Raw genomic sequence first — 54,683 nt, 5'->3', positions numbered from 1 at the left:
GCGGATTCGCCCAGCCCTGCGTCGAGATGCGGTTGGCCACCTCGATCTGCTGCGCGGGCGTGGCTTCCGCCGGCGTCGGGGCGAATCCCGCGCCGCCCCAGGCTTTCCAGTCGTCCACCGCGATGTCGAGGCCGCCCGAGCTATGGTCTTTGTTGCGCCAGTTGGCGCCGGTTTCGCACAGCGCCATCTTGCGCCAGTAGCGGTCGCTGGCGGCGGGTTGCGGGGCGAGCACCAGGGTGGGCGAGAGATCGCCCGCGATGCCGGCCTGCGCATCGGAGGCGTCGGCTGAATCCGCGTCGGCGGCCGTCGCCTCGTCGCGGGCCAGGTGGCCGGTGCGCATGATCTCCGTGATGAAGGCGCGCTGTCCGATGCCGGTCAGGTGCACGCCGTCGGAGACGAAGTAGTCGGGCTGGTTTTCCGAGGCGTCGTTCCAGCGAACCACCACCACGTTGGGAAACCCCGGCGCGACGCGGTCGATGAGCGTGTTGTTCGCCTCCATCCAGCGGCGCGGCACGTGCGTGTTGACCAGTACCACGCGCTTGCAATCCGCCAGCATGGCGAGGATCTGCCGCAGTTGCCCCTCGGTGACGTACCCGTTCGTGCCGAGATGCACCAGTGCGACGGCGCGCAGCGAGCCGGATTGCTTGAGCGCTTTGAGCTGGCGGATGACGTCGGCGGCCTGCCAGCCCATCGTGGCATGCACGTCCACGCCCGGCAGGATGGCTTTCAGTAGCCGGCTGGAGCCCAGCAGCACCGAATCGCCGATGGCGGTGAGTTCGGCGCCGGTGTACGTCGCCACGGCGGGTTCGTCCGGCAGTGCCGGGACGGCTGGCAGGACGACCGGTTCGACGGGGATCTCCACCGATGCGGCCGGGATGGAGGAAAGCGTGTCCCGCAGCAAAACGGGAGGCATCGTCGCACCCAGCGACAGCGCTGCGCGCACGTCCTGCGCGGGCCTGGCCTCGGCGGGGGCGTGTCGCAGGGTTGCGCCCACGGAGCCGAAGGCGAGCGACAGCGTCAGCGCAACGGCCAGCCGCGCCGGCCAGGCGTGGCGGCGCTTGCGGGCAAAGATGCGTTCGAGCGCACCGCGTCGCACCGGCATCTCCAGCCAGCGGTACGACAGCCCGGCCGCGGCGAGCGTGAGCGCGATGCGCAGGGCGAGCGCCTGGCCGTCGCCCAGCGTGCGCAGGTCGATGCCCGGCCGCGTCAGCATGAAGATCGGCCAGTGCCACAGGTAGATGCCGTAGGAGCGCTCGCCGATCCAGCGCATCACCGGGTTGTCCAGGCAGCGGCCGAAGGCCATGCCGGGATGCGTGGCCGCGGCGATCAGGACGATGGCCGCGGCTGTGGCGCCAAGGAAACCCCACGGGTAAAGCGTGGGCGTGTTTTCGCCCATCGTCGCGAACAGCCTGACCATCAGGGCGAGCGTGCAGAGGCCGAGCAGCCAGCCGAGGATGCGCGCCGCGAGGCGCGGGCGTCCGTCCGGCGCCGGACGCCAGAGCAGGCCGAACGCCGAGCCAAGCAGCAGGGCGAAGCCGTGGGTGTCGGTGCCGAAATACAGGCGCGAAGGGTCGCCCTGCCCGGGGTAGCCCATCCGCTGCGCCAGCACTGCCATCCAGGCGGCCGAGGCCACGGCAAGCAGGAGGGCGATGCCTGCCAGCGCGCGCCGGCCGATGCGCGGCAACACGACGAAAGCCAGCGGCGCCCAGGCGATGTAGAACTGCTCCTCGATGGCCAGCGACCACAGATGCTGCAGCAGCGGCGGCCGGCCGATGGCCTCGAAGTACGATGTCTGGCTGCGCAGCAGTCCCCAGTTGGTGGCGTAGAAGAACGAGGCGACGGCATCGCTGCGCAGGTGGGGCAGCGCGTCGCGCGCGACCCGTGCCGCGACGGCCACGACCACGGCCATCATCAGCCATGCGGCCGGGAGCAGGCGCTTGGCGCGGCGCCAATAGAAATCGCCCAGACTTGATCGCCCCGTGGCTTCCACCTCGCGCGCGATCAGGCCCGTGATCAGGAAGCCGGAGATGACGAAGAACAGGTCGACCCCGAGGTAGCCGCCGCGGGCCCAGTAGAAGTCGGCATGGAAAAGCACGACGGCCGTGACCGCGATGGCCCGGAGGCCATCGAGTCCGGACAGGCGTGCGGCGGAAACCGGAACAGCTGGAGTGGCGACAGTAGCCACGTCGATGTGGCCTTCCACTTCCTGTGGGTACTCGGCGACTAGCATGGAGCTGTTCTTGAGGTTGGAGGATGGTGCGAAAAGAATGGACGCCCATTGTGCTCGGGCGGCGACGAAAACGGGCAAATCCGGGGCGGCCTGCGGCGCCCGCCCTGTCAGACCTCGAGCGTGGCGAGGTCGCCCTTTTCCTCCAGCCATGCCTTGCGATCGCTGGCGCGCTTCTTGGCCAGCAGCAAGTCCATCAGCTTGGCGGTGCCGTCGTCGCCGTCCACGGTGAGCTGCACCAGGCGTCGGGTATCGGGATGGATGGTGGACTCGCGCAGCTGCGGCGGGTTCATCTCGCCCAGGCCCTTGAAGCGGGTGACGGCGACCGCGCCCTTCATCTTCTCGCGCTCGATCTTCTGCAGCATCGCCTGCTTCTCGGCCTCGTCGAGGCAGTAGAACACCTGCTTGCCCACGTCCACGCGGAACAGCGGCGGCATCGCCACGAACACGTGGCCCTCGCTGACCAGGTGCGGGAAGTGCTTGAGGAACAGCGCGGAGAGCAGGGTGGCGATGTGCAGGCCGTCGGAATCGGCGTCGGCGAGGATGATCACCTTGCCGTAGCGCAGGCCGCTGAGGTCGTCCTTGCCGGGGTCGCAGCCGATCGCCACGGCCAGGTTGTGCACTTCCTCGGAGGCCAGCACCGAGGTGGACTCCACCTCCCAGGTGTTGAGGATCTTGCCGCGCAGCGGCAGGATCGCCTGGAACTCCTTGTCACGCGCCTGCTTGGCGCTGCCGCCGGCGGAGTCGCCCTCCACCAGAAAGAGTTCCGTGCGCGAGAGGTCGGTGGAAGTGCAGTCGGCCAGCTTGCCGGGCAGGGCGGGGCCCTGGGTGATCTTCTTGCGCACCACCTGCTTGGCGGCCTTGAGCCGCGCGCTGGCGCGCTCGATCGCGAGCTGGGCGATGCGCTCGCCGGTGTCCACGTTCTGGTTCAGCCACAGGCTGAAGGCATCGTGGATCACGTTCTCCACCATGCCGGCAGCCTGGCGCGAGGAGAGGCGCTCCTTGGTCTGGCCGGCGAACTGCGGGTCGAGCAGCTTGGCGCTGAGCACGAAGGCCAGCCGCTCCCACACGTCCTCGGGCGCCAGCTTCACGCCGCGCGGCAGCAGGTTGCGGATGTCGCAGAACTCGCGGATGGCGTTGGTGAGGCCGGAGCGCAGCCCGTTGACGTGGGTGCCGCCCTGCGCGGTGGGGATCAGGTTGACGTAGCTCTCCTGCACCAGCTCGCCTTCCGGCAGCCAGGCCAGCGCCACGTCCATGCCCTCGGTGTCGCGCGCCACGTGGTGCACGAAGAGTTCCGCCGGCAGCGCCTCGCCGCCGTCCAGTTCGCCGCGCAGGTAGTCGCGCAGGCCGTCCTCGTAGAACCATTCGCTGGTTTCGCCGCTGGCTTCGTCGGTGAGTTTCACCGAGAGGCCGGCGCACAGCACGGCCTTGGCGCGCAGCAGGTGCTTGAGCCTGGGCAGCGAGATCTTCGGAGAGTCGAAGTATTTCGGATCGGGCCAGAAGTGCACGGTGGTGCCGGTCTTCTTCTTCGGCACGGTGCCGATGATTTCCAGCGCGCTCACGCGGTCGCCGTGCTCGAACGCCATGCGGTATTCGTTGCCGTCGCGGCGGATCGTCACTTCCACGCGCTGCGACAGCGCGTTGACCACCGACACGCCCACGCCGTGCAGGCCGCCGGAGAAGTTGTAGTTCTTGCCACTGAACTTGCCGCCCGCATGCAGGCGAGTGAGGATCAGCTCGACGCCGGGGATGCCTTCCTCCGGATGGATGTCCACCGGCATGCCGCGGCCGTCGTCGCTGACCTCCACCGAGCCGTCCGCGTGCAGCACCACCTCGATGGCTTTCGCATGGCCGGCCAGCGCCTCGTCCACCGAGTTGTCGATCACCTCCTGCGCCATGTGGTTGGGGCGGGTGGTGTCGGTGTACATGCCGGGGCGGCGCTTGACCGGATCCAGGCCGGAGAGGACTTCGATGTCGGCGGCGTTGTAGCGACTGCTCATGCGTGGTCGTCGGGCAGATGAAAGCGTCGCAGCATGGCGGCGCGCTGGTGGAGGGTCAAGCGAGTCAGAGCGGCGCGCAGTGGCGTTCCAGCCACGCGAGGTCGGCGCCTTCCAGCAGCGGCGCCAGCGCGGCGCGCACGGTGGCGTGGTAGTCGTCCAGCCACGCGCGTTCCTCGGGGCCGAGCAGGCTGGGCTCCAGCGCGCGGCGGTCGAACGGGCACAGCGTGAGCGTCTCGAAGGCGTAGTACTCGCCGAACTCGGTGCGCTCGGCCTCGGTCACCACCGCGAGGTTCTCGTGGCGGATGCCGTGGCGGCCGGGCTTGTACAGGCCCGGCTCGATGGATGAGATCATGCCCGGCTCCAGCGCCACCAGCGCGCCGCCCGACACCGGCGGGCGGATCGACTGCGGGCCTTCGTGCACGTTGAGGAAGTGGCCCACGCCGTGGCCGGTGCCGTGGCCGTAGTCGCAGCCGGCTGCCCACAGCGGCGCGCGCGCCAGCGCGTCGAGCTGCGGGCCGCTGGCGCCCTTGGGGAAGCGCGCGCGGGAGAGCGCGATCATGCCCTTCAGCACCAGGGTTGCGTCGCGGCGCTGTTCGGCGGTGGTTTCGCCCAGCGCCAGCACGCGGGTGATGTCGGTAGTGCCGCCGAGGTACTGGCCGCCCGAGTCGATCAGCAGCAGGCCCTTCGCCTGCAAGGCGCGGTGCGACTCCTGCGTGGCGCGGTAATGCGGCAGCGCGCCGTTGGCCTGGTAGCCGGCGATGGTGGCGAAGCTTTCGCCCATGAATTCCGGCTGCGCGGCGCGCGCGGCGTGCACCAGGCGGTGCACGTCCAGCTCGGTGAGCGGCTTGCCTTGCGCGAGCTGGTGCTCGATCTCGCGGAACGCGCCGGCCAGCGCCGCGCCGTCGCGGCGCATCACCTCGCGCACGTGATCCAGCTCGGCCGGCGTCTTCACCGCCTTGAACGCGGTGCTGGGGTTGGCGGCCTCGATGCGCCGCGCGGCGGCGGGGATCGCATTGCTGACCGCGCAGACCACGCGGCCCGCGTCGAACAGCAGCGCGTCGGCCTGGTCCAGCTCGGCCAGCGCGCCCGTGACGCCGTCGTAGGCCGCGATGGCGATGCCGTCGGCGGCGAGCTTGGCCACCAGCGCGTCGTCGAACTTGCCGCGCTCGGCGAACAGCGTGGCCTTGCCCTCGGCCGCCACCAGCAGGTGGGCGAGGAACACCGGGTTGCACTCCACGTCGCTGCCGCGCAGGTTGGTGAGCCAGGCGATGTCGTCGAGGCTGGAAACGAGATGGTGCGTGGCGCCGTGCTTGCGCATGGCGCTGCGCAGGCGCGCGAGCTTGTCCGCGCGCGTGGTGCAGGCCCAGGCGATGGGATGCTCGACGATGCGCGCATGGGGCAGGGCGGGGCGGTCGTGCCAGATCGCGCCGGGCAGGTCAAGGTCGGTGCGCACGCGCACGCCGTGTTCGGCCAGCTTGCCTTCCATCGCGCGCAGGCCGGCCACCGAGACGCTGTCGCCGGCTACGGCCAGCACGTCGCCGTGCTCCAGTTGCGCGGCCAGCCATTCGAGGTGCTCGGGCGTGTGCGGCACGCGCAGTTTCATCAGCGCGACGCCGCTGCCGGCGAGCTGCTGCTCGGCCTGCGAGAAGTAGCGCGAGTCGGTCCACAGGCCCGCGTGTTCGCGCGTGACGATCAGCGTGCCCGCCGAGCCGTCGAAGCCGGACAGCCACGCCCGCGCCTGCCAGCGCCCAGGCAGGTATTCGGACAGATGCGGGTCGGCCGTGGGGACGATCACGGCGGCGACGCCGTGCTGTTGCATGGCCGCGCGCAGCGCGGCGATCCGGGCGGGGATGGGCGTGTTCATGCGCCGGATTTTAGCAGGCGCGTGGACGAAACCCGCGGGTGAGCTAGCGCCCCAGTCCGGATTTGACCGTTCGCGTTGAGCGTAGCTCGCGTCAGCGAGCGCAGTCGAAACGTCATGCAACCCTCGACTCCGGCCCTGACGGCCTACGCTCGGTTTGAACGGTCTCGCCTGCTGCGGATTTGTGTGGCTGGGGTGGCGGAAGCCGTATGTGTAGACTCCATGGCCGAGTCCCTCCTTCCGCCCCGGCAGCGCAGCGCATGACTTCCGTTCCGCCCTTCATCGTCGCCATTCCCGCCCGCTACGGTTCCACCCGCCTGCCGGCCAAGCCGCTGCGCGGGATCGCCGGCGTGCCGATGGTGGTGCGCGTGGCGCAGCGGGCCTTGCAGGCGGGCGCGGCGGACGTGGTGGTGGCGACGGACGACGCGCGCATCGCCGACGCGCTGGCCGGACAGGGCGTGAAGGTATGCATGACCCGTTCCGACCACGCCTCCGGCAGCGACCGCCTCGCCGAGTGCGCCGCGCTGTGCGGCTGGAGCGACGACGCCATCGTGGTGAACCTGCAGGGCGACGAACCGTTCGCGCCCGCCGCCGGCATCCGCGAAGTGGCGCGCGCGCTGGCCGAGGACGATGCGCCGATGGCCACGCTGGCGACGCCCATCGCCGATGCACACGAATTGTTCGACCCCAACGCGGTGAAGCTGGTGCGCGGCGCGAACGGCCGCGCGCTGTATTTCAGCCGTGCGCCACTGCCGTGGGCGCGCGACGCCTTCGCCGCGGATCGCGAAGTTTTGCCGCCGGGCGTGCCGTTCCTGCGCCACATCGGCATCTATGCCTATCGCGCGGGTTTCCTCGCGCAGTACGCGCGGCTGCCGCGCACGCCGCTGGAGCAGACCGAGTCGCTGGAGCAGTTGCGCGTGCTGGAACACGGCCACGCCATTGCGGTGCGGCTCACGCCCGAGCCGTTCCCGCCGGGCATCGACACCGAGGCCGACCTCGCGCGTGCCGAGCAATGGTTGCGGACACAGGAATGAGCGTGCGGCGCGTGCTGTTCGTCTGCCTCGGCAACATCTGCCGTTCGCCGCTGGCGGAAGCCGTGGCGCGCAAGCGCCTGGCCGAAGCGGGACTGGACGTGGCCGTGGCCTCCTGCGGCACCGGCGGCTGGCACGCGGGCGAGGGCGCCGATCCGCGCATGGTCAAGGCGGCGCGCGCCGCGGGCCACGACCTGTCGAAACATCGCGCGCGCCAATTGCGCGAACGCGATTTCGCGGACTACGACCTGCTGCTGGCGATGGATCGCGACAACCTGCGCGAGTTGCGCAAGCTGGCCGCCACGCCCGGACAGGCGGAGCAGGCCGCGTTGTTCCTCGAATGGACGGGCGCGGCGCCGCCGCTGGAATTTCCCGACCCGTGGTATGGCGATGCGGCCGGTTTCGCCGCGTCGGTGGCATTGGCCGAGCGCGGCGTTGCCGGTTTGATCGCGCGCCTGCGCGGCGCCAACGGCTGAAGTCTCAGGAATCGTCCGGCTCCTGACCGTCATCCCGGCGAAGGCCGGGATCCAGTGACTTCGTGCAGGATGGGAATCGGCAGACAACCCGCGGGCGTCTCCGTCAGGCAAGCGGCAGGAGCGCCCGTGATACCGGCCAAGGCAAGGCCGACCGGCTAGAATCCGCGCATGCAGCCCACACCGCCGCTTGCCTTCGACGGCAAGGCCTTCGTCCGCACCCTTACCACCTCGCCCGGCGTCTACCGCTATTTCGACGCGGACGGCGAGCTGCTCTACGTGGGCAAGGCAGGCAACCTGAAGAAGCGTGTGGGCAGCTATTTCCTGAAGCCTGCCCTGCAACCGCGCATCGCCGCGATGGTGGCGCAGATCGCGCGCGCCGAGATCACCGTGACGCGCACCGAGGGCGAGGCGCTGCTGCTGGAATCGCAGCTGATCAAGTCGCTCAAGCCGCGCTACAACATCCTGCTGCGCGACGACAAGAGCTACCCGTACATCTACCTGTCCGGCGGCGAGGACTACCCGCGGCTGGCCTTCCATCGGGGCGCGAAGAACCTGCCGGGGCGCTATTTCGGGCCGTATCCCAGCACCTTCGCGGTGCGCGAGAGCCTGGGCCTGATGCAGAAGCTGTTCAAGGTGCGCCAGTGCGAGGACAGTTATTTCCGCAACCGCTCGCGGCCCTGCCTGCAACACCAGATCGGCCGCTGCACCGCGCCCTGCGTGGGGCTGATCTCCAGGGAAGACTACGCCCGCGACGTGCGTCACGCCGAGATGTTCCTGGAAGGCCGCAGCAGCGCGGTGATCGACGAGCTGGCCGCCGCGATGGAGCAGGCCAGCGCGCAGCTCGATTTCGAGCGCGCCGCCGTGCTGCGCGACCAGGTGGCCGCTTTGCGCCAGTTGCAGGCCCAGCACCACGTGCAGGGCGCCAGCGCCGACATGGACGTGATCGCCTGCCGCATCGAGGCTGGCCTCGCTTGCGTCAGCGTGCTGTTCTTCCGTGACGGCATCAGCCTGGGCACGCGCGATTTCTTCCCGCGCCTGCCGCTGGACGCCGAGCCGGCCGATCTGCTCGCGCAGTTCGTGGCGCAGTACTACCTCGACCGCCCGGTGCCGCGCGAGCTGATCCTCGGCGACGAACTGCCGGAGCAGGAGATGCTGGCGCAGATGCTCGCCGAACAGAGCGGCCACGCGGTGGAACTCAAGAGCCGCGTGCGCGGCGAACGCGCGCGCTTCCTGCAGATGGCCGAGCGCAACGCGCAGGCCTCGCTCACCCAGCGTCTCGCCAGCCGGCAGACCCTGGGCACGCGCTTCGAGGATCTGCGGACGCTGCTGGAACTGCCCGAGCCGCCGCGGCGCATCGAGTGCTTCGACATCAGCCATACCCGCGGCGAACTCACCGTGGCCTCCTGCGTGGTGTTCGGGCCGGAAGGGCCGGAGAAGTCGCACTACCGCCGCTTCAACATCGCCGGCATCACGCCCGGCGACGACTATGCCGCCATGCACCAGGCGCTGACCCGGCGCTTCCGCAAGGTGGCCGAAGGCGAGGGCGCGAAGCCCGACGTGCTGCTGATCGACGGCGGCGGCGGCCAGGTGGCGCAGGCGCTGGAGGTGCTGAACGAGCTTGGCGTCGCCGGCATCCACGTGGTCGGCGTGGCCAAGGGGCCGGCGCGGCGCGCGGGCGAGGAAACCCTGATCCTGGTCGACCAGGGTCGCGAGATCCATCCCGGCCCGACTTCGCCGGCGTTGCACCTTGTAGCGGCGGTGCGCGACGAGTCGCACCGCTTCGCGATCAGCGGCCACCGCAAGCGCCGCGAGAAGGCGCGCGAGCGCAGCGTGCTGGAAGACGTGCCCGGCGTGGGCGCGCGCCGGCGCAGCGCGCTGCTGAAAACCTTCGGCGGCCTGGCCGGGGTGGAGGCCGCCGGCGTGGAGGAGCTGATGCGCGTGAAGGGCATCGACCGGGGCCTGGCCGAACGCATCTACGACGCGCTGCACGGCTGAACGCTGCGCAGGGCCGCACTGCGCGCGGGCGCGGCGGCATGCGACACTGTGGCAAATCCGCAGGCGCCCCCATGCACATCAACCTTCCCACCTGGCTGACCCTGTTCCGCGTGCTGCTGCTGCCGGTGATGGTGGTGGTGTTCTACCTGCCGTTCCATGGCCACAACATCACCGCCGCCGTGGTGTTCGTGCTTGCCGCCGTCACCGACTGGCTGGACGGCTTCCTCGCGCGGCGCATGAACCTCACCTCGGCGTTCGGCGCCTTCCTCGATCCGGTGGCCGACAAGCTGATGGTGGCGGTGACGCTGTTCCTGCTGGTGGAGTCGCACCCGGAGGGCTGGTCCAGCATCGTGATGGCGGTGACCGCGGCGGTGATCGTGGGGCGCGAGATCAGCATCTCCGCGCTGCGCGAATGGATGGCCGAAGTCGGCATGCGTGCCACGGTGAAAGTGGCCTTCGTCGGCAAGCTGAAGACGGTGATGCAGATCGTGGCGCTGGTGGTGCTGATCGTGCAGCACGAGAAGGAGGCCACCGCACTGCGCCTGTACCACATCGGCGAGGCGCTGCTGGTGCTGGCCGGCGTGCTCACCATCTGGTCGGGCCTGTACTACCTGCGCGCGGCCTGGCCCAGCCTGCGCGACGATGCGCTGTCGTCGCAGCAGGGTGCGCGCAACGACGATTGAAGGCTTGACGCCGCGCGTTCGCGTATTAGAATGCGCGCTCCCAAGCGGGAATAGCTCAGTTGGTAGAGCACGACCTTGCCAAGGTCGGGGTCGCGAGTTCGAGTCTCGTTTCCCGCTCCAGGTTCAAGCACGAAGCCCCGGTTCGCCGGGGCTTCGTCGTTTCGGGATCGGCCGTGAGGTGGGCGGCAGATACGGAACCGGGGCTTCCCATCCGGCGTTCTTCTGCTATCATTCGCGGCTCACCAAGCGGGAATAGCTCAGTTGGTAGAGCACGACCTTGCCAAGGTCGGGGTCGCGAGTTCGAGTCTCGTTTCCCGCTCCAGTTTCACGCAGTTTGGCCTGGTGGCAGAGTGGTCATGCAGCGGACTGCAAATCCGCGTACGCCGGTTCGATTCCGACCTAGGCCTCCAAACCAGCGTATCGAAGCCCGCCATCCGGCGGGTTTTTCGTTTCTGCGGAACGCGGAACGCGTGCCAGTCGCGCCGCGGGCGCATGTTACGATCCGCACTGCCTGCAAGAAGGCATCCCACGCCGCCCGGATGGCGAAACTGGTAGACGCAAGGGACTTAAAATCTGTTTTGTCAAGTCCTTCCTGCTAGAACTGCCGAGCCAGAAGGTCAATAGTGACAACGGTTTGCGGGCATCCGAGCTGTAGCTTTGCAGCTAGGCTTGACGGCCAGGGGCCAGCTAGGCGCCAGTAGATGGAGGTAGGTGTTTTCAGTGTGTTGAGCACTACGCCCGAGTGGTGAAATCGGTAGACACAAGGGACTTGAACAATTTGAGCCTTCGGGGGGAAACGCCCGAAGTGAAGCCCGTCAAAGTCGGCGAACGCCCTGGATGCTTTTGCATCCGAGCCAACGCCGAGCCAAGCCCAAGCTACAGCTTGGGAAGGTGTAGAGAGCAGACGGCGGGCACCTACGGCCGCAAGGCTATGGTGAAGGCGTGCTCCAGACCACGAACGCCCTGCGTTGAGCAGGGCGGCGGCGAAAGTCGAAGTGGTAAGAAAATCCCTCGCCGAAAGGCGTGCCGGTTCGATTCCGGCCTCGGGCACCAATCCAAAGCCGCCCCTGTTCACGCAGGGGCGGCTTTTCCGTTCTTGGGCTGTGTGCGCTTGAATCCCCGATCCCCCACCATGAACGCCTCCAGCATGTGCGGGATCAGCGTCACGGCATCGACCGCCTCGCCATACGCCTGCGCGTGCAGCGCGGCGTAGCGGTCGAGGTCGGCTTTCAAGCTGGCCGGGCAGGCAAAGGTCAGTTTGACGCTTTCGGTCTTGGGCAGCGGCCCGAGCCGCAGCTTCTTGGTAGTGCTCATTGCGAAGCTCCCCGATTGAAGAACAGCGGCTGGTACGGCCGCAGCACCAGATCCCGGTTGACGATGATTCGCACGGGCAGGCCAGGCCGCTCGGTCAGCGTCGGCTGGATGTTCATGTTGCGTCGGGTGATCTCCTGGCCGACCTGATTGATGCTGTCCTGGGCGCTGTCACGCCCGGCAATGACGATGCGGTTGCCGTCCTGGCGGTTCTCTGGCGCGGCCAGCTCTGCGCCGACGCCCAGCAGCGTCGTCAGCACCGCACCGGCAAAGATGCGGTTCCAGTGCCAGTCCACGTCATCCTCCAAGCCCGCGTAGCCGGCCGGGTCGGTGCCGACAAGGTTGTCGAGCGTCAGCGAGGACGTGTCGGGCAGGATGATCCGGTTCCACACCACCTGCACGCGGCTCTGTCCGTAGCTGACCTGGCTGTTGTAGCGCCCGAGGATGCGCGACCCCTGCGGAATCAGCAGGAACTTGCCGGTGGCTGTGTCATAGACCGGCTCCGTCACAGTGCCGATCACGTCGCCCGGCAAGTCCGACTTGATGCCTGTCACCAGCGCACCGGCGATCACCGTTCCGGCCATCACCTGATACGGCGACGCGGGCAGCGCCAGATTGCCGGAATTGCGGGTTTCCGTAGAACCGGCTTTCAGGAACGACTCTTTCTGGTCTTGCCGGTTCTGCACGGCGGTCGGGTCGGCGGGCTGGGCCGCCGTCGAGGCAGGCCCAGCAGCGAGCGGATCGAAGGCCGCAAGCGTACTTGCAGCCCCCGGCGCTGCCTGCGCGACCGTGGCGGCGGTCTGCCCTTGGCCGCCCGAGCGGAAGAACACCGACGAGGCCGCCGCCGCGTCCGCCTCCTTGCGCAAGGCATCTTCGGGATCATGGCCTGGCGGCGAATAGCCCGGCGTCACCGGCTGCTGCGAAGCGACGATGGCCGGGCCAAGGTCGCCGGGCAACGGCGGCCCCAGCTCGGGCACATCGGGCGGTAAGGCTGGTGGCAGCTTCGAGTAGTCCGTCGGCAGCGCATCCAGCCCTTCGGACTTCGAGACGCGATCGACGTTGTAAAGCTCGGTTTGCTCGCCCGTACCGCGCCGCTGCGGTTGCAGCGACCAGATCGTGGCCCCAAGGACGGCGACCGACAGGCCGCCGACGAGGATGGCAAGCGTGCGCCGGTTCAGGCGAGTGACCGGACGCGGCTGGGCGCGCAGCGCCACCGCTTCCGGCGCGACCTTGCCTGCCTGCGGCGTGGCGAGGTCGGGGGTGTCGTCCTGGCTCATGGTCAGTTCCTCCGCGCAACGCCGTCCGTGCGCTCAATTCGCACCACGTCGCCCTTGTCCCCGCCCAGGCGCAGTTCGGCGGCACCGAACAGCCGATCCACGATGTAGTACGGCGAGCGGAAGCGGTAGTTGACCAGTTGCCCGTCGCCTTCCAGCCCGATCACGAACAGCGGCGGCAGCTCGCCTTGCGCGATGCCGGCGGGGAACTGGATATAGACCTTCTGCCCGTCGTCGAAGGCGCGCAGCGGCTTCCACGGCGGGTTGCTACCGCTGACCGCGTAGCGGAAGCGCAGGTTTTCCAGCGACAAGCCGGAGTCCACCGGCGCGGCGGCGCTGGCCGCCTGCGCCTGGCGCTGTAAGGCCAGCATCCGGTCACGCGGATACTCCCAAGAAGCCGACGCCATCCACGTCTTTTCCGTCGAAGCCAACTCCAGCAGGTACGTCCTGCGGTTGGTGGTGATGACGAGATTGGTCTTGAGGCCCGAGCGGATCGGCTTGACCAGCACATTGACGCGCAGATCAGCACCGCTGCCGCTCGACGTATCGCCCACGATCCAGCGCACGGTATCACCAGCGGCCACCGTCACCAGCTCCTCGCCCGGCTGGAGCGAAATCACGGTCACGCGGCCCACGGCCGCATAGACCTGATAGAGCGCGCCATCGGTGAATGGCCACACCTGAATCGCGTTGACGTAGCCCTCGCGCGTGGGCGCGACGCGGGCCTCTGCATTGGCGCGCGAGACGCGCACCTTCTCGTCGGCTGGCTCCGGCGTGGGCTTGGCGTCCTCGGCTTCGGGCAATGGCTTCAACTGCGCCGGCATCGGCAGCACCTCGGGCACCGCCACCACCTCCACCGGCGCGGGTGGCTCGGGTAGCGGCTGGGCCTGCACCGGCTCATCGAGCGAGATGGTCGGCGGTGGCTTGCCCTGCGTGGCGCAGCCCGCCAGGGCAAGCAAGATCACCGGCAAGGCGGATTTACGGAAAAGATCATTCATGGCTTGGCTCCTTCGGAAGAATCCAGTTCGCGGCTCCACGACAGGCCGTTGACGTAGATGCCCAGGGGGTTCTTGCGCAGGCGTTCTTCGGTGCGCGGCGGCTGGAGCACGATGGACACCACGGCCGTCCACCTCTCCAGGCCCGCCGCGGCGCCGTTGACGTAGCGGCGCTCCGTCCAGCGCACGTTGAAAGACGTGTCGCTGGCGCGCACGACGCTGGTGATCTGCACCGTCACCGACTCCTTGCCGATGCGCGCGAACGGGTCGTTGACCCGTGCATAGTCGTTGAGCACGGCCGCGCCCTTGTCGGTCGTGTAGTCGTAGGCGTCGAGCCAGTTCTGGCGGACGACGATGGGGTCGATGGACAGCGAGCGCACCAGCGTCACGAAGCGCGCGATGTGGTGCGCGGTCTGCGCATCGTTGGGCCGATACGGCGTGGCGGCTTCGCCCACGGCGCGCACCTGGCCCGCGTTGTCCACCTCCACGACGTAGGGCGTCACGAAGGACTGCGCCGAGCGCCACACCAGGCCGCCGGCCATCAGCAGCGCGAGCGTCAGGCAGCCGAACGCCATCAAGCGCCAGTTCTTCGCCTGCACGCGCGGCGAACCGATACGGTCGTCCCACACCTGGCCGGCAGCTTGGTACGGCGTGGCAGGCTGCGGCGTGTCGGCGTAGCGCACCTGCGGTTTCTTGAATCGCATGGTCAGTTCTCCTTATGAATCGGAATCGCGCAGGCTCGGCCCCTGGCCGGAGCCGCCGCCATCGCCACCGCGCAGTGCGTGGGCGGTGGTGGTCGCGGCGTGGGTGAGTTGCTGGCGGCGATGCAGGCGCTTGGCCCAAGCGGGCTGTTCCTGTGTCTGCGCCGTAGCGGCGCCGGATGCGGCCTCGCCTGCGGCACCCTGACCGGATGCCGCACCCGCGCCGCCATCGGCAGCAGCGCCATTCCAGCCAGCGCGGAAGGGAGCGGCCATGCGTTGCCCGGCAGCGGAAGCGCGGGATGCAGCGCCTCGCCCGGCTGCCTGCGCGCCGGTCTTGGCGACGTTGCCCAAACCCGCCATCGCGCCCTTTGCGCCGCCGCCAGCGGCGGCGGAACCGGCCTGGAACGCTGACTTCGCACTGCTGGCCGCCGACGTGGCGGCGCGCGCGCCGCTACCGGCCAGCTTTGCGGCAGCCGGGGCCATGCGCGCGCCAGCCGCCACGGCGCCACCCACGCCCGTCGCGGCGGCGCCGATGGCGACGGCCGTGCCGGCAGCGCCGACAGCAGCACCGGCCATTGCGCCCGCGCCGAGCTGCGGCGCACCGGACACCAGGCCCGTGGCGATGCCGGGGCCGAAGATCCCGAGCGCCAGCAAGGTGAGCGAGGCCAGCATGATGACCAGCGCGTGGTCGATAGACGGCTCGGCGGGATGGACTTGGAACTGAGCGAACAAGCCCGAGCCGATACCGACGATCACGGCCAGCACCAGAACCTTGACGCCGGAGGCCACCACGTTGCCCAAGACCTTTTCGGCGAGGAACGCGGTCTTGTTCCAGAGCGCGAATGGCACCAGCACGAATCCGGCGAGCGTGGTCAGCTTGAACTCGATCAGCGTGATGAACAGTTGGATCGCCAGCACGAAGAAGCACAAGACCACGACCAGCCACGCGAGGAACATCACCACGATGGGGTCGAGGTTCACGAACACTTCGGGAAAGCCCGCCATCTCGCCGATCTGCTCCAGAATCGGCGCCCCGGCGTCGATGCCGGTTTTCGCCAGCCGGCCCGGCTGCAAGAAGTTCTCCATCGTGATGGCCGAGCCGGTTGCGGTGATGCCCAATCCCGCAAACGAGCGGAACACGATGCTGGCCAGCCAGTTGAAGTTATTGATGATGTAGGCGAAGGCACCGACGTAGAGCACCTTGCGCAGCAGCTTGGCGATCACGTCCTCGCCCTGGCCGGTGGCATGGCTCATGGCCCAATACAGGCCGGCGATCGTCATGTCGATGACGATCAGCGTGGCCGTGAGGAACGCCACTTCGCCCCGCAGCAGCCCGAAACCCGAGTCGATATAAGCGGCAAAGGTGTTGAGGAATTGGTCGATGATGGTCACGTCATTCATGGCGTGTCCTCCGGTTCGGCGGGAACGGCCGGCGCGATGCCATCGGCCGGTTCCTCGAAGCTCGGCGGGATCGGCGGCAGGTCGGCCAGCGTCTGGTATTCATCCGGCCCGGCCTGGCCGGAGAAGAAGCGCCGCCGGAAGGCTTCGGCGGCGGCACGGCAAGCGTCCTCGCCCGTGGCCTGCCGGTCGGCCGCGCATTGCGCGCGCAATGCCTTCAGCCGCACGGGATCGGCGGCCAGGGCATCGGCAAGGTGGTCGGCCGGCTGCTCGCCGCAAGCGGCCAGCAGCGCGACACACAGGACGAGGACGCATCGCATGGCGGCCTCCCGTCAGTTGCCGTAGAAGTTCACGGACTGCGGCGTGTACGGCGTGCCGTCGCCGAGGAAGCGCCGCCGCACCTCGCGGGCGCGCTCCGTGGCTGCCGCCTGCCGCGCCAGCTCCAGCGACGCCGCCCGGTCTTGCGTGATCTGGAGCCGCTGCGACTGGATCGACTGCTTGGCCTGCAAGGCCAGCAATTGATTCATGGCCTGCATCGCCTGCAACGCACCTTCGGCCGACTGGCTCTTGCCCACAAGATCGGCCAGCACGCTTTCGTCTTCGCCCAGGTTCTGCGACACCTGCGCCTGCATCTGCATGGTGGTCTGCAAGCCGTTGAGCGTGTTCCGCCAACGCTCCTGCGCGTCGCGGTACATCTGGTCGCCGCTGACGGTGGCGGCGTACTGCTCGGGATACAGGCGCGCGAACTCCCGATCCAGATTCGTCACGTCGTAGGCCAAGCCCCTGGCCTGGGCGATCAGCCGCTCGGTCGTTGCCAGATTGGCGCGCAACTGGTTCACCACGCTGGACGGCAGGCTGGCGAGGTTGCGCGCCTGGTTCATCAGCATCTGCGCTTCGTTCTGAAGCTGCTGGATCTGGTTGTTGATCTGCTCCAGCGTGCGGATCGCGGTTAGCGTGTTCTGCACGAGGTTCGTCGGATCGACCACGACCCATTGCGCATGAGCGGTGGCGGTGCAAAGCATGGCCGCGATGGCGGCGGCGATAAGGCGCTTTTTCATGACAGGTTCTCCAGGGGTTGGTCAGCGAGGGAGCCCGGCGCGAGGCCGGGGAACGAGGGCAGCAGGTCGGCCGCCCAATCGAGGCCGCGATGGCGCAGCCAGGCGCCCGCGAAGCCGGGCACGCCGGCGTCCAGCAGCACGCGATCCATGTCGCGCTGGTCTTGCGGCGTGGAAGCGCCCGCAAACGCCAGAGCCGCCGGCCCCAGGTCGAGGTCGAACAGGCGGTTGCCGAGGCGGGATTGGTAGTAGTAGTCGCGCTTGGGCTGCGCGGTGGCGACGATTTCGATCTGCCGCCTGTTGAGGCCGAAGCCCTCGTAGATCGTGCGAATCTGCGGCTCGGTCGCCTGCGGGTTGGGCAAGAAAATCCGACTCGCGCAGCTCTCGATGATCGCGGGCGCGATGCTCGAATCCTTGATGTCGGCAAGGCTCTGCGTGGCGAAGATGACGCTGACGTTCTTCTTGCGCAGTGTCTTGAGCCACTGGCGGATACGCGCAGCAAACACCGGGTCATCGAGGAACAACCACGCTTCATCGAGGATCAGCAGCGTGGGCGCACCGTCGAAGCGTTCATCGAAGCGCGCAAAGAGGTAATGCAGCACGGCCATGACGGCGGCCTTGCTGTGCATCAGCTCCTCCATCTCGAAGCACTGCACGTCGGCCATGCCGAGGCGGTCATGGTCGGCGTCCAGCAGCTTGCCGTGCGCGCCACCGAGCACATAGGGCGACAGCGCCTGCCGCAGCGTGTTTGATTGCAGCAGCACGGAAAGTCCCGTCATCGTGCGCTGCTCCACCGGCGCACCGGCGAGACTTCCCAGCGCCGACCAGATAGCCGCCTTCTCGTCGGGGCCGACCGCCACGCCTTCGTGCAGCAAGCGGCCTTCGATCCATTCGGCGGCCCACGTGCGGTAGCCCTCACGGTCGATGCGCGCGAGTGGCTGGAAGGCGATTTCGCCATCCGTGCTCAGGTCGTAGTGTTCGCCGCCCAGGCCGAGGATCGCGGCCCGCATGGAGCGGCCCATGTCGAAGGCGAAGATGCGTGAACCGCGATAGCGGCGGAACTGCATCGCCAGCGTGGCGAGCAAGACCGACTTGCCCATGCCAGTCGGCCCCGCGACCAGCGTGTGGCCCACGTCGCCGATGTGCGTCACCAGCCGGAACGGCGTCGCGCCATCGGTGCGTGTGACGATCAGCGGCGGGCCGTCGAGGTGGTCGTTCTTCTCCGGCCCAGCCCATACCGCCGACACCGGCATCATGTGCGCCAAGTTCAGCGTCGAGACGATGGGCTGGCGCACGTTGGCGTAGGCGTTGCCGGGGAGCGAGGACAGCCAGGCATCCACGGCATTGAGCGTTTCAGGGATGGTGACGAAGCCCCGACCCTGGATGACGCGCTCCACCATGCGCAGCTTCTCGTCTGCGACGGCAGCGTCCTCGTCCATGACGGTGACGGTCGCCGTCAGATAGCCGAAGGCGACTTGATCGCCGCCCAGCTCCTGCAAGGCAGCGTCGGCATCGGCGGCCTTGTTGCTGGCGTCGGTATCGACCAGCGGGCTTTCCTGCTGGAAGATCGTTTCGCGCAGCAGCGCGATGACGTTCTTGCGCTTGGCGAACCACTGGCGGCGCAGGCGTCCCAACTCCCGTTCCGCCTCGGCTTTGTCGAGGCACAGGAAGCGCGTGCTCCAGCGGTAGGCAAAGCCGAGGCGATTGAGGTCGTCCAGAATCCCCGGCCAGGTCGAGGTCGGGAAACCCCGCACCGACACCACGCGCAGGTGCTGGTCGCCCAGCATGGGCGCCAGGCCACCGACCAGCGGCGAGTCTGTCAGCAGCGCGTCGATGTGGAACGGCACTTCGGGCACGCCCACGCGATAGCGCCGCGTCGAGATGGTCGCGTGCAGGTAGGTCAGCGTCTGCGCGTCATCGAGCCAGTCAATTTCCGGCATCACGCCGTCGAGCAGGTCAAAGACGCGATCCGTCTCCGCGACGAAGGCTTGCAGCCGCTCGCGCCAGCCCACGCCATTCGTCGGCGTGTTCTCGTAGAGCATCTTGGCTGCACGGGCGCGGGATTCTTCCGGCGGCAGGTAAAGCAGCGTCAGGTGATAGCCGCTCTCGAAGTGATTGCCCGATTCCTCGAAGGCGGCCCGGCGTTCTTCCTCCACCACCCACGAAAGCGGCTCGGGAAACTCCGAGTGCGGATAATCGGCCGCAGGCCGGCGCTCGGCTTCGATGAATAGCGCCCAGCCCGATCCCATGCGGCGCAGCGCGTTGTTCAACCGCGCCGACGTGGCGATCAGCTCGCCTTGCGTCGCGCTGTCGAGGTCAGGCCCGCGAAACCGGGCCGTGCGCTGGAAACTGCCGTCCTTGTTCAAGACGACGCCCGGCGCGACCAGCCCGGCCCAGGGCAGCCAGTCGGCAAGCAAGGCCGGGCGCTGGCGGTATTCGGCGAGGTTCAGCATCGCGGCGTCCTCCCCTCACACGTCCAGCAGCGGGCGGTGCTTGATGTGCCGGGCGAAGACCTGCATGAACTGCGGATCGACGCGCGCACCCCACACCGCCAGCGAATGGCCGACGATCCAGAGCACCACGCCGGGAATCCACAGTTGCAGGCCCAGCCCGACGGCGGCGGCCAGCGTGCCGTTGGCGATCGCCACAGTGCGCGGCGCACCGCCCAGCAGAATCGGCTCGGTCAGCGAGCGATGCAGCGGCACCTCGAAGCCGTCCGCGAAGGTGTCCGGGGCACTCATACGACGGCCCCGCCGGAGAAGCTGAAGAACGACAGAAAGAAGCTCGACGCCGCGAAGGCGATGGACAGGCCGAAGACGATCTGGATCAGCTTGCGGAATCCGCCGGACGTGTCGCCGAACGCGAGCGCGAGGCCCGTGGCGATGATGATGATGACCGCGACGATGCGCGCCACCGGCCCCTGGATGGATTCGAGGATGGATTGCAGCGGGCCTTCCCACGGCATCGAGGAACCGGCGGCCTGCGCGGTTCCGGCCAGGAACAACAGCAGCGCGGCCAGCAGCAGCCCTTGCCCCGCAGGGCGGGCCAGGCAGCGCAGCCGCGCAAGACGCAAAGCCGGATTTGCAGAAAAACGGAAAGCAGGAATGGTCATCTGCGTCATGGCAGTTCTCCAAGTGAGTGAGGGGATGGGGAAGTCGCCGCAGCGGGGGCGGCATCGGGACGTGGCGGCAGCTCGGGAAACGGCGTTTCCAGCGCGTCCGCCAATTGGTAGCCCACGCCGTCGAAGCCGACGACGCGGGCGATGCTCTCGATGCGGCGCTTGCGCCCGCGCCCGGCGATGTGGATCACCACGTTGACCGCCTCTGCGATCAGCGCACGCGGCGGGTTCACCGCCACTTCGAGAATCAGTTGCTCCAGGCGCAGCAGCGCGCCCAATGCGGAGCCGGCATGGATCGTGGCGATGCCGCCCGGATGGCCCGTGCCCCACACCTTGATGAGATCCAGCGCCTCGGCGCCGCGCACCTCGCCGACGACGACGCGATCCGGCCGCAGACGCATGGACGAGCGCACCAGTTCGGTCATCGACACCACGCCTGCGCGGGTGCGCAGGGGAACGTGGTCGCGGGCCGCGCATTGCAGTTCCACCGTGTCTTCGAGCACCAGCACGCGGTCGCCGGTGGCGGCGATTTCGGCCAGCAACGCATTGGCAAGCGTGGTCTTGCCACTGCTGGTGGCGCCGGCGATCAAGACGTTCTGCCGCTCGCGGACGGCGCGAACGAGAAAGCCCGCCTGCGCGCTGGTCATCATCCCGTCGATGACGTACCGCTCCAGCGGAATCACGCCGATGGCGCGCTTGCGCAGCGCGAAGGCCGGTCCCGGCGCGGCCGGCGGCAAGATGCCCTCGAAGCGTTCGCCCGTTTCGGGCAACTCGGCGGACAGCAGCGGCTGGCCGCGATGGACTTCCGCGCCGACGTGGGCGGCGACAAGGCGGATGATTCGCTCGCCGTCCGCCTCGGGCAGTTCCACGCCCATCGGCGCGCGTCCACTGGAAAGCCGATCCACCCAAAGGGTGCGATCAGGATTCAGCATCACCTCCACCACGTCCGGGTCTTCGAGCGCGGCGGCGATCAGCGGCCCCATCGCCGTGCGCAGCATCTGGATGCGGCGGTCGAGCGACGTGGCACTCATGGACTGCGGAACGGCGCTCATGACACACGCTCCTGCGCTTGCGCGGCTGCCGCCGCGTCCTCCATCCGCATCGGGTCGGGATGCAGCTCCTCCACCACGTCGCGCACCAGGCTTCGCCCGCGCAGCAGGTGGCGACCCAACTGTTCAACGAACTGCTCGAAGCGCGCTTTGCCCTGTGCGCGAGCGGCCTCTTGGTGCGCTTCGGGGACTGGCGTGCTGACCGTGAGGTAGTAGCGAATGAACAGCGCCAGCGTCTCGATCTGGATGTTCTGGTCGCGCTCCATGCGCTCGGCCTGGCGCGAGAGGCGATCCAGCCGCTTGGCGATGGCTGCCTCGCGCTGGTCGGCGGCATCGGGCGACAGCCACGATGCAAGCGCCGCCGCGACGATGGATGACTTGGACACGCCTTTCTTGGCGGCCAGCTCATCGAGCCGCTTGGCGTGCTCCGGCTGGATGAACAGGTTGAGGCGGTAGTGGCTCATAGCTCGATTCCGTCGTTGGGGTCGAGGGAAGCCAGCCGGGCCGTGCGCTGCATGGCTGGATCAAGCTGGCGCGGGAGGGGAAGCGGCAAATCGTCGTCGTCATCGAGCAGCCCGAGGTCGGCCGCGGGCGCAGCCAATTCGGGGTCGTAGGCGACGGTTTCGGATAGCTCGGGCTGGCGGCGCGGGCCGCCGTCGTCGGCCGTACCCAAGTTCTCCAGGCCATCGGCGGATGCCGTGGCTGGTGCGGCAGGCACGGCAGGAATCGCCAGCCCGCTCCAGGCGTCGGCGCGTGCCGGCGGCGCGTCGGCATACTGCCCGTCCGCCAGCGTGGGCGGCGGCAGCACGCGGCGCTTGAAATTGGCGTCCGCGTAGTAGCGCAGCTTCTTGGCCTTGATCGGTGCCACGCTGGACACCATCACCACGGCCTCGTCGGGTGGAAGCTGCATGACTTCGCCCGGCGTCAGCAGCGGGCGCGCGGTTTCCTGGCGCGACACCATCAGGTGGCCCAGCCACGGTGCGAGCCGGTGGCCCGCGTAGTTGCGCTGGGCGCGCAGCTCGGTGGCCGTGCCCAGCGTCTCGGAGATCCGTTTGGCGGTGCGCTCGTCGTTCGTGGCGAACGTCACGCGCACATGGCAGTTGTCGAGGATGGAGTGGTTTTGCCCATACGCCTTGTCGATCTGGTTGAGCGACTGCGCGATGAGAAAGCTGCGGATGCCGTAGCCCGCCATGAAGGCCAGCGCCGTCTCGAAGAAGTCCAGGCGCCCCAGCGCCGGGAACTCGTCAAGCATCAACAGCAGCTTGTGGCGGCGCTCGATGCCATCGGAGCCGTCGAGCGATTCGGTGAGGCGCCGCCCGATCTGGTTGAGGATCAAGCGAATGAGCGGCTTCGTCCGCGAAATGTCCGAAGGCGGCACCACAAGGTACAGCGACACCGGATGCTCGGCCGCGATCAGGTCGGCGATGCGCCAATCGCAGCGCGAGGTGACTTCGGCCACGGTCGGGTCGCGGTACAGGCCGAGGAACGACATGGCGGTGCTTAACACGCCCGAGCGTTCGTTGTCGCTCTTGTTGAGGACTTCACGCGCTGCCGATGCGACGACCGGATGCGGCCCATCGCCGAGGTGCGGCGTGGTCATCATCCGGTGCAAGGTCAGCTCGAACGGGCTGGCCGGGTCGGACAGGAAGTTGGCGACGCCGCGCAGCGTCTTGTCTTCGCCCGCGTAGAGCACATGCAGGATGGCCCCGACCAGCAGCGCGTGCGAGGTCTTTTCCCAATGGTTGCGCCGCTCCAGCGCGCCTTCGGGATCGACCAGAATGTCCGCGATGTTCTGCACGTCGCGCACTTCATGCGCGCCGCGCCGCACCTCCAGCAGAGGGTTGTAGGCCGCCGACTTCGCATCGGTCGGGTTGAACAGCAGGCAATGCGAAAAACGCGAACGCCAGCCTGCGGTGATCTGCCAGTTCTCGCCCTTGATGTCGTGGATGACGGCCGAAGCCGACCAGGACAACAGCGTCGGTACCACCAGGCCGACACCTTTGCCGCTGCGCGTGGGCGCAAAGGTCAGGACGTGTTCAGGCCCTTCATGGCGCAGGTACTGGCGATCGTGTTGGCCGAGGAAAACGCCGGCAGGCTGTGTGAGGCCAGCTTTGCGAATGTCGTCTGCATTCGCCCAGCGGGCCGAGCCGTAGGTCGTGACCAGGCGCGATTGCCGCGAGCGCCAGATCGACATACTGATGGCCACCAGCACGGCCACCAGGCCACTGCCGCCCGCGATGGCGCCGCCGATGTCAAAGACGCGCGGCGCGTAGGCATCGAAGAAGAACCACCACTCGAACAGCCGCCATGGGTGGTAGATCGGCGTGCCCCAAAAGTCGAACCAGGGCGAGCCAAGGCGTAGCTGATAGCCCAAGGCGGCGGCTGTCCATTGTGTGGCTGCCCACACGCCGGCGATCACGATGCCGAACACCACGGCGATCTGACCGAACAGCACGTTCGTCCCTTGCATGACCCTGCCTCCAGTCACGGCACATGGAGGTGCCGCAGCACTGAGAATCAAGGCGTGCGTGCAGGCCGGTCAAAGGCCGTTATGGCGGTGATTCAGGCCGAAAAGGTCAGATTTCTTGCAGGGGAGAAAGCAATACAAACGCCGCGGACACGAGCGCATTGCGGCGTGATGAGGTAACAGGGAGAACTTTGTCGCTGCGAAGCGTATGCAACGAGGCTACTTGGATTTCTGCTCCGGCCGATCACCGAAGAAGCGCCGTTTGGCGGCTTCGGCGGCGCGCACGCAGAGTTCGTCGCCGACCTTCGCGCGATCCTCTTTGCATTGGCGCTGGATCTCCTTGATGCGGTCGGGATGAGCCACTAGGAAATCCACGGTTTCCGAAGGTTGAGAGGGGCCGCATGCGCTCAGCGTAGCGGCCAGCATCAGCAGCACTACCTTGTTCATGGTTCCAGTCCTTTCATCGGATGGGTCAAGAATCATCGGCGGCCCCAAGATCATCTGCCGAATCAATGAAGGCCACTCGTTCAATAAACCGGGCCAGCATCTCGGATGGCTCCGCATCGCGGCGCAGCAGATAGGTCGTGAGCATTGGCGGTTTGCCCGCCAAGCGCCGGGCCACGACGCCTGGCTCGCGGCAGGAAGCTATGTGCGCCTCGCCCGCCAGACCCAAGGCCAGGCCGGCGGAAACCAGGGTCATCATTACGTCGAAGGTCGCCACGCGCTGCGCGATCAGTGGCTCCTGTTCGAGCTTACGTAGAAACCGATCGACCTGGCGCGCATGGCCCTCGCAGATAGCCGGATCGCCGAGCGCCAGCGGGTAGCGCAGCACTTCCTTCAGTGGAACCTGCTTGAAGGCGAGCACGGGATGGCGGGCAGGCACAGCCACCATCAATTCGTCTTCCCACGCGAGAGTAACCACAATGCCATCGCCCGCGTCTTCGGCCATTGAAAAACCCGCGTCGTACAGGTCATCGTGCAAGCCCTTGATCTGCTGGGCCAGCGGTACCTCGAACAGGCGAATCTCAACCTCGGGGTCTTCCTCGCGGCATTGCGCCAACAGCGCCGGCAGGCGCGACGGCGTGATGCCATCGGACAAGGCGATGCGCAATTGACCGTGAAAACCGTTGGTGACGGACTTGACGCTATCGCGGGCCTGTTCCAGTGCGGTAAAGACACGCGGAACGTGCTCCAGGAACAACCGTCCCGCGCGGGTCAATTGCGTGCGGCGAGTAGTGCGAACGAAAAGGTGTGCGCCAAGCTCTTCCTCCAGTTCTTTGATGGTGCGGGACAACGGTGACTGGTCAATGTGCAACCGCTCGGCCGCACGGGCGAAGTGGAGTTCTTCGGCCACGGCCAAGAAGCAGCGGAGATGACGCAGTTCCATGAGTCAACGCCGCTCCTGTGAAAACCAATTTTGCGAATTGATCACACTAAAATCCTCATTGGTATCCGGGGTCCTGTGGAGCAGGCTTGCCTTGGTGCGCGGCGGCTGCAAGCAAGCAGACCGCTCCGAGGGAGATTGCGACGTCAGCCAAATTGAAAGCTGGCCAATGTGCTCCCTGCCAATGGAAATCGAGGAAATCGACTACAGCCCCTCGCAACAGGCGGTCAACCGCGTTACCCAGCGCGCCCCCCAAGATCAGGCAATAACCAACGCCTTCCCATTTCGAGACTCCTTGACGCAACAGGCGGATCAGCCAGAGCGAGACTCCCAGCGCAAGCGCGGCAAAACCGAAGCGCGCCCAGCTACCAGCACCAGCCAGCAGGCTGAAAGCGGCACCGTTGTTCTTCAAATGGACGAGATTGAAGAAGGGGGTTACGGCAACTTGATCGCCATAACCGAAAAGGAGCAAGACGACAGCCTTTGCGACTTGATCGCCAAGTAGAACCGCAGCAGCCAAGCCGTACCAGATGCCGGCTGCTCGCAGACCCACCAACCTACCTGCGCCCAGCCGCATCGTCAGCAGCGAGCCGGCAAGCGCCAAGCTGCCGGAGGCGATGCCCCAGCCGGCCAGAACGTCGGCGGGAAAGTGCATGCCCGCAGCAATGCGCGACCAGCCGACCAGAACGACATAAGCAGCTAACGCCAATCGGTGGCGTATACCTGTCAGCGGCCACAACGCCCCGGCAACAAGTGCGGCGTAAGTGGAATGACCGCTCGGCAGGCTATAGTGCTCTTCCACTGTGCCAAGCACATGATCCATTTGGCCAAATACCGCTGCCGGCCGCGGAAAATCGAGCCAGAGTTTCAAGAGGGAGGCTATTGCAAACGCGATGCCGAAGCCGACCACGAATTGAAGAAGCTGCCGCCGAATCGCCAAGGCGCGTTCGGCTTCGGCCGTTGATCTTGACCATGCCCACAGTCCGAGCATCACCAGGGGCGCAGTCCAGTAGTTGCCTAGGAAGTTGCTGAAGATCCAGGCCAGCGGCATCAAAATCGGCGGCGTGGCCTCGTTGACGAGCTGAAACAGCGCGCTATTCAAGCCACCCCAATCGTAAAGAATGGCTTTCCAGTTCATCGGCGCAACAGCCTCAACCCGTTGCCGACCACCAGCAGGCTGGCCCCCATGTCGGCAAACACCGCCATCCACATCGTGGCTTGCCCGGTGAAAGTCAGGATCAGGAACACCGCCTTGATGCCCAGCGCGAGGGCGATGTTCTGCTTCAAAACGCTAGCTGTTGCACGGGACAGTCGCACGAACGTCGGCAGCTTGCGCAGGTCGTCATCCATCAACGCAACGTCGGCGGTTTCGATGGCCGTATCGGTTCCTGCCGCCCCCATTGCAAAGCCGATATCCGCACGCGCGAGCGCCGGCGCATCGTTGATGCCATCGCCCACCATGCCGGTTTTCCCGTCGGCCGACAGTTGCTCCACTTCGTGCAACTTGTCTTCGGGCAGCAGATTGCCCCGACTGCGGTCAATGCCGACCTGACTGGCAATGGCGGTGGCAGTGTGCGGGTTGTCACCGGTCAGCATGATGGCTTTGACGCCCAGGCGGTGCAGCTCGGCAATGGCCTGGCGGCTGCTGTCCTTCACGGTGTCAGCCACTGCGAACAGAGCCCGCACTCCGTCCTGACCGATCAGCATCACCACGGTCTTGCCTTCGGCTTCAAGCGCAGACACCCGGGATTCCAGATCTGGCGAACACATGCCCAGTTCCTCGACCAGGCGGTGGTTGCCCAGGTGATAGATCTGCCCGTTGATGTCGCCACGAACCCCGCGCCCCGGCAGCGCTGCGAAATCGGCTACATCACGCGGTGTCAACCCATCGTTGACTGCGGCACGGGCCACTGCCAAGGACACAGGGTGGTCCGAACGGGCGGCGAGGCTGGCGGCCAGCAATCTGGACGCATCAGGATCGGCGTTGCCCCAGGCTGCGAAATCAGTCTGCGCTGGCTTGCCATGCGTGATCGTGCCCGTTTTGTCCAGAGCCAGCCATTTGAGCTTGTGCCCCTCTTCTAGATAGACGCCACCCTTGATCAGGATGCCGTGCCGTGCGGCAGCAGCCAGACCGCTGACAATGCTCACCGGCGTGGAGATCACCAGAGCACAAGGACAAGCGATGACCAACAGAACCAGCGCCTTGTAGATCCCGTCCAGCCACGGCACGCCGAACACCAGCGGAGGCACAAGTGCCACGGCGAGGGCTATCGCGAATACGATAGGTGTGTACAGCCGCGCAAACTGATCGACGAAACGCTGCGTCGGCGCGCGGCTTCCCTGGGCCGCTTCAACAGCATGGATGATGCGGGCCAATGTCGATGCGCTGGCGGCAGCGGTGACACGGAATTCGAACGAACCCTCCCCATTGATCGTGCCTGCGAACACGGAATCGCCTTCAGCCTTGTCAACCGGAAGGCTCTCGCCAGTGATCGGGGCCTGGTTGATGGATGAGCGGCCTTCGACGATCAGGCCATCGAGGGCAATGCGCTCACCAGGTTTGACGCGAACACGGCTGCCCACGGGCACGGCGTTGGCGTCCACCGTAGCCCAACTGCCGTTCGCTTGTTGAACCAATGCGGTATCCGGCGCGAGGTCCATCAAGCCACGGATGGCATTGCGAGCCCGATCCAGGGACTTGGCCTCGATCACCTCGGCCAGTGCGAACAGCACCATCACCATAGCCGCCTCGGGCCAATGGCCTATGAGCATGGCGCCGGTGACCGCAATGGACATCAACGCATTCATGTTCAGGTTGCGGTTCCTGAGCGCAATCCAGCCCTTCTTGTAAGTCGTGAGGCCGCCAGTGAGGATGGCCACCAAGGCCAGCGCGACCACGACCCAGTGGTTGCCGCCGTTGAGCCAGTACACAACCTCGGCCAGCGTCGCGGTGACGCCTGACACTGCCAGCGGCCACCAGTTTGTGCGTGCAGGCGCTTGTGCCTCGGCTGCCGAAGGGGTTGAAGCCGTGCGCACCTCGGCGTCGAAGCCGAGCGATTTCAGGGCCGCAAGCACATTGGGAAGTGCGTCGGGTGTGTGCCCGACGTGCAGGCTGCGCTGGACGAGGTTGAACTCAAGATTCGCAACGCCCGGCACGCCGGCAAGCTTGCCGCGGATCAATGCCTCCTCGGTGGGGCAGTCCATCTGCTGGATGGACAACCAGGTACTTTGCTGAGCCGCCTTCTCATCCATCCGAACCGCTCGCATCCCGATAGCCGATAACGCGTCTTCGATAGGGCGCAGCGAGGCAAGCTGATGGCTGATTCCTAGTGTTCTCTGCACCAGATTGAATTCAAGGCTACTCACGCCCTGCACCTTCCCGAGTTTGTCGCGAATCAACGCTTCCTCGGTCGGGCAATCCATGTTCTCGATGCGGTAGCGCACCTGTGGCAACGCTGCTTCGACCGTGTCCGGTTTCGGGCTGGGCATCGCAACGGTGGAGCAGCCACATCCCTTGGAGCCACATTCACTCATGGCAACTCCTCTTGTGTAGATATGAGGTTGATGATTTAACACTCTATAGTTACTATAGAGTCAAGTCCTTTATCCCCAATCCGCACATGAACCTTCAGATCGGAGAACTTGCCAAGCGCACCGCCTGTCCGGTGGTGACGATCCGCTACTACGAGCGAGAGGGGCTGCTGCCGCAGGCTCGCCGCAGCCAAGGGAACTTCCGCTTGTATGGAGAGGCGCATGTGGAACGCTTGCAATTCATACTTCGCTGCCGCTCGCTGGACATGCCATTGAACGACGTGCGAGCTTTGCTGAGCTACCGGGATCGACCTGCGCAGGATTGCGGCGAAGTCAACCTGCTTTTGGATGAGCGCATCCGGGAGGTGAAATCACGGATTGATGCGCTGCGCGAACTGGAACACCAACTGGCCGACTTGCGCGATGCGTGCTCCGGCGCCAGACCTGCCGAGTCGTGCGGAATTCTGCAAGGGCTGTCGGGATGCGCGTGTGATGCGCAGGAAGCGACCGCTCCCGTCGAGTGACCAGTGGACCGGGCCGATAACGCCATAACAACAGGCCCCTACAGCTCCCTGATGATCTTCCGGGTGTGGCGGCACGCAAGAACAATGAATTATAATCATTCGCATTTGTGATGCGAACTTTCTGCCGGTAAGGCCCCCATGCAAGCCCTGCGCATACTCTCAGTCGTTCTGTTCTCTTGGTTCATGGCCGTCTCTGTCGCGCATGCCGATCCTCTGGCTACGCAAGACAAGGCCAAGCAAACCTGGCAATTGCTGGACTACCTGGCGGTCGATTACGGCGGCGCTGTGCGGGATGGCAAGGTTCAAAGTGCAAGCGAATACGAAGAAATGAAGGAGTTCGCCGCGACAGCGGGGCAGCAGATCGCCGCACTGCCGAGCACGCCGGCACTCCCCGAACTGAAGCGCCAGGCCACGGCACTGAGCGAACTCATCGCGGCCAAGGCCGACGCGAAGACAGTGGCCGACAGCGCCCATTCACTGGCGGCGGCACTGGTCAAGGCGTACCCGTTCCCGCTTTCCCCCTCCACGCCGCCGGATCTCGCACGCGCCAAGGTGCTGTTTGAAGCCAACTGCGCGGCATGCCACGGGGCGACTGGTCGGGGCGATGGCCCGCTCGGCGCAAAGCTGACCCCGCCGCCGATCGCGTTCACCGATCGCGACCGGGCACGCTCGCGCAGCGTGCTCGCGCTCTATCAAGTCATCTCTCAAGGCGTCGCTGGCACGTCGATGCCCAGTTTCGCCACGCTCTCGGACGAGGATCGGTGGGCATTGGCATTTTTCGCCGGAACGCTGTCGCACGACGACGCCATGCGCGCGCGCGGTGAACAATCCTGGGGCCGAGACGCCACCGCCAAAGCCGTCTTTCCCGACTTGGCAGCCGCTGCCACATTGACCGAGGCCACCTTGTCCGAACGGATGCCGCAAGACACGGCACGCGACCTGACCGCCTACGTCCGCAGCCATCCAGAAGTGACCGTCACCGCCAACGGCACGGGCGGGCTGGGCTTGGCTCGTGCACGGCTTCAGGAGAGCCTTGCTGCAGCGCGCGCAGGGGACCAGGCCAACGCGACGCGCTTGGGTTTGTCCGCCTACTTGGATGGTTTTGAACCACTGGAGCCGGCATTGCGCGCACGCAACCAGACGCTGCTCACCGAAGTGGAAAACGCCATGCTGGCCTACCGCGGCGCACTTGCCAGCGGCAAGCTGGAGCAAGCGGACGCTACAGCGCAGAAGCTGGACTACCTTTTTGCCCAAGTCGATACCGAACTGGGGGCGGACAAAGCCGAGCCACTGACCACCTTCATTGCCTCGATCACCATCCTGCTGCGCGAAGGCGTGGAAGCGCTGTTGATCGTCGTTGGCATGCTCGCTTTCCTGAAGAAGGCTGAGCGGCGCGATGTCCTGGCCTACGTCCACGGCGGCTGGATCGTGGCGCTGGCCTGCGGCGGCCTGACCTGGGCCGTGGCAACCTACTTCGTGAGCATCAGCGGTGCCAGTCGGGAGGTGACCGAAGGGGTGTCGTCACTCTTCGCTGCCATTGTTCTGTTGAGTGTCGGCCTCTGGATGCACCAGAAGAGCACCGCCGGCAAATGGCAGGCATATCTGAAGGAAAAACTCTCCGCAGCCATGACGCGCCGCTCGGCATGGGCATTGTTCGCGCTGTCGTTCATCGCCGTCTACCGCGAGGTTTTCGAGACGGTGCTCTTCTACTCGGCCCTGGCCGGTGACGGCAACAACGGTGCATTGCTCGGTGGACTGCTGAGCGGGATGGCCGCCCTCGCCATCCTCGCATGGCTCATGCTGCGCACCAGCGCCCGCATGCCGATTGGCAAGTTCTTCAGCCTCAGCTCGATTCTGGTGGCTGTCCTCGCGGTCGTGCTCGCGGGCAAGGGAGTCGCGGGTCTTCAAGAAGCCGGTTGGCTGAGCGCCAGTCCGATCCATTGGCCACGCATCGAAGTGCTTGGAATCTATCCGTCGGCAGAGACCACCATAGCGCAAGCCGTGATCCTCATCATTGCATTGGCCGGTTTTGCGCTGAATGCCCAGACTGCTCGCCGGTCGCAGACGGCGTGATGCTCGGTGCTCCTGAATCGTAGGGCTCGAAACCATCGCACTGATTATCCCAAGGATGCTCCGCGTTGACGCCCAACTTCCCATGACGCAATTCCGCTACGCACCGTCACGGCGAGCTGCTGCCCCAGCCGCTGCTCGATCACAGGCTTCCACGGAACCAGACTGAATCCCATGCCGTCATCGAGCATCGCGTAACGGCCGCTGGCGAGCATGACACTGCGGCGGTAGATGCCAGCCACGCGCTGGCCATCGGCCACCGGCCGATGCTCCAGCCCGGATTCGGCGGCAATGTTCTTGGCAACCTGCGCCAGTTCCCGATTGCGCAGTGCGCCCAGCAGGTTCCGGGCGAGGATCACGCGCTGCCCGCGCCGCTCTGCCAGTCCCTGTTCGGCCAGGAAGTCGGCGCGCTGCTGCATCGCCTGCTTGGCCTCGCCGCCAAAGCCCAGGTCGCCCAGCCCCGAGCCGCCGCCGATCAACTGCTGGTCGAGCCAGGTGGCCCCGATCGCGCGGGCCTGCCGCTCGATGGGCAGGTGCGATTTCAGCTCTACCGCCACGCCGCCCAGGCGCTGCGCATCGTAGCGACGGCCCTGCTCGGGCAGGTCGTCCGGCACCTTCCACAGCCCTTCGGCCACGCGCTCCACGATGCCGGCTCGGCGCAGGGCTTCGAGCCGGCGGACATGGGCGGCGACGACTTCCTGCGGATCGCGGCCCGGCACGGCCTGGCCCTGCGCGATGGCGAGGTGGTGGTCGGTGCGGTACAGGCCATCGCTCGCCAGCGCGGCGATGTTCTTGTCGGCTGCGCGCACGTCGGCAGATCCCTTCACCTCCACCACGGCGCCGGTTGGATAGTTCGCCAGTTCGTCGCGGGCGTTGAGCGCAACATAGTGGGCCTTGCCGTCCACCCCGTCGATGACCAGATAGCCCCGGTCGCGCAGCTCGTCGGCCAGCCCCTTCGCGGCCACGCGGCCGAGGATGGTTCGGCCATCGTCTCCCGGCTCGAACACCGCCAACTCGCGCGGCTCGCCGCGCATGGCCCGCTGCATGGTGCGGATGATGTCGCCGCGCTCGCCCAGGGCGCGCAGGGTCTTTTCCGCGTCGGCATGGACGGCCCAGGTGCCGGGCTGCATCTCGTCGGCCAGGCCCAGGCGCTGCAAGCGTTGCAGGCGGCCGATCAGCAGCAGGCGCTGGCGTTGCAGCCGGGGTTCGTTGAAGCGTTCGATCTGCACCCGACCATCCTCGCCGGCCTCGCGCTGCAACGTGCGGTCGAGGCTCGTCCACCGCTCCTGCTCCACCTCGCGCTGCAAGGTCTGCTGGATTTCCAGTTCGGTGCGCGGCCCCAGCCATTCGGTCGCCAGTTCGGCGGCGCGATGGCGGAAGCCATCGGCGATGTAGTCGCCAGCGATGATGAGGTCTTTGCCGATGTCGTCGCGCCCGCGCACGACGATGTGCGTGTGCGGGTTGTCGGTGTTCCAGTGGTTGACGGCTACCCAATCGAGGCCCGTGCCCAGGTCGGCTTCCATGCGGCCCATCAGGTGCCGCGTGTAGGTGCGCAGGTCTTCCAACTCCGCGCCATCCTCGGGCGAGAGGATGAAGCGGAAATGGTGCCGATCGTCGGCGCAGCGTTCCTTGAAGGCGTCGAGGTCGGCGGCATCGGTCTGCGGCCCGTAGGCTTGGCCCGGCTCGCCATCGAGGCCCACACCGTCGCGCTCGATGTAACGCAGGTGCTTGGCGAGCGACTGCGCGCTGGCTTGGCGCTGGTTGACCAGCAGCGTCTTGATGGTCACGCGCCGCGACATGGGCGTCAGCTTCGCGCCGGCGAAGCGCGCCGCCGTGTGGCCGCGCCCTAGGCGCGAGCCGGGCCGCTGGCCGGTGCCCCTCCCGGTGCCGCCAGCCGTCCCAGGACAGCGCACCGAGGACTTGCCGCTGCTGGCCTTGCCTGCCTGCTTGAGCACCTTGGAGACGAAGCCCTGGCCCCGGTTCTTCGGGGCGCTGGGGCGGATGCGGAAATCGTCGTCGCGGCGGTCGGTCATGGCTGCGCTCCCTGCAAGCTCTGGCGTGTCCGGTCGTGCGATGCACGCGGACATGCCTGCATCGGCGCGGGCTTCGCGCCACAAGCGGCACGGCGGCGAAGCCGCGTCGTGCTGCGCCAACCCCACGTGCAGACTGGCTTTCGACGCGGCCCGGTGCCGCGTCCTTTTGTCTTGCCTTCCGCCTTTGCCCCTCGCTGACGCTCCGGGCAGCGGCGGCCCCGCGGCGCTGCTGCGCGAGCAGCCAGCGCGCCGGCGAACGCGGGCACGGCCGCAGGCCGGGCGCGTTCGAGGCAAGACGCCTGCACGTTGGACGGCTGCGCCGAAGGCAGCGCGAAGTGCGGTGCGAATGCGCCCGCGCTGCACGCGCGACGACACGGCGGCAGCAGCCGGAACGACATGCCCGATGGCACGATGAGAGGCACGGCGACGTGCAGCGAATCGGCGGCCATCATGGGCGTGTCTCCATCCACACCGGATGCGCGACGCCGATCACGGCGGACGCGCTGACCGGGCCGAAATAGCGGCTGTCGAACGAGGCCGGATTCGTCACGCTCAACAGGAACAGCTCGCCCGGTTCGAGGCGGCGGCAAAGCAGCAAGGATGGCAGCGGCCGGCCCAGCCGGTCGGCAGGCAGCGCGGCGGCCACCGGCACGCCGTCGATGCGTACCTGCCCGGCGACGATGCAAACGTGTTGCGGCGCGACCGCGCCTACACGTTTGAGCAACGGCACGCGGGCCGGCAGGTAGCCGCGCTGCGCAGCGAGCGCGGCAGCGTCGGCAGGCAATCGGGTCAGGACGATGCTGTCCACGGACAAAGGACGTGGCAGCGAGGCCGCCCGATGGTCGAGCGGCTGCACGCGATACCAGCCGACCGCCACGCTGTCGGACGGGTTGTAGATCAGGCGCGGCAGCGGCTGCACGAACGCCGCCCAGGCCAAAGCAGCGAGGCCGGCGGCGGTGAAGCCCGCCAGCACGATGCGAGCGCGCAGGCGCGAGCGAGGATGCGGCGCGGGGCCGGTCGTGGAAATCGCGGTCATGGGAATGTCCTCCCGGCCAGCCAGGCGGCGTGCCGTTCTGCGGTGTATTCGGGCAGCGGCAGGCGCGCCGCGAGCCGGTTGGCGAGCGTGCGCCAATACGCGGGCGACACGTCGATGGCGGCGATGCTCTGTGCGTCGATGCCGTCGATGCGTTTCAGCACGGCACGCACCGCGTTTTCGCCTTCGGCGTGCAGCAGCAGGCGTGCGCCCGGCTGCACGCCGGGGATGCGCTGCGCCGCGTCGAGCGGCGTGCAAGCCTGCATCACCATGAGCTGCCAGCGGATCGTGCCGTAGTCGTTGGCCTCCCACCGGATGCGGCACAACATGGCACCCGGCAGGAACACGGCGCAGCGCCGCCAGCGGTTGAGCTGGTGCGTGCGCGCAGGTTCGCCGAAGCGCAGGTAGAGCTTGAAGCGTGGTTCGATGTAGGCCAGCGCCACGCGCGTCAGCGGCGCGCTGGCAGGATGGCCGGAAGGTGCTGCGAGCGCAGCCGTGGCCGCGCCAGCGGCAGGCGAAGCGGATGCGGTCATGGGGTGTTCTCCCTGCGGTGCTCTGGAAACTCCCGCTCCAGCAGGCCGCGCAGCAGGTCGGCCACGGTCACGCCCTGCGTGAAAGCCGAAACCTTGATGCGCGCCCGCATCGCGGGCGTGATGTCGAGGGTCAGGCGAGCCGTGTAGAGGTCGCCCTTGCCAAGTGCATCGGCATCGCCCTGGCGAATCCACGCCTCGGCGTGCGGATTCGCAGGTGGACGCGCGCCGATGCCGACGCGCTTTGCGCGAGGTGGCGGCTTCGCTGTCATGTCGGCCACCGCAGCAGTTCGTCCACCAGCGCGGTGATTTCGCGCGCGGCGGCGCTGTCCGGCGCCGTCTCGCGTGCAAGCCGGCCTGCGGCCACGCTGTCAGCGAACACGATGCGCTGATGCACTTCCGCGCGCAGCGCAGGAAGCGGTTGGTCGGCCAGCGCCTGGCGCGCTTCGCGCCCGATCACGGTGGTACTGACGCGCCGATTGATGACGAAGGCCGCGCGCAGCGCAGGCCGAAACACTTGCGCTTCGCGGATCAGCGCCACCATCTCGGCGCTGGCCCACAGGTCGTAGGGGCTGGGCTGCACGGGGATCAGCACGCGCTCGGCCGCCAGCAGCGCGGAGCGCGCCAGTGCCGCGATGCGTGGCGGGCCGTCGATGATGACGTGATCGGCCCGCCTGGCGAGTTCTGGCGCCTCTTGGTGCAGCGTTTCGCGTGCAAGGCCCACGGCGCTGAACAGCCGTGGCAAGCCTTGCTGGCTTCTGCGCTGTGTCCAGTCCAGCGATGAACCCTGCGGGTCGGCGTCCAGCAGGACGACGTGCTGGCCGCGCATCGCCAGCTCGCCGGCGATGTGCGTGGCGAGCGTGGTCTTGCCCACGCCGCCTTTCTGGTTGAGCAGAGCGACGATCATGGCGCGGCCCTCCGTGTTGGAAAGCCGGGCTTTTGCTGCTGCGCTTGTGGCCGCGTGGTGGTTGTCCACCGCTGCGGCGCTTCCCTACTAAAAGTTAGAGAAATTAAGTTAGGGAAGTTAGAGGCCGCGCAAACCCAATGCTGGCGCGGGTTTGCGGACGATCGGCACGCCTGATAGCACGATAGTCCCACGCCTGATAGCACGATACCCCGCACGCCTGATAGCACGACACCATTCACAGGTTTTCCCGAAGTTATCCCCGTGCCGTCTGCGGCACGGGCCGGAACGTCAGCAGCTCCATGCCGTTGTCGGGCATCCGCTCGATGCCCAGGACGTAACCGGGCAGCGACTGCCGCGCGACGAGCGCGCGCAGATCGCAGGCGAAGTCGTAGGGCTTCGCGGTGCTGCCGGACTTCTGGTGCAGATAGCGAAAGTCGAACTGCCAGCCGTATGCCTGCTTGCCGCCGTGCTTGCGCACCAGGCGGTACAGCCACCGCTCGATGCCGCCGGTGAGCCGGAAATACGCCGGGTCGATGGTCAGCACCAGGGCGGCGTCGAGCACGCCTGCAAAGAACCAGTCCGGCAGGATCAGCTCGATGCCCAGCGGCGTGCCGCGGGGATCGGCCAGTTCTTTCCATTCGTTGATCCACGAGAAGCGGTGCAGGCGCCGCCCGGTCGTCTCGCGGATGGACGTGGCCACCGTGGTCGATTGCAGGCGATCCAGCGCGGCCTTGAGGCGCTGGTAGTCGCGCAGCGACTTGCCGCGCCCGATGAAGCGCAGGATCTCGTAGGGCGTCGCGCGCATCAGCCGCGACGGCCGCAGGCCCGCGTCCTTCGCTTCCACGATCTGCGAGGCCGCCCATATCAGCACGTCCGCATCCCAAATCGTGGCGATGCCGTGCTCCTGCGTGCCCTCTACGCGGATCGTCACGTTGCCCGCACGGAAGTCGATGGGCTTGACCCGCTTGGACTTGCCGAGCGAGAAGAACGGATAGGCCATCAAATCCTGGCTGTCGCGCGGCGCCATGTCGCCGGGCAAGGCGCGGAACAGGTCGAGCTGTTCGCGCTCCTGCAACGGCCGCTGCCGGGACGGCAGCGCGGTGCTGGACATGGCGATGGCCTGCCGCGCGCCGCCGATCAGCGCGCACGGCTGTCGGCCGAGTGGTGCTCGGCGTATTCGGGATCGGAAGTCGTCTCGAAACTGCGGTCGGCGGCCCAGGCATCGAGGTCGGCCACGGCGTACATGACGCGCCGCCCGAACTTGCGAAAGCGCGGGCCGCCGCCAATTACGCGCTGCTTTTCCAGCGTGCGCGGCGACAGGCGCAGGTATTCGGCGGCTTCGTCGTTGGTGAGATAGCGTTGGGGCTGCGCGGCAGTGGTCGAGACAGTGGCGGCAGGCCGCAAGGGAGCGGGACGCATGGTGTGAACCTCCATCGGTTGAAAGCGCCCGGCCACACAGCGCGACCGGATGGAGGCAGTCTCAGAAAACGCGGCCCTTCTACTCAGGGTCGTTTTGCGTCCACATCAAAACGACCCTTCTCAAGCGGCGGAAGCTGTGCTAGGTGGCGATAGCCGCCGCGCATCAGCGCATCGCCGCGCCGCACCAGGCGGCGCACCTTCGAGCGCAGGCCGCCGTCGCTGTACCAGTCGGCCACGGCGTCGGCACCGAACAGTCCTTCGCCCACATCGCGCAAGGACGCACCCGCGAGGGTCGCGTCGAGCGCCTGCAAGGTGTGCAGTTCCAGCAGCGCGGAAGGTGTTGGCCTGGGCGTGGTGGCAGCGAAGGTCGCCCCGCGTGCATGACCGCGCACAGGGGCGGCAGTGCCGCTCCGTTGGGCATAGGCCACGGCCATGCCGTCTTCCAGGCCGGGCGCCAGCGCAAAGCGCAGGCAATGGCCTGGGCTGCGCGCGATCAGCGCCAGCTTCTTGCCGTCGTGGAACAGTTGCTTGTGGCCGGGGATGCGCCAGAACGCGAAGGCGGTGGCATCCTGCGGCGGATCAGCGTCGGGGTAGAGCTGCACCACGGCAGCATGACCAGGCAGCCAAGCTGGATGCGCGTCACGCGCATCCAGTGCCGGGTCTTCCAGCAGACGCAAACCCCAGCGATGCGCTGCATCAGGCCGGCGATGACGGCGTAGCCAGTCGAGCCGGTAGTCGGGATGCCTGCGCAGGTACTCCCAAGCGAGCGCGAGCGCATCCAGCCAAAAGACATACAGGTATGCGGCAGTGGGATACCAATGCGCGAGGTGATGAGGATTGACCATGACGCCTCCTCCTGCGAACAGGACTCGCCGCCACGGAAGAACTACGCGCTACATCGCCCTCGTCGGAACGTCATGGGTTAAAAAGGCGGATGGGGCTGTCAAGACCGATTGGCTCCGATGTGTTGCGGTATTCGTCTCAATGCTGCGGCGGCAGCGCCACGACCGGGGACACTGCACAAGCCAGCCTGCCGCAATCCGCGCCAAGCATCCTGTCTATTTGGGTCAGACTGGTGGGGCTACGCCGCAAGAATCTCGATTGAGACTTACCCGGTATGACACCAGACTGAAAAAGTCACAGTAGGCCGTATTCAGTCCGGGATCGCTCCGTCGCGCTCGGCCAGCCGGGTGTACTCCGACAGCGTGCGGGTGGGGCGGAAATAGAGGTCGCGCATCACGGGCTGCCGGCGCGGCCCGACGATGCCGGCCAGCTCAGACAGCTTGACGGTTCCTTGCGCCGGCATTCCGATTCCCAGGTCGATGAGGCCCCAGGCGGTGTCGCCATCGGCGGGATCGAGTGCGGCCAGCAGCCAGGTCACATGCGCGTCCGGCGTGAACAGCCGCACCACGGGCACCGGGTCGATGGCCTGGCCAGCGGCACGAGCCTCGCCGTTGGCGAGCAGTTGCGCGCGCTCCGGGACGGTGGCGAGTGGCTGGGGCATGGTCGGCAATCCCACAAATCCAATGATGCACGGATGCGGTTTCACGTTGAAGCGCAGAACCGCCAAACCGGATTTACGCCTTCGTGCGCAAGCACGGATGCGCTTGCGTGGCTTTGCTGGAACCCGCCGATGCGGATTTCCGTAAAGGCACAAAAACGTAGAACACCAAATGAACACTATAGATTGTAGTCCTATAGGGCGCAATGGGCTGTCATCTTGGTTTTTCGAGGGAAACCATAGGTGGCGGCAGGGAACTCATTGGCGAAGGCGTTGAAGACAGTTAGAAAGGCGCGTGGCTTGAGCCAGGAAGCCTTCTCTGACGTGTCCAGTCGCACCTATATGAGCACCCTCGAACGCGACCTGAAAAGCCCGACCCTGCATAAGCTGGCCGAGTTGTGCGAGGTGATGGAGATCCACCCGCTCACGCTGCTGACGCTGGCCTACGCGGGCGACAGCCCGCACAAGGCCGACGAGCTGCTGGCGCAGGTGCGCCAGGAGCTGGAGGCGGTGTTGAAGGAACGCGATGCGGCAAAGCCGCGCGCGTGACGCGGTGATGTGCTGCGAACAGCAGCACAGCGCCCCGCCGCGGTGGGCGGGGCGCTGCGGCGGTCACGCCGCCTGGGGCTTGCTGCGCGACCAGATCAGGTCGTGCGTGCCGTCCTCGCCTTCGATCAGGCGGGCATAGACCGGCGCCGGGAACGAAGGATCGTCGAGGGTCACGGACTTGTATTCCCGTCCGGCTTCGCTGGTCTTGTTCCACGCCGCGCCGATGTCGTGGCCGGCGGCCTGGAGGCGAAAGTCGGGGGCGTTCTCGCTGTTGCCCTTGTCGTTGGGAACCAGCTTGACCTTGACGTTGAGCGTCAGGGTGCGCAGCGTGCCGGTGAAGCCGTCTTTGTCTGCGGTGAAGGTACCGATGTTGGCCATGATGTTTTCTCCTTTCGGTTGAACAAGGTTCGCGCCCATCGCGTCCTTGTTGTGATCCGACCGGCGGGGGACGGGCTGGCTGCACCGCTTGCGGTCGAAACGCAGTGGAGAGCCGGGAGGCGAAAAGAATTTGCTGCGCGAGGAAGCCGCGCAGCGGCGGGGAAATTGTTTTCGCCGGACGGTTGCAGCCATGAAGCCCGAGGCGCAGCCGTGCCACCGCCAGGATTCACAACGAGACAAGGACGCCTTGGGCCGAACCGCTCCGAAAGGAGATGGGGCCGACTCGGCATCCCCGCCCGAAGGCTTCTCCGGCTCGCCCGCTGACGCGGGCCAGGTCAACCATCCGACGACAAGTGAGAACGTCCCCGCCGCACCTTGCGGCGCCGGTCTTGAGGCGTGGCGTGGAAGCTCCATAGCGATGCCGGGCGGGTTGTCCGTGAACCGTCCTTCGTGACGTGATGGGCAGGAACCGCCAGCGTTGAGGACGGCACGCACCTGCACAACCTGCCGCAGCGAGCGCCAGCGTGTTCGCCAGCGCCCCGTCCATTGCGGCGGGGCGCTGGCCGGGCCGATCCGGCGCAGCCGGTTCGGCTGCATCGAGGGGCGCCAAGCATCGCGCGGCGGGGATAGCCCGCGGGGCTTTCCCCTGGAGGCAAGCGCAGCGCGCAGCGCCGCAGGCGCGAAGGCGTGAGGGATTGAAGCCGAATGGCCGTGACAGCGAAGTCGGCACGGGGCGCAGCCCGAAAGCCCGGCGGCGCTGTGCGCCGACACGCCCAGGCCGTTCCAGATTTCCAAACAGGAAACGCGGACATGCCTCTGATGAAATGGGCGCGGCCTACGCTGCGGGCTATGCACTCGGCAAGCCGAAAACTGCTGGTGATTCCTGCGCACTGCGGGCGCTTCGGCTTGCAGTCCCATGCGGGCCTGCTATTGCCGGGCGGGAAGCCCGGTCACGTCAACGCCGCCGCCTGAACTTCCGTGATGGCGGCGGCGTTCCGACTCGGCTGTGAACGCGGTTACTCCTTCGTCTCGATGAGCCACCACACGGCACGCGGCAAGGCGCGGCCCGTGATGGGGTGAATGTCAGTGAGGTCGGCGAGGGCCGACCAGCCCGAGCGCGGGCGGTAGCCGCGCACGTCGCCGTCGCCGTGCCAGCGGCGGACGCGCACCGTGCCGGGGGCGTAGATCGCCGCCATGCGCGGGCGGCTGGTGGTGGTGCGGGTCATGGGGGCTTCTCCTTGCAGCGAAGCGCCCCGGTCGAGGCCGGGGCGCTTGCCTTCGGCGCGGGTCAAGCGGCCAGCGCCTCTGCGGGTTCATCCGCCACGGCATCGGCATCCTCCGGGGCGTCCTGCGCCTGCGTTTCCGCCGGCGCAGCTTCCGGGCCTTCGGCCTTGAAGATGGCGGGCATCCAGCCCGTGCCATCGGCCAGCCGTTCGGCTTCGCTGGCAATGTCGGCCTTCTTCAACTTCGCCAGTCGGGTGACGGATTCCGGTGCAAACGCGGCCACGGCATCCAGAATCACGGCCTTGGAAATGTGCTTGAAGTAGCCTTCTGCGGTCGGCTTCCACCATGCGGCCATGTCGAGGCCCACGGCCTGCGCCAGTTCCTCGCCGGGTTGCTGCACCGTGGCGCGAGGCGTCACCACGTCCACCGTGGAAGCCACGCACACGGCCAGCAGCCGCACCAGTTCGTCTTGCGATTTCGCCAGCAGCACGGCGAACAGTTCGGCGCTGTCCTCCGGCAAGGCTTCACCGGCCACCTGTTGCAGTTCGCGCAGCGCCACGGCGGCGGGCGATTCCGGCCAGTCCGGGGCCATGCCTTCCAGTCGGTCTTGCGTCGTGAGGCGCACGCCGAGCGGCAGGCCATCGCCGTAGGCGTCGGGCTGCAAGACGGTCTGCACCATGCCATGCACCAGCGCGGCCAGCGCGACGTGCGGATGCCGTGCGACTTCGATTTGCAGCGCCGCCGTGCGGTGGGCGCTCAACCGCTGCGCCAGCCGGTCGGACAGGCTCGCGGCCTTGGGCGCGTCGTCGGCGTCCTCGTGCTCGTCGTTGGCGGCTTCGCCTTCGGCACTGCCGAAACCGCGCCGCAGCTTTTCCAGCGTGCGCAGCGCCTTGGCCTCGGCTTCGCGCAGCAGGCCGCGATGAATGACGGCCTCGCCGTTGCGGTCGATGGTGACGATGGCACCGGCCACCTCGCGCACCTCGGGGGCATAGCCCTGCAAGGCATCCTCCGCGTCTTGCAGTTCCCCGACCACCTGATCGCGCCGCTGTTCCAGCTTCTCGGCCTTGGCCTCGTCCTCGGCGTCGCAGGCATCTTCCAGTTCGGCGTCGATCTTTTCGAGGCGGTTTTTCAGCGAGGCGATGCGGCGGGCCTCGCGGGTGGTCGGCTCGCGGCGGTGGCGCGGGGCGTTCTGGAACGCCTGCCGTTCCTCGTAGGCCAGATGCGGCACGGCCTCCACCCATGCCCAGCCCTCGGCGCGCACGTCCTCGGCCAGCGTTTCCAGCTTGTCGCGCACCAGCGTTTCCAGCACTCCGGTATCGGTGAGGTAGGTTCCGGCATCACCTTCGGCGAACAGGTCGCGGCGGACGCCGCCGCCTGCCTTCCGGTAGGTGTCCAGCCCGACGAAGCGCACCAGCGCGTGCGTGGCGTTGATTTCGCGCTCGGTCAGGCGCTCGCGCAGCTTGGACGGGCTGCGCTGCCATTCCGGCGCAGCATAGAACGCGGCTACCTGCGCGGCGTGGTCGTCGGTGATGGTCAAGGCCATCAACTGTTCCAGCGTCACGCCACCGGCCCGGTAATCGGCCATCAGGCGCGGCGAGACGTTCGCCAGCTTCAAGCGGCGCTGCACCACCAGCGGGGACACCCCGAAGTCGGCGGCAATGTCCTCGATGGGTCGGCCTTCCTTGACCAGCGCGGCAAAGGCCGCGAACTGGTCGGCGGGGTGCATGTTCTCGCGCTGCACGTTCTCGGCGAGGCTGACGGTGCGGGCCGAGGCATCGGGCACCTGTAGGCACGGCACTTCGTAGTCGGTGGGGATGCGCTTCTTCTTCGCCAGCAGCTTCAAGGCGGTCAGGCGGCGGTCGCCTGCCACCACCTCGTAAGCCTCGCCATCTGCGGAAAGGATGACGATCAGGTTTTGCAGCAGGCCGATGCGGGCAATGCTCGCGGCCAGTTCGGGGATGGACTGGCGCGGGGTCGTGCGGACGTTGCGCTTGGAGCGGCGCGGCAGCAACTGCGAGAGGGGAACCAAGATCAGGTTCTTGGTCGGGTCGGCCACTTCCAGCGGTGCAGCGGCTTCGATGGCGACGGCTTCGGTTTTGAGTACGGCGTTCATGGTGATTTCTCCTAGCGGTTGGGATGCAGCAGCGAGAGAAGCGGCAAGGGCTGCTGCCTGCCCCTGCCGCGTGGGGATTCAGGCTTTCAACTGGCGCAGGCCATCGGCCAGCAGCCACAGGGCGCGATTCAGGCGCACGCTTTGGTCGATGCCCTGCACGGGCCGGGTGGTCTGGCGGCGGCCATTCGCGGCGCGGGCGGACAGGCCGCCTTTGGTCAAGTTCTCCTGCGTGCGGTTGAATACGCTCCACAGGTCGCGGCGGTCGTCGTCATGGCGGCGCGGCATCAGGATTTGCGATTCCGTGATGGGCGCGGGCTTGTCCTCGTCGTACTTCAACGCCAGCGCAGCGCGGGCGAACACTTCCGATTCCCCGGCGTCGAGCGTGATGGCGCGCATAGCATCGCGGGATTCCTGCGCCCGGTCGAAGCCGTGCAGGACTTCGTAAGCGCCTTCGATGACGTGTCCGGCTACGTCGCCCTTGTGCGGCACGCGCACGTCGGCCACGGTGTCGCCGCAGACAAGCCCATTGCTGCAAACGAAGCGGAACATCCCGGCCAGCATCTGATAGCTGCTGGTGCCGTCATGGGAGTTCAGCAGGATGATTTCGTTGGCCTCGCGGCCGTTGATCTGGCTGGCGTGGCGCAGCCGGATCATGTGCTTGGTGTAGTCGCGGCGGTCGTCGTGGCGCACGCGGGTCTGCGTCACCATGAAAGGCTCGAAGCCTTCCCCGCGCAGTTCTTGCAACACCGTGGCAGTGGGGATGTAGCTGTACCGCTCGGAGCGGCTTTCGTGCGGGGCGTCCGCGAAGATGGACGGGGCCACGGCCCGGATTTGGTCGTCGGACAAGGGGCGTTCCGAACGCAGCATCGGGGAACGGGAAGCGAAGCGGGATGCGAGTTGCATGGCATTTCTCCTGACAAAGAAAAAAGGTTTGCTGTTCACCGCACACCGGATTCCTAGATTCGGAGCCCAGCCTTTCGGCTGTTTGGTGCGGTCGGCACGAGGAACCCGGTTGGCCCTGTTGCCACCGTCTTTCCTGAGTTCATCGCCCGCGACGGTCAGGAGCGCGCGAACGAGGGCCGTCAAGGAGGCAAGCGCAGGGTTGGTGCGGCCCGCAGGCGCAGCCGAGGACACGGCCCTGCGCGCCTTGACGGCACACGGCCGCGGGCTACAGTCGCGGACAAGGTGATGAAGTCAGGGGAGACGGCTGGACATGGCAACGGCCCTCCAACACGCTGACCGCACGGCAAGCGAAGCGCGCAGGCCCGAAGCTGGAAGCCGGGCCGGAGGCGTCAGCCGAGCGGAGCGAGGGAACGATGGAAGCCCGGAAGGGGCGAGACGCCGCAGGCGGCTCGATGCGCAGCGCGCACGACAGCGCGACCGGCCATGTTTCTTGGCCGGGGACGCACAGCCTTCAATGCTCGATGCACAAGCTCATGCGCCGGTCATGGGGAAGCGTGTTCGACAGCGACTGCTGCGGTCTGGCCGATCCGGCGCAGCCGGTTCGGCGGTCTTTGAGGGGCGCCAAGCACCGCGCGGCGGGGATAGCCCGCAGGGCTTTCCCCTGGAGGCAAGCAAAGCGCGCAGCGCCCCGCAAGGGGCGCGTAGGCATCACGCCGAGTCGTCAGGGCGCAGGCTGGATTCCAATACCGGCATCCACGGCGATGACGAGTCCAGCAGGTAGCGCGCACCGCGCGCGTACAGACCCGACAGCCCGGTGGGCTGGTAGAACCCGGTGACGCGGCGGCGGAACTGTGCGCCGTACTCGTTGGTGTAGATCACCGCGTCGCCGATCTTGAAGCGCAAGGGCTGGCCGTTCTCCGGCGCGAACGGTTTGAGCGCATCGTGCTGCGCGGTGATTTCGATGATGTAGTCGTGATGGCTGCTCATGGCATGGATCTCCTTCGATGGTCGAGAAAGCACAAAGCACAAGGAGCGCCTTGCGGCGCTCCCAAGGCCAGGTCAGACAGCGATCCGCCCGGCCAGCCGCGCATCGCGCGCATAGACGCTCAACCGCTTCTCGGCGCGGAAAGACAGGTCGCGCTCGATCGGCAGGCCCAGCCCGCCGCGCACCGTCGCCAGCTCGCCCAGGCTGACCCAGCCGATTTCCGGCGCCCCCAGGCCCAGGTCGCAAAGACCAAAGGCGTGGTCGTGGTCGTCGGGATCAATCTCGGTCAGCAGCCAGGTCGCGCCGGCGTCCGGCGTGAACAGCTTGACCACGGGGGCCGGATCGAAGTCCGGGTTCTCCAACGATTCGCGGCCGTTGGCCAGCAGCACGACGCGCTGCTCGTCAGTAATGAGTGCGTTGTTCATGGTGAACTCCTGAAAGGATGCCGGGCGGAATTGCCCGACCCTTCCGGGGCACGGCGCAGCGCAAGCAGTCAGGGGTCGCAGACGGCCGCCAGGACGCAAGCGCGCATGGCGCGCATGGCGCGCGCCGCCCTTGACGGCGAGAACGCCGTGGCACGATGAAGGGAACAGCAAGACCGCCTCCCTCGCACCTCCACGCAGTCCCGTTTTCGGCAAGTGCGCAGCACGCGTAGGCCCGCGAGGGCCGGAGTTGCGCCGCCGGGCGCAGCAAAAAAAAGGGGGCCGAAGCCCCCAAGGGTCAAAGCAGGCCGCGCTCGGCGAATGACGTGGTACGGCTTCCCGCGACGATGATGTGATCCAACGTGCGAACGTCCACCAGCGCCAGCGCCTGCCGAAGCTGCGAGGTCAGCGCCTTATCGGCCGCGCTCGGCTCGGGGTTCCCGCTCGGATGGTTGTGCGAAACGATGACCGCCGCCGCATTGAGTCGCAGCGCCTGCTTCACTACCTCGCGCGGATGCACCTCGGCGGCGTCGATCGTGCCGTGGAACATCTCCACGTAGTCGATCAGCCGATGGCGCGTGTCGAGGAACAACACCGCGAAGACTTCGTGCTCGAAGCCGGCCAGCTTGGCGCGCAGGTAGTCCTTCACCGCCTCCGGCGACGTGAACGTCGCGCCACGCTGCATCTTCTGTTCGATGACCTGGCGTGCGGCTTCCAGAATCTGGTCGGCGTCCGCCGGCCGATAGCGCCCACGGCCATCGCGCACCATCAGCGGGGTATCGAGAGAGAGGGTCAGTTGCGACATGATCGTGCTCCGGTTGCTCGGGCGGAATTGCCCGGAACCGGCGCCAGCACGGCGCAGCGCAAGCAGTCAGGGGTCGCAGACGGCCGCCAGGACGCAAGCGCGCATGGCGCGCGCCGCCCTTGACGGCGAGAACGCCGTGATACGGTGAAGGGAACAGCAAGACCGCCCACACCCGCCCACTGCACACAGTCGGCTTTTGGGGCAAGCGGAGCGCGCAGGCCCGAGAGGGCCGGAGGCGTCAGGGGTCAAAGCCGAATGGCCGCGATTCGGCACGAAGCGCGGGGCGTAGCCCGCGAACCCGACGGCGGCACGCCGGGACGCCATGAGGTTCTGTTTGCTAGCTCCTTGCACAATGATTCAATAAATGTTGTATTATCGAACCATGAACGAAGATCAAGCCGTTTCCGCCCTTGGTGCCCTGGCCCATACCCAGCGCCTGCGCGTGTTCCGCGCCCTGGTCGTCGCCGGCCCCGAAGGGCTCACGCCCAGCGTCCTGGCCGACCAGCTCGACGTGGCCCGCAACACCCTGTCCTTCCATCTGAAGGAGCTGGCCCATGCCGGCCTCGTCACCATCGAGCAGCAAGGCCGCAACCTGATCTACCGCGCCGACTTCGCGCAAATGAACAGCCTGCTCGGCTACATGACCGAGCACTGCTGCCAGGGCAGTGCGTGCGAAGTCACCGAATCCTCCTCTGCCTGCAAGTCCTGCTGAAAGGAAATCCCCATGAAGCGCTTTCACGTCCACCTGCACGTCGATGATCTGAACCGCAGCATCGGCTTCTACTCCCAACTGTTCGCCGCGCAGCCCGCGCGTGTCGAAGGCGACTACGCAAAGTGGATGCTCGAAGACCCGCCGGTGAACTTCGCCATCTCCACGCGCGGCAACAAGCCGGGCATCGACCACCTGGGCATCCAGACCGACGACGCCGACGAACTCGCTACGCTGAAGGCCCGCGCGCAGGCCGCTGACATGGCGCTGCTCGACGAAGGCACCACGACCTGCTGCTACGCGCGCAGCGAGAAGCACTGGATCACCGACCCGCAGGGCGTGGCCTGGGAACACTTCCACACGCTGGGCAACATCCCCGTCTTCAACGAAGCGCCCCAGCCTGCGCCCGGCGCCGCCGCGGCGTGCTGCGCGCCGCGTTCCGCGAAGTCGGCTACTTCCTGCTGCTGACGCGAGGCGCGCATGACGACAGAAACCACCTATAACGCCTTGTTCATCTGCACGGGCAATTCGGCCCGGTCGATCCTCGCCGAAGGCATCCTCAACGCATTGGGCCAGGGGCGCTTCCGCGCCTGGTCGGCGGGCAGTCATCCGAGAGGCGAAGTGCATCCCTTGGCGCTCGCCACGCTGGAGCGCCTGCATCTGCCGGCGACCGGCTACCGCAGCAAGAGCTGGGACGAGTTCGTGGCGCCGGATGCGCCGGTGTTTGACTTCATCTTCACCGTCTGCGACAACGCCGCCGGAGAGGCGTGCCCGCTCTGGCCGGGCAAGCCGGTGTCGGCCCATTGGGGCGTGCCCGACCCAGCGGCCGTCGAAGGCACGGAGGAACAGCAGCGCAAGGCGTTCACGGACGCCGCGATCACGCTGCGCCGGCGCATCGAACTGTTCCTGTCGCTGCCCCTGAAAAGCCTCGATGCCATGTCCTTGCAGCGCGAGCTGCGCGACATTGGCCGCCAGTGAGGCCGGCGCGATGACCGCAGGAACCGATACCGCCGGCCGTGCGCCGGCGGTGCCCGCCATGAGCGGCTTCGAGCGCTACCTGACCGTGTGGGTGCTGCTGTGCATCGTCGCCGGCATCGCCCTGGGCCAGCTTGCGCCCGGCGTGTTCCAGGCCATCGGCCGCATGGAAGTGGCGCAGGTCAATCTGCCGGTGGGCCTGCTGATCTGGATCATGGTGATCCCGATGCTGCTCAAGGTGGACTTCAGTGCGCTGGGCCAGGTCAAGCAGCACTGGCGCGGCATCGGTGTCACGCTGTTCGTCAATTGGGCGGTCAAGCCGTTCTCGATGGCGCTGCTGGCGTGGATCTTCATTCGCCAAGTCTTCGCCGAGTGGTTGCCGGCCGACCAGCTCGACAGCTACGTGGCCGGCCTGATCCTGCTGGCCGCCGCGCCCTGCACGGCAATGGTGTTCGTCTGGAGCCGGCTGACGGGCGGCGATCCGGTGTTCACGCTGTCTCAGGTGGCCTTGAACGACACCATCATGGTGTTCGCCTTCGCGCCCATCGTAGGGCTGCTGCTGGGCCTGTCGGCCATCACGGTGCCGTGGGACACGCTGCTGGTGTCGGTGGTGCTCTACATCGTCATCCCGGTCATCCTCGCGCAGCTCTGGCGCCGCACGCTGCTGCGCCGGGGCCGGGCCGCGTTCGATCAAGCCCTGGAGCGCATCGGCCCGCTGTCGATCGCGGCCTTGCTGCTGACGCTGGTGCTGCTGTTCGCCTTCCAAGGCCAGGCCATCCTGCAACAGCCGCTGGTCATCGCCATGTTGGCGGTGCCCATTTTGATCCAGGTGTTCTTTAACTCCGGCTTGGCCTACTGGCTCAACCGCAAGGTGGGCGAGAAGCACAACATCGCCTGCCCCTCGGCGTTGATCGGCGCGAGCAACTTCTTCGAGCTGGCCGTGGCGGCGGCCATCAGCCTGTTCGGCTTCCATTCCGGCGCCGCGCTGGCCACCGTGGTCGGCGTGCTGATCGAGGTGCCGGTGATGCTGCTGGTCGTGCGCGTGGTCAATCGCTCGCGCGGCTGGTACGAACAGGCTCCGCGCAACGCGGCAAGGCATTCAGCATGAGTACCGTCACGATCTACCACAACCCGGACTGCGGCACGTCGCGCAACACGCTGGCGCTGATCCGCGCCAGCGGCATCGCGCCCACGGTCATCGAGTACCTGACGACGCCGCCTGACCGCGAAACCTTGAAGGCTCTGATCGCACGGATGGACATGGGCGTGCGGGACGTGCTGCGCATCAAGGGCACGCCTTACAAGGAACTCGGGCTGGATGCTGCCCATTGGAGCGACGACGAACTGATCGACCAGATGCTGGCGCATCCGATCCTCATCAATCGGCCCATCGTGGTGTCGCCCCTGGGCGTACGCCTATGCCGGCCCTCGGACATGGTGATCGAACTGCTGCCGCAGCGGCCGGCGGGCGAGATTCGCAAAGAAGACGGTACGCCGCTGCTGGTGGATACGCCGACCGCGGGCAACGACACAGGCCTCATCATGGCTTTGCAGGAGGCCGGACTTCCCACGGACGATCTGACCGAACCGGGGCGCAGCTTCTTTGCCTATGCCACGGTGACAGGCAAGCGCGTGGGCTACGGCGGCTTCGAGCGGATGGGACGGGATGTGCTGGTGCGCTCCCTGTTCGTGCTGCCGCACGCGCGCCAGCGCGGCATTGGTGGCGGCATCCTCGCGCTGCTGCTACGCCGCGCCTTCGACGAAGGCGGGCGCGACGCTTGGCTGCTGACCACGACGGCAGCGCCGTTCTTCGAGCGCCAGGGCTTCAAGCCGGTGGAGCGCACAAGCGCACCGGCTTCAGTGCTGGCGACGCGGCAGGCTGCGAGCTTGTGTCCTGCCAGCGCAGCGTTGCTTAGGCGGCCGATTCATTTGTAGCGCAGGCTGGTGCAGCCGCGGAACCCGACGGCGGCACGCTGGGACGCCCAGCTATTGCGGGAGCTTCCTGGGCTGTTTCGCCGCGCGCGATTCCAGCAGGCGCCGCGTGGTTTCCAGCTCCTTCTGCAACAGTTCGGCATCCGGCAGCACGGTGCGGTAGTTCGCCGCCATCACCTTCGTCGGTAAGCCTTCCAAGGCGTACCGCGCCAGCGCGTGGCCCTTATCGGCGCAGAGGATCAAACCCACGGGCGGGTTTTCATCGGGATAGGCCCAATGCTCCTTGGCGTAGTTGCAATACATGTGCATCTGGCCCACGTCCGCATGGGTCAGGCTACCCAGCTTCAAGTCGATGATGACCAGGCAGCGCAACCGCCGGTGGAAAAACAGCAGATCCACCCGATACCACGTTTGGTCGATGCGTAAGCGCCGCTGCCGGCCGACGAAGGTGAACCCTTCGCCCAGCTCCAGCAGAAAATCCTCCAGCCGCTGGATAAGGGCCGCTTCAAGATCGGATTCGGAATACTCATCCTTGAGGTTCAGGAACTCCAGCACATACGGGTCTTTGATCGCATCGTCGGGCATGACGGCATCCTCCGGCCGGGGCGCAGCGCCCTTGACCAGCATTTCCGCCTTGTCCTTCGACAAGGCGGTGCGCTCGTAGAACTGGCTGCCGATCTGCCGATCCAACTGGCGCACGCTCCAGCCGCCGCGTAGCGCCTCGGCCTCGTAGAAGCGGCGGGCGTGCTCGTCCTTGACCGACAGCAGCCGCACGTAGGCCGACCACGGCAACGTGAACACCTGCGCCAACTCGCCCAGGGCCAATTTCCGAGACGCTGTCTCGGATTTCTCGGCAGGCAATCCGTCCCCCGATTTCCGAGACAGTGCCTCGGAAATCACCGGCCGGGGATAGGCGGCGAAGAACCGCCGCATGTTCTCCAGGTTGTCCGGGCTGAATCCGCGCCCGAAGCGGGCGGTCAGGTCGGCGGACAACCGGACGATCAACTGTTCGCCGTACCCTGCGCGCCGTTCGCCCTGTTGCTCGGCCTCCACGATGCGGCGACCAATCTCCCAATAGCTGGCCGTCATCAGCGCATTGACGCTGCGCGCCGCCGCCTGGCGGGCGGCATCGAGCAGTTCCACGATGCCGCCGTGGATGCCGGCGTAGCCGGCAGGCACGGCAGCGCCTTTTACTGCTTTGGGCGTCCGGGCGCTCATGCCGTGGCCTCCTGGGGCTGGCGTTGCCGCGCCTTCGTGATGGTCTGGCGCCGGGTCGCCACCAGCTCGGCCGCCTGGCGCACAGGATCGTCCTCGGTGTGGACATAGCGCATGAACATCGCCACGGTCTTGTGCGCTGTCAGCGCCATGCCGACCTTGAGCGGCACGCCCGAATTGGCAATGTCCGTCGCCGAGCGGTGGCGGATGCCGTGGGTGCCGACCTTCGGCACACCGGCACGGTCAAGGATGCGCCGCCACGCCTGATAGTAGGAGTGGGGGCTTAGCGGCTTCTTGTGATCGAGGATCGCAGGGCAAACGTAGGGCGAATCGCCATAGTGGGGGGCACTCTCCAACAGGCGGCGAGCCTCGGCGCTCAGGGGCTTGGACATATCGCCGGTCTTGCTGTCCGGCCATACCACCCGGCCGTTGGGCAGGTCGAGCCAATCCCATTGCAACAGCAGGATTTCCGACATGCGCGCCGCGAACTCGAATTGCAGCCGGACGGCCAGCAGGTGGATGGGATGTTCCAAGCCCTCGGCCTCGGCCTTCTCCAGATAGGCGAACAGCTTGGTCATCTGGTCGTCGGTAATGAGCCGGGTCGAACCCTTTTCCGGGTACTTGGGGACGTGACGGCAGGGATTGGAGCCATCGGGCCGGTAGCCCCACAGTTCGGCCAGGTTGAACATCTTGCGGACGAGCGACAGCACGCGGTTGGCTTGGGTGGGCGACTTCTCCATGCGCTTCATCAGCGCGGTAATGTCGTTGCGCGTGACCTCGTGAGCCTTCTTGCTGCCGAAGGCCGGGATGACGAAGCTGTCGATCTGGTACTGGTAGCCGGCCTGCGTGCTGGGCTTGTTGTGCGGCTTGGAGTGGTCGTCCATGAACCGGCCGCACAGCTCCTTGACCGTCGGCGCCTTGCGGGCTTCGGCCTTGTCGAGTCCGGGATCGCCCCCGCGCCGGACTTCGGCCAGCCAGTCTTGCGCCAGCGATCGGGCCTGTTCGACCGTCAGCTCGCCGAACTGGCCGATTGCCGGCTTGCGCCGCACGCCGGAGTTCGTGCGGTACTGAACCATGAATACCTTGCGGCCGGTTGGTGTAACCTTGCACAAGAAGCCCGGAACGAGCGTATCCCGGAGTTCCACGTCGCAGGTTTGCGCCTGCGCCGTGTCAACGACGGACTTGGTGAGTTTGATCTTTGCCATGAGGTGCTCCTGAAAGGCCCCGATTCCAGGGGCCGGCTAGGAGCCAGGCGGAGGAGAACCGGGGCGGTTTGCATCGCGCACCGGGATATGATCGAAGGCATTGGTCTGGCGGAAAACCTGCTACAGCAAGCCACATCCAAGTCCAGCGTTAGCCCGGTGCGGATGCCATGCTCTGGCTTAAAATCCCTCACCCTCGCGGGTATGCGGGTTCGATCCCCGCTCCGGGCACCACGCCACGAAATGGGTTACGGCCGGGTTGCTTGCTCGGCCTGGTTGGCACAGGCCATGGCTGCGTCCACCACCTCGGGCGGAAAGCCCATGCGCGCAAGCAGACGGATGGCATTGCGCTCGGTGGCGGCACCGGCGTGCAGGCGGTAATCGAAATAGCCGTCCACTTCCGGTTCTTCCCGGAAGTGGTGGAGCGCGTAGCGCTCGTTCAGCATGGACTGCAATTCCACGTCGTGCGTGGTGACCAGCACCAGCGAGCGCTTGCCCAGTGCGCGCAGCACGGCGCAGGCGATGGCGATGCGTTCCACCGTGTTGGTGCCGCTGAACGGTTCGTCGAGCACGAACAGACCGCCGCCGTGCTGTGCCTCGCCGTCGAGGAAACCGCGGATCGCCTCGATCTCCGCGAAGTAATGGCTCTTGCCGGCTTCCACCGAATGCTCGCCGTGGATCGCCGCCATCACCGGCAGGCGCGGCAGCACGGCGCGCGCCGCAAGGCAGAAGCCCACCGTGCGGCCAAGGATGGCGTTGATCGCCAGCATCTTCACGAAGGTGGTCTTGCCCGCCATGTTCGAGCCGGTGACCAGCGCGGAAGAACCGTCCAGCCGGATCGAATTGCGCACACCGCCGGGCAGCAGGGGATGACCGCCTCCGAGGATCTCCAGCGTGGGCGTCGTGGCCAGTTCCGGCTGGCAATGCCGCGGATGCATCGCGAGTGCCGAAGCCAGCGCCATTTCGGCGTCGATGCCGCCCACCAGTTCGAACGTGGGCTGCAGCCGCTGGCGCAGGCGGTGGAACCGCCCCATCGACCACGCATGCACGATCAGCTCCAGCAGGAAGGCGATGTTCAGCCACGGCATCATCCAGGACAGCCACTCCTGCTTGCACGCGCGCATCAGTCGCAGCGAACGGCGAACCTCGTCGCGCGCCGCACGCTCGTCGCGCAGGCGCCGCTGCAAGGGCAGGTCGCCTTCGCATGCGCACAGCGCCTCGGCTGTGCCCAGCATGCGCAGGCAGCCGTTCAGCGCTTCGATCTCGCGCAGGCTGCGCCAACTGTGGCGGTACAGGATCACGGCATTCACCGGCAGCAGCGCCAGCCACCACCACGCCGACCACGACCAGGCGATCACCGCCGCCAGCAGCGCCAGCGAAAGCGCGCCCCACAAGGTCAGCAGGCCGCGTCGCGCCGGCGGCTCCGGAGCCTCGGCATACAAGGCGTCGACGACGTGCGCGTGCGATGGGGCGCCCAGCGGCAGCAGGGCCAGTTGCAGGCGCTCGCGCAGGGCGGGTTCGTCGAGCAGGCGCACATGCGTGGCGTGGCGCGCTGCCAGTTCGGCGGGATCGTCCACGTATTCGCGCAATTGCTTGTACAGCGCCTGGCTGCCCAGCGGCGTCACCGTGGTGTCGAGGTCGACGAACAGGCGGGGGAACTCCAGGTCGCCCCAGGTCTTGTCGTCGACGCAGGCGGCATCGCCACGCACCAACTCGAACCAGCGACCGGCGAACGGTTCGCGCTTGGTGCCCGGTTTTCCCCACTGTGCCCGCAGTTCGGCAAGTGCCTTGCGGCTGGGCAGCAGGGCATCAAGCGTGGAGTGCGCGAGATTCTTCGCGTAGTGGATGATGTTCACGGGTAGACGAATCGTGTCGCGGTCGATGCGCAGGGCGCGGATTCCTCACGCCACGAACTGCAGCCGCGCCAGCTCCGCATACAGGCCGCCTTCGGCCAGCAGGCTTTCGTGCGTGCCCTGCGCCACGATGCGGCCGCCGTCCATCACCACGATGCGATCCGCGCGCTGCACGGTGGCGAGGCGATGGGCGATGACCAGGGTGGTGCGGCCTTGTTCGAGCCGCGCCAGCGCCTGCTGGATCGCCGCTTCGGATTGCGCGTCCAGCGCGGAGGTGGCCTCGTCCAGCAGCAGCAGCGGTGCGTCGCGCAGGATCGCGCGGGCGATCGCGATGCGCTGGCGCTGGCCGCCGGAGAGGCGCACGCCGCGTTCGCCGAGTTCGGCGGCGTAGCCGTCGGGCAGGGCGCGGATGAAGTCGTCGGCCTCGGCGGCGCGCGCGGCTTCGACCACCTCGTCGTCGCCGGCGTCCTGGCGGCCGAAGCGGATGTTGTCGGCGGCGCTGCCGGCGAAGATGGCGGTTTCCTGCGGCACCAGCGCGATCGCGCCGCGCAGCTCGGGCAAGGCCAGCGCGCGCAAATCGACACCGTCGAAGCGGATGCTGCCGGACTGCGGATCGTAGAAGCGCAGCAGCAGCGCCAGCACCGTGCTCTTGCCGGCGCCGGATGGCCCGACCAAGGCCACCGTCTCGCCGGGGCGGATGTCGAGGTCGAAGTCGTGCAGCGCGGGCGCGTCGGGGCGGCTGGGATAGTGGAAGCGCACATGCTCGAAACGCAGCGCGCCGCGTACCGGGCGCGGCAATACTTGCGGCTGCGCGGGGCTGGCGATGTCGGCGCGTTCGGCGAACA

52 protein-coding genes, 3 tRNA genes and 1 pseudogene (2 of these 56 only partly in view) are annotated in these 54,683 nt (G+C 67.1%); 16 read left to right on the top strand and 40 right to left on the bottom strand.

What is annotated here, in order from left to right; genetic code table 11:
* From ACZ5Z2_RS09935 to ACZ5Z2_RS09925, 3 genes are all read right to left on the bottom strand, one after another.
* A protein-coding gene (locus ACZ5Z2_RS09935) for an acyltransferase family protein (RefSeq protein WP_464758381.1) crosses the window boundary here: on the bottom strand, window positions 1–2,230 show its 5' portion. The gene continues 272 nt to the left of window position 1, outside the view; only the first 2,230 of its 2,502 coding nucleotides appear in the window; the start codon lies at window positions 2,228–2,230; its stop codon lies beyond the left edge, outside the window.
* 107 nt (window positions 2,231–2,337) lie between these two features.
* Window positions 2,338–4,227 carry a DNA topoisomerase IV subunit B gene (parE, locus tag ACZ5Z2_RS09930; RefSeq protein WP_464758380.1) on the bottom strand — a complete coding sequence of 630 codons (1,890 nt, stop codon included), beginning with the start codon at window positions 4,225–4,227 and terminating at the stop codon, window positions 2,338–2,340.
* 64 nt (window positions 4,228–4,291) lie between these two features.
* Window positions 4,292–6,091 carry an aminopeptidase P family protein gene (locus tag ACZ5Z2_RS09925; RefSeq protein WP_464758379.1) on the bottom strand — a complete coding sequence of 600 codons (1,800 nt, stop codon included), beginning with the start codon at window positions 6,089–6,091 and terminating at the stop codon, window positions 4,292–4,294.
* Window positions 6,092–6,348: 257 nt separating this feature from the next.
* Between ACZ5Z2_RS09925 and kdsB the strand changes: the two genes are divergently transcribed.
* The 7 genes from kdsB to ACZ5Z2_RS09890 all read left to right on the top strand — a co-directional run bounded on the left by kdsB (window position 6,349) and on the right by ACZ5Z2_RS09890 (window position 10,683).
* Window positions 6,349–7,122 carry a 3-deoxy-manno-octulosonate cytidylyltransferase gene (gene kdsB, locus ACZ5Z2_RS09920; RefSeq protein WP_464758378.1) on the top strand — a complete coding sequence of 258 codons (774 nt, stop codon included), beginning with the start codon at window positions 6,349–6,351 and terminating at the stop codon, window positions 7,120–7,122.
* Window positions 7,119–7,595, top strand: a complete 477-nt coding sequence (locus ACZ5Z2_RS09915) for a low molecular weight protein-tyrosine-phosphatase (protein WP_464758377.1) — start codon at window positions 7,119–7,121, stop codon at window positions 7,593–7,595. Before kdsB ends, ACZ5Z2_RS09915 begins: the two co-directional genes overlap by 4 nt.
* A 168-nt stretch (window positions 7,596–7,763) precedes the next feature.
* Window positions 7,764–9,590, top strand: coding sequence for an excinuclease ABC subunit UvrC (gene uvrC, locus ACZ5Z2_RS09910; protein ID WP_464758376.1), 1,827 nt, complete (start codon window positions 7,764–7,766; stop codon window positions 9,588–9,590).
* Window positions 9,591–9,661: 71 nt separating this feature from the next.
* Entirely contained in the window at window positions 9,662–10,273 is a 612-nt protein-coding gene (gene pgsA, locus ACZ5Z2_RS09905; RefSeq protein ID WP_464758375.1) for a CDP-diacylglycerol--glycerol-3-phosphate 3-phosphatidyltransferase, read from the top strand.
* 44 nt (window positions 10,274–10,317) lie between these two features.
* A tRNA-Gly gene (locus ACZ5Z2_RS09900) sits at window positions 10,318–10,393 on the top strand.
* Window positions 10,394–10,519: 126 nt separating this feature from the next.
* Window positions 10,520–10,595: transfer RNA gene (locus tag ACZ5Z2_RS09895), tRNA-Gly, on the top strand.
* Between the two features lie 14 nt (window positions 10,596–10,609).
* Window positions 10,610–10,683, top strand: a tRNA-Cys gene (locus ACZ5Z2_RS09890).
* A 661-nt stretch (window positions 10,684–11,344) separates the two neighbouring features.
* Here ACZ5Z2_RS09890 and ACZ5Z2_RS09885 read toward each other — a convergent pair.
* The 17 genes from ACZ5Z2_RS09885 to ACZ5Z2_RS09805 form a co-directional block, all read right to left on the bottom strand.
* Window positions 11,345–11,587 (bottom strand): DUF2274 domain-containing protein, encoded by a 243-nt coding sequence (locus ACZ5Z2_RS09885; RefSeq protein ID WP_017677045.1) that lies wholly within the window; start codon window positions 11,585–11,587, stop codon window positions 11,345–11,347.
* Window positions 11,584–12,861, bottom strand: a complete 1,278-nt coding sequence (locus ACZ5Z2_RS09880) for a TraB/TrbI/VirB10 family type IV secretion system protein (protein WP_260731238.1) — start codon at window positions 12,859–12,861, stop codon at window positions 11,584–11,586. The genes ACZ5Z2_RS09885 and ACZ5Z2_RS09880 overlap by 4 nt, the downstream gene beginning before the upstream one ends.
* 2 nt (window positions 12,862–12,863) lie before the next feature.
* Window positions 12,864–13,856 carry a P-type conjugative transfer protein TrbG gene (gene trbG / locus ACZ5Z2_RS09875; protein ID WP_151320005.1) on the bottom strand — a complete coding sequence of 331 codons (993 nt, stop codon included), beginning with the start codon at window positions 13,854–13,856 and terminating at the stop codon, window positions 12,864–12,866.
* Entirely contained in the window at window positions 13,853–14,557 is a 705-nt protein-coding gene (gene trbF / locus ACZ5Z2_RS09870; protein WP_044422169.1) for a conjugal transfer protein TrbF, read from the bottom strand. Before trbF ends, trbG begins: the two co-directional genes overlap by 4 nt.
* Before the next feature lie 12 nt (window positions 14,558–14,569).
* Window positions 14,570–15,955 (bottom strand): P-type conjugative transfer protein TrbL, encoded by a 1,386-nt coding sequence (gene trbL, locus ACZ5Z2_RS09865; protein WP_034011154.1) that lies wholly within the window; start codon window positions 15,953–15,955, stop codon window positions 14,570–14,572.
* Window positions 15,952–16,272 (bottom strand): hypothetical protein, encoded by a 321-nt coding sequence (locus tag ACZ5Z2_RS09860; RefSeq protein ID WP_024162191.1) that lies wholly within the window; start codon window positions 16,270–16,272, stop codon window positions 15,952–15,954. Before ACZ5Z2_RS09860 ends, trbL begins: the two co-directional genes overlap by 4 nt.
* A 12-nt stretch (window positions 16,273–16,284) precedes the next feature.
* Window positions 16,285–17,010, bottom strand: a complete 726-nt coding sequence (gene trbJ, locus ACZ5Z2_RS09855) for a P-type conjugative transfer protein TrbJ (RefSeq protein WP_017677040.1) — start codon at window positions 17,008–17,010, stop codon at window positions 16,285–16,287.
* On the bottom strand, window positions 17,007–19,460 hold the full coding sequence (trbE, locus tag ACZ5Z2_RS09850; protein ID WP_446941971.1) for a conjugal transfer protein TrbE: 2,454 nt from the start codon (window positions 19,458–19,460) through the stop codon (window positions 17,007–17,009). The genes trbJ and trbE overlap by 4 nt, the downstream gene beginning before the upstream one ends.
* Window positions 19,461–19,475: 15 nt before the next feature.
* Entirely contained in the window at window positions 19,476–19,748 is a 273-nt protein-coding gene (locus ACZ5Z2_RS09845) for a VirB3 family type IV secretion system protein (RefSeq protein WP_003103993.1), read from the bottom strand.
* On the bottom strand, window positions 19,745–20,128 hold the full coding sequence (locus ACZ5Z2_RS09840) for a TrbC/VirB2 family type IV secretion system protein (protein WP_003103996.1): 384 nt from the start codon (window positions 20,126–20,128) through the stop codon (window positions 19,745–19,747). The genes ACZ5Z2_RS09845 and ACZ5Z2_RS09840 overlap by 4 nt, the downstream gene beginning before the upstream one ends.
* The gene (gene trbB, locus ACZ5Z2_RS09835; protein ID WP_260731236.1) at window positions 20,125–21,177 is read right to left on the bottom strand and encodes a P-type conjugative transfer ATPase TrbB; all 1,053 of its coding nucleotides are present in this window, start codon (window positions 21,175–21,177) and stop codon (window positions 20,125–20,127) included. The genes ACZ5Z2_RS09840 and trbB overlap by 4 nt, the downstream gene beginning before the upstream one ends.
* Window positions 21,174–21,638 carry a CopG family transcriptional regulator gene (locus ACZ5Z2_RS09830; protein WP_260731235.1) on the bottom strand — a complete coding sequence of 155 codons (465 nt, stop codon included), beginning with the start codon at window positions 21,636–21,638 and terminating at the stop codon, window positions 21,174–21,176. Before ACZ5Z2_RS09830 ends, trbB begins: the two co-directional genes overlap by 4 nt.
* Window positions 21,635–23,644, bottom strand: coding sequence for a conjugal transfer protein TraG (locus tag ACZ5Z2_RS09825; RefSeq protein ID WP_298288781.1), 2,010 nt, complete (start codon window positions 23,642–23,644; stop codon window positions 21,635–21,637). Before ACZ5Z2_RS09825 ends, ACZ5Z2_RS09830 begins: the two co-directional genes overlap by 4 nt.
* A gap of 216 nt (window positions 23,645–23,860) precedes the next feature.
* Complete coding sequence (locus ACZ5Z2_RS09820) at window positions 23,861–24,088, bottom strand: EexN family lipoprotein (protein ID WP_169339192.1); 228 nt, start codon at window positions 24,086–24,088, stop codon at window positions 23,861–23,863.
* Between the two features lie 25 nt (window positions 24,089–24,113).
* Entirely contained in the window at window positions 24,114–25,028 is a 915-nt protein-coding gene (locus ACZ5Z2_RS09815; RefSeq protein WP_169339193.1) for a LysR family transcriptional regulator, read from the bottom strand.
* A gap of 55 nt (window positions 25,029–25,083) precedes the next feature.
* Entirely contained in the window at window positions 25,084–26,163 is a 1,080-nt protein-coding gene (gene lspA, locus ACZ5Z2_RS09810) for a signal peptidase II (protein ID WP_169339194.1), read from the bottom strand.
* Window positions 26,160–28,559: a heavy metal translocating P-type ATPase gene (locus ACZ5Z2_RS09805; protein ID WP_169339195.1), complete on the bottom strand. Its 2,400-nt coding sequence runs from the start codon at window positions 28,557–28,559 to the stop codon at window positions 26,160–26,162. The genes lspA and ACZ5Z2_RS09805 overlap by 4 nt, the downstream gene beginning before the upstream one ends.
* A gap of 86 nt (window positions 28,560–28,645) precedes the next feature.
* Between ACZ5Z2_RS09805 and cadR the strand changes: the two genes are divergently transcribed.
* Window positions 28,646–29,080 carry a Cd(II)/Pb(II)-responsive transcriptional regulator gene (gene cadR, locus ACZ5Z2_RS09800; protein WP_169339196.1) on the top strand — a complete coding sequence of 145 codons (435 nt, stop codon included), beginning with the start codon at window positions 28,646–28,648 and terminating at the stop codon, window positions 29,078–29,080.
* Window positions 29,081–29,218: 138 nt separating this feature from the next.
* Entirely contained in the window at window positions 29,219–31,153 is a 1,935-nt protein-coding gene (locus ACZ5Z2_RS09795; protein WP_270922081.1) for a cytochrome c/FTR1 family iron permease, read from the top strand.
* A gap of 44 nt (window positions 31,154–31,197) precedes the next feature.
* On the opposite strand, the gene ACZ5Z2_RS09790 is transcribed toward ACZ5Z2_RS09795, so the two are convergent.
* From ACZ5Z2_RS09790 to ACZ5Z2_RS09750, 9 genes are all read right to left on the bottom strand, one after another.
* On the bottom strand, window positions 31,198–33,183 hold the full coding sequence (locus ACZ5Z2_RS09790; RefSeq protein ID WP_169339197.1) for a relaxase/mobilization nuclease domain-containing protein: 1,986 nt from the start codon (window positions 33,181–33,183) through the stop codon (window positions 31,198–31,200).
* A gap of 448 nt (window positions 33,184–33,631) precedes the next feature.
* Entirely contained in the window at window positions 33,632–34,219 is a 588-nt protein-coding gene (locus ACZ5Z2_RS09785) for a S26 family signal peptidase (RefSeq protein WP_073665908.1), read from the bottom strand.
* Window positions 34,216–34,749 (bottom strand): DUF2840 domain-containing protein, encoded by a 534-nt coding sequence (locus tag ACZ5Z2_RS09780; RefSeq protein WP_073665909.1) that lies wholly within the window; start codon window positions 34,747–34,749, stop codon window positions 34,216–34,218. Before ACZ5Z2_RS09780 ends, ACZ5Z2_RS09785 begins: the two co-directional genes overlap by 4 nt.
* On the bottom strand, window positions 34,746–35,018 hold the full coding sequence (locus ACZ5Z2_RS09775) for a hypothetical protein (protein ID WP_003111892.1): 273 nt from the start codon (window positions 35,016–35,018) through the stop codon (window positions 34,746–34,748). The genes ACZ5Z2_RS09780 and ACZ5Z2_RS09775 overlap by 4 nt, the downstream gene beginning before the upstream one ends.
* Entirely contained in the window at window positions 35,015–35,653 is a 639-nt protein-coding gene (gene parA / locus ACZ5Z2_RS09770) for a ParA family partition ATPase (protein ID WP_033834762.1), read from the bottom strand. The genes ACZ5Z2_RS09775 and parA overlap by 4 nt, the downstream gene beginning before the upstream one ends.
* Before the next feature lie 253 nt (window positions 35,654–35,906).
* Window positions 35,907–36,764, bottom strand: a complete 858-nt coding sequence (locus ACZ5Z2_RS09765; protein ID WP_058907048.1) for a replication initiator protein A — start codon at window positions 36,762–36,764, stop codon at window positions 35,907–35,909.
* A 26-nt stretch (window positions 36,765–36,790) separates the two neighbouring features.
* Window positions 36,791–37,072 carry a helix-turn-helix transcriptional regulator gene (locus tag ACZ5Z2_RS09760; protein WP_151023895.1) on the bottom strand — a complete coding sequence of 94 codons (282 nt, stop codon included), beginning with the start codon at window positions 37,070–37,072 and terminating at the stop codon, window positions 36,791–36,793.
* An 83-nt stretch (window positions 37,073–37,155) separates the two neighbouring features.
* Window positions 37,156–37,917 carry a DUF2285 domain-containing protein gene (locus ACZ5Z2_RS09755; protein ID WP_151023894.1) on the bottom strand — a complete coding sequence of 254 codons (762 nt, stop codon included), beginning with the start codon at window positions 37,915–37,917 and terminating at the stop codon, window positions 37,156–37,158.
* Window positions 37,918–38,225: 308 nt separating this feature from the next.
* The gene (locus tag ACZ5Z2_RS09750; protein WP_151023893.1) at window positions 38,226–38,576 is read right to left on the bottom strand and encodes a DUF2958 domain-containing protein; all 351 of its coding nucleotides are present in this window, start codon (window positions 38,574–38,576) and stop codon (window positions 38,226–38,228) included.
* Window positions 38,577–38,816: 240 nt separating this feature from the next.
* On the opposite strand from ACZ5Z2_RS09750, the gene ACZ5Z2_RS09745 reads away from it, so the two are divergent.
* Window positions 38,817–39,122 carry a helix-turn-helix domain-containing protein gene (locus ACZ5Z2_RS09745; RefSeq protein WP_058907051.1) on the top strand — a complete coding sequence of 102 codons (306 nt, stop codon included), beginning with the start codon at window positions 38,817–38,819 and terminating at the stop codon, window positions 39,120–39,122.
* 63 nt (window positions 39,123–39,185) lie between these two features.
* Here ACZ5Z2_RS09745 and ACZ5Z2_RS09740 read toward each other — a convergent pair whose 3' ends face one another.
* The 7 genes from ACZ5Z2_RS09740 to radC all read right to left on the bottom strand — a co-directional run bounded on the left by ACZ5Z2_RS09740 (window position 39,186) and on the right by radC (window position 45,952).
* A complete protein-coding gene (locus ACZ5Z2_RS09740) occupies window positions 39,186–39,500 on the bottom strand; it encodes a DUF736 domain-containing protein (RefSeq protein ID WP_151023892.1) in 315 nt (104 codons plus the stop codon).
* 1,016 nt (window positions 39,501–40,516) lie between these two features.
* Window positions 40,517–40,726 carry a hypothetical protein gene (locus ACZ5Z2_RS09735; protein ID WP_151023891.1) on the bottom strand — a complete coding sequence of 70 codons (210 nt, stop codon included), beginning with the start codon at window positions 40,724–40,726 and terminating at the stop codon, window positions 40,517–40,519.
* A 62-nt stretch (window positions 40,727–40,788) separates the two neighbouring features.
* Window positions 40,789–42,837 carry a ParB/RepB/Spo0J family partition protein gene (locus ACZ5Z2_RS09730; protein ID WP_151023890.1) on the bottom strand — a complete coding sequence of 683 codons (2,049 nt, stop codon included), beginning with the start codon at window positions 42,835–42,837 and terminating at the stop codon, window positions 40,789–40,791.
* Window positions 42,838–42,915: 78 nt separating this feature from the next.
* Window positions 42,916–43,740 (bottom strand): DUF932 domain-containing protein, encoded by an 825-nt coding sequence (locus ACZ5Z2_RS09725; RefSeq protein WP_057386264.1) that lies wholly within the window; start codon window positions 43,738–43,740, stop codon window positions 42,916–42,918.
* A 708-nt stretch (window positions 43,741–44,448) separates the two neighbouring features.
* A complete protein-coding gene (locus tag ACZ5Z2_RS09720; protein WP_057386265.1) occupies window positions 44,449–44,727 on the bottom strand; it encodes a hypothetical protein in 279 nt (92 codons plus the stop codon).
* A 72-nt stretch (window positions 44,728–44,799) separates the two neighbouring features.
* Entirely contained in the window at window positions 44,800–45,150 is a 351-nt protein-coding gene (locus ACZ5Z2_RS09715; protein ID WP_130561451.1) for a DUF2958 domain-containing protein, read from the bottom strand.
* Window positions 45,151–45,445: 295 nt separating this feature from the next.
* Window positions 45,446–45,952, bottom strand: coding sequence for a RadC family protein (gene radC / locus ACZ5Z2_RS09710; protein ID WP_130561452.1), 507 nt, complete (start codon window positions 45,950–45,952; stop codon window positions 45,446–45,448).
* Between the two features lie 382 nt (window positions 45,953–46,334).
* Between radC and ACZ5Z2_RS09705 the strand changes: the two genes are divergently transcribed.
* From ACZ5Z2_RS09705 to arsN2, 6 genes and pseudogenes are all read left to right on the top strand, one after another.
* Window positions 46,335–46,664, top strand: coding sequence for an ArsR/SmtB family transcription factor (locus ACZ5Z2_RS09705; RefSeq protein ID WP_151023889.1), 330 nt, complete (start codon window positions 46,335–46,337; stop codon window positions 46,662–46,664).
* 12 nt (window positions 46,665–46,676) lie between these two features.
* Complete coding sequence (locus ACZ5Z2_RS09700; RefSeq protein ID WP_151023888.1) at window positions 46,677–47,129, top strand: ArsI/CadI family heavy metal resistance metalloenzyme; 453 nt, start codon at window positions 46,677–46,679, stop codon at window positions 47,127–47,129.
* Window positions 47,130–47,141: 12 nt separating this feature from the next.
* Entirely contained in the window at window positions 47,142–47,639 is a 498-nt protein-coding gene (locus ACZ5Z2_RS09695) for an arsenate reductase ArsC (RefSeq protein WP_151023887.1), read from the top strand.
* 58 nt (window positions 47,640–47,697) lie between these two features.
* Complete coding sequence (gene arsB / locus ACZ5Z2_RS09690) at window positions 47,698–48,744, top strand: ACR3 family arsenite efflux transporter (RefSeq protein ID WP_425313580.1); 1,047 nt, start codon at window positions 47,698–47,700, stop codon at window positions 48,742–48,744.
* Window positions 48,741–49,139 (top strand): annotated as a pseudogene (gene arsC, locus ACZ5Z2_RS09685) (arsenate reductase (glutaredoxin)); the annotation flags it as partial. The gene arsB and the pseudogene arsC, both read left to right, overlap by 4 nt.
* Before the next feature lie 39 nt (window positions 49,140–49,178).
* Window positions 49,179–49,571 (top strand): arsenic resistance N-acetyltransferase ArsN2, encoded by a 393-nt coding sequence (arsN2, locus tag ACZ5Z2_RS09680; protein WP_274101861.1) that lies wholly within the window; start codon window positions 49,179–49,181, stop codon window positions 49,569–49,571.
* Window positions 49,572–49,622: 51 nt separating this feature from the next.
* Here arsN2 and ACZ5Z2_RS09675 read toward each other — a convergent pair whose 3' ends face one another.
* The 4 genes from ACZ5Z2_RS09675 to ACZ5Z2_RS09660 all read right to left on the bottom strand — a co-directional run.
* On the bottom strand, window positions 49,623–50,786 hold the full coding sequence (locus tag ACZ5Z2_RS09675) for a PDDEXK nuclease domain-containing protein (protein WP_151023884.1): 1,164 nt from the start codon (window positions 50,784–50,786) through the stop codon (window positions 49,623–49,625).
* On the bottom strand, window positions 50,783–51,988 hold the full coding sequence (locus ACZ5Z2_RS09670) for a tyrosine-type recombinase/integrase (RefSeq protein ID WP_151023883.1): 1,206 nt from the start codon (window positions 51,986–51,988) through the stop codon (window positions 50,783–50,785). The genes ACZ5Z2_RS09675 and ACZ5Z2_RS09670 overlap by 4 nt, the downstream gene beginning before the upstream one ends.
* Window positions 51,989–52,233: 245 nt before the next feature.
* Complete coding sequence (locus ACZ5Z2_RS09665; RefSeq protein ID WP_464758369.1) at window positions 52,234–53,841, bottom strand: MutS-related protein; 1,608 nt, start codon at window positions 53,839–53,841, stop codon at window positions 52,234–52,236.
* Window positions 53,842–53,886: 45 nt separating this feature from the next.
* Window positions 53,887–54,683, bottom strand: the end of a protein-coding gene (locus ACZ5Z2_RS09660) for an ABC transporter transmembrane domain-containing protein (protein ID WP_464758368.1). 970 nt of this gene lie beyond the right edge of the window; 797 of the gene's 1,767 nt are visible here — the last part of the coding sequence; its start codon lies off the right edge, out of view — the gene reads right to left on this strand; its stop codon occupies window positions 53,887–53,889.

The organism is Rhodanobacter sp. G1 (assembly GCF_055397855.1).
Note: the sequence above shows the minus strand (reverse complement) of the source record. Positions and strands in the feature narration are given on the sequence as shown.

Excerpts from the sequence above, each read along its gene's own strand:
- parE (WP_464758380.1), bottom strand. The coding sequence starts at position 4,227 with ATGAGCAGTCGCTACAACGCCGCCGACATCGAAGTCCTCTCCGGCCTG.
- ACZ5Z2_RS09925 (WP_464758379.1), bottom strand. The coding sequence starts at position 6,091 with ATGAACACGCCCATCCCCGCCCGGATCGCCGCGCTGCGCGCGGCCATG.
- kdsB (WP_464758378.1), top strand. The coding sequence starts at position 6,349 with ATGACTTCCGTTCCGCCCTTCATCGTCGCCATTCCCGCCCGCTACGGT.
- ACZ5Z2_RS09915 (WP_464758377.1), top strand. The coding sequence starts at position 7,119 with ATGAGCGTGCGGCGCGTGCTGTTCGTCTGCCTCGGCAACATCTGCCGT.
- uvrC (WP_464758376.1), top strand. The coding sequence starts at position 7,764 with ATGCAGCCCACACCGCCGCTTGCCTTCGACGGCAAGGCCTTCGTCCGC.
- pgsA (WP_464758375.1), top strand. The coding sequence starts at position 9,662 with ATGCACATCAACCTTCCCACCTGGCTGACCCTGTTCCGCGTGCTGCTG.
- ACZ5Z2_RS09885 (WP_017677045.1), bottom strand. The coding sequence starts at position 11,587 with ATGAGCACTACCAAGAAGCTGCGGCTCGGGCCGCTGCCCAAGACCGAA.
- ACZ5Z2_RS09880 (WP_260731238.1), bottom strand. The coding sequence starts at position 12,861 with ATGAGCCAGGACGACACCCCCGACCTCGCCACGCCGCAGGCAGGCAAG.
- trbG (WP_151320005.1), bottom strand. The coding sequence starts at position 13,856 with ATGAATGATCTTTTCCGTAAATCCGCCTTGCCGGTGATCTTGCTTGCC.
- trbF (WP_044422169.1), bottom strand. The coding sequence starts at position 14,557 with ATGCGATTCAAGAAACCGCAGGTGCGCTACGCCGACACGCCGCAGCCT.
- trbL (WP_034011154.1), bottom strand. The coding sequence starts at position 15,955 with ATGAATGACGTGACCATCATCGACCAATTCCTCAACACCTTTGCCGCT.
- ACZ5Z2_RS09860 (WP_024162191.1), bottom strand. The coding sequence starts at position 16,272 with ATGCGATGCGTCCTCGTCCTGTGTGTCGCGCTGCTGGCCGCTTGCGGC.
- trbJ (WP_017677040.1), bottom strand. The coding sequence starts at position 17,010 with ATGAAAAAGCGCCTTATCGCCGCCGCCATCGCGGCCATGCTTTGCACC.
- trbE (WP_446941971.1), bottom strand. The coding sequence starts at position 19,460 with ATGCTGAACCTCGCCGAATACCGCCAGCGCCCGGCCTTGCTTGCCGAC.
- ACZ5Z2_RS09845 (WP_003103993.1), bottom strand. The coding sequence starts at position 19,748 with ATGAGTGCCCCGGACACCTTCGCGGACGGCTTCGAGGTGCCGCTGCAT.
- ACZ5Z2_RS09840 (WP_003103996.1), bottom strand. The coding sequence starts at position 20,128 with ATGACGCAGATGACCATTCCTGCTTTCCGTTTTTCTGCAAATCCGGCT.
- trbB (WP_260731236.1), bottom strand. The coding sequence starts at position 21,177 with ATGAGCGCCGTTCCGCAGTCCATGAGTGCCACGTCGCTCGACCGCCGC.
- ACZ5Z2_RS09830 (WP_260731235.1), bottom strand. The coding sequence starts at position 21,638 with ATGAGCCACTACCGCCTCAACCTGTTCATCCAGCCGGAGCACGCCAAG.
- ACZ5Z2_RS09825 (WP_298288781.1), bottom strand. The coding sequence starts at position 23,644 with ATGCAAGGGACGAACGTGCTGTTCGGTCAGATCGCCGTGGTGTTCGGC.
- ACZ5Z2_RS09820 (WP_169339192.1), bottom strand. The coding sequence starts at position 24,088 with ATGAACAAGGTAGTGCTGCTGATGCTGGCCGCTACGCTGAGCGCATGC.
- ACZ5Z2_RS09815 (WP_169339193.1), bottom strand. The coding sequence starts at position 25,028 with ATGGAACTGCGTCATCTCCGCTGCTTCTTGGCCGTGGCCGAAGAACTC.
- lspA (WP_169339194.1), bottom strand. The coding sequence starts at position 26,163 with ATGAACTGGAAAGCCATTCTTTACGATTGGGGTGGCTTGAATAGCGCG.
- ACZ5Z2_RS09805 (WP_169339195.1), bottom strand. The coding sequence starts at position 28,559 with ATGAGTGAATGTGGCTCCAAGGGATGTGGCTGCTCCACCGTTGCGATG.
- cadR (WP_169339196.1), top strand. The coding sequence starts at position 28,646 with ATGAACCTTCAGATCGGAGAACTTGCCAAGCGCACCGCCTGTCCGGTG.
- ACZ5Z2_RS09795 (WP_270922081.1), top strand. The coding sequence starts at position 29,219 with ATGCAAGCCCTGCGCATACTCTCAGTCGTTCTGTTCTCTTGGTTCATG.
- ACZ5Z2_RS09790 (WP_169339197.1), bottom strand. The coding sequence starts at position 33,183 with ATGACCGACCGCCGCGACGACGATTTCCGCATCCGCCCCAGCGCCCCG.
- ACZ5Z2_RS09785 (WP_073665908.1), bottom strand. The coding sequence starts at position 34,219 with ATGACCGCGATTTCCACGACCGGCCCCGCGCCGCATCCTCGCTCGCGC.
- ACZ5Z2_RS09780 (WP_073665909.1), bottom strand. The coding sequence starts at position 34,749 with ATGACCGCATCCGCTTCGCCTGCCGCTGGCGCGGCCACGGCTGCGCTC.
- ACZ5Z2_RS09775 (WP_003111892.1), bottom strand. The coding sequence starts at position 35,018 with ATGACAGCGAAGCCGCCACCTCGCGCAAAGCGCGTCGGCATCGGCGCG.
- parA (WP_033834762.1), bottom strand. The coding sequence starts at position 35,653 with ATGATCGTCGCTCTGCTCAACCAGAAAGGCGGCGTGGGCAAGACCACG.
- ACZ5Z2_RS09765 (WP_058907048.1), bottom strand. The coding sequence starts at position 36,764 with ATGTCCAGCACCGCGCTGCCGTCCCGGCAGCGGCCGTTGCAGGAGCGC.
- ACZ5Z2_RS09760 (WP_151023895.1), bottom strand. The coding sequence starts at position 37,072 with ATGCGTCCCGCTCCCTTGCGGCCTGCCGCCACTGTCTCGACCACTGCC.
- ACZ5Z2_RS09755 (WP_151023894.1), bottom strand. The coding sequence starts at position 37,917 with ATGGTCAATCCTCATCACCTCGCGCATTGGTATCCCACTGCCGCATAC.
- ACZ5Z2_RS09750 (WP_151023893.1), bottom strand. The coding sequence starts at position 38,576 with ATGCCCCAGCCACTCGCCACCGTCCCGGAGCGCGCGCAACTGCTCGCC.
- ACZ5Z2_RS09740 (WP_151023892.1), bottom strand. The coding sequence starts at position 39,500 with ATGGCCAACATCGGTACCTTCACCGCAGACAAAGACGGCTTCACCGGC.
- ACZ5Z2_RS09735 (WP_151023891.1), bottom strand. The coding sequence starts at position 40,726 with ATGACCCGCACCACCACCAGCCGCCCGCGCATGGCGGCGATCTACGCC.
- ACZ5Z2_RS09730 (WP_151023890.1), bottom strand. The coding sequence starts at position 42,837 with ATGAACGCCGTACTCAAAACCGAAGCCGTCGCCATCGAAGCCGCTGCA.
- ACZ5Z2_RS09725 (WP_057386264.1), bottom strand. The coding sequence starts at position 43,740 with ATGCAACTCGCATCCCGCTTCGCTTCCCGTTCCCCGATGCTGCGTTCG.
- ACZ5Z2_RS09720 (WP_057386265.1), bottom strand. The coding sequence starts at position 44,727 with ATGAGCAGCCATCACGACTACATCATCGAAATCACCGCGCAGCACGAT.
- ACZ5Z2_RS09715 (WP_130561451.1), bottom strand. The coding sequence starts at position 45,150 with ATGAACAACGCACTCATTACTGACGAGCAGCGCGTCGTGCTGCTGGCC.
- radC (WP_130561452.1), bottom strand. The coding sequence starts at position 45,952 with ATGTCGCAACTGACCCTCTCTCTCGATACCCCGCTGATGGTGCGCGAT.
- ACZ5Z2_RS09705 (WP_151023889.1), top strand. The coding sequence starts at position 46,335 with ATGAACGAAGATCAAGCCGTTTCCGCCCTTGGTGCCCTGGCCCATACC.
- ACZ5Z2_RS09700 (WP_151023888.1), top strand. The coding sequence starts at position 46,677 with ATGAAGCGCTTTCACGTCCACCTGCACGTCGATGATCTGAACCGCAGC.
- ACZ5Z2_RS09695 (WP_151023887.1), top strand. The coding sequence starts at position 47,142 with ATGACGACAGAAACCACCTATAACGCCTTGTTCATCTGCACGGGCAAT.
- arsB (WP_425313580.1), top strand. The coding sequence starts at position 47,698 with ATGAGCGGCTTCGAGCGCTACCTGACCGTGTGGGTGCTGCTGTGCATC.
- arsN2 (WP_274101861.1), top strand. The coding sequence starts at position 49,179 with ATGGCTTTGCAGGAGGCCGGACTTCCCACGGACGATCTGACCGAACCG.
- ACZ5Z2_RS09675 (WP_151023884.1), bottom strand. The coding sequence starts at position 50,786 with ATGAGCGCCCGGACGCCCAAAGCAGTAAAAGGCGCTGCCGTGCCTGCC.
- ACZ5Z2_RS09670 (WP_151023883.1), bottom strand. The coding sequence starts at position 51,988 with ATGGCAAAGATCAAACTCACCAAGTCCGTCGTTGACACGGCGCAGGCG.